The following is a 57,671-nucleotide window of genomic DNA, read 5'->3' as shown; positions in this document are numbered from 1 at the left end:
GGACCTCGCGCATGGCTGCCTTGATATCGGCCTCGGTCAGTTTGCCGTGGCCGCGCAGCTTTTTGAACACACCGGCAAGGCGGTCCGTCAAAGATTCAAATGCCATTGTTCGGTGCTCCTCTCAAAGTTTTGTTCCCGTTCAGCTCTCGTTTACTTCGTCAATGGAGCGGATGAGGCCCAGCATCTTGTTCAGGGTCTCCACATACTCCGTGGTGGTGAGCTTTGCATAAAGGCCCGTGCACTCAAACCGTGCATCAATGACCAGCTGTTCCAGCTGTTCCAGCGTCTCCTGTACCCGGCGGTACCGGGCTGCGAAGCCGACTTTTGCTTCCAGCTCCTTGAGAGTGGTCTCGCCATGCTTGATGGCGTCCCGTGCCCCCTGCCGGGTGATGCCGAAGTTTTCTCCGATCTCGCTGAGGGAGAGGTCATCATTGTAATACTGGCGCAGCATCTCGCGCTGTTTGGGCGTGAGTACCTCGCCGTAAAAATCAAGCAGATAGCCCATTTCAAAATCCTTTGCCACCGCTCTGACCTCCGATGTTTGTAAAGGTTTTTTGCTTTACATACGGAGTATACCAGAACCAGCAAAGCCTGTCAAGGGGTTTATGGGGCAGTTCGCCAAATTTTTCGGCAAAAATTCGCCGTTTTTGCCAAAACGCGGCTTGACGCCCCACCCGCTTTGCGTTACGATTAAATTGTATGTCGCCCACTGCGGAAAGGAGCTGTCATCATGCCCATCTACCAGAATCTCTACCAGACCCTGCTGCCCTGCCCCATTGTGGAGCTGCGGGGCTATCTGGCCGCCTGCGGGCTGCGGGGGCGGCTGTATGCCTATCTGGACTACAACGGCCCCACCGGCACGGCACGGGACAACCTGGCCGAGGGGATGCTGGCTCTGGCGGACGAGCGCGGGGCCCTCAAGCCCGGCCAGCCTGTCATCGAGGCTTCTTCCGGAGCCTTTGCGCTGGCACTGACGCTGGCCGGGCAGACGGCGGGCCACCCTGTGGTGCTGACCATGCCGGAGGACGCCCCGGCCCTGCGGCAGGAGCAGCTGCTGCGGCTGGGAGCCAAAATCCTCCATGTCCCGGCCCGGGGCGGGCTTTCTGCCGCCCGGGCGCTGGCCAGGCAGACCGCCGCCGAAAAAGGCTGGTACGATATGAACTGGCTGGCCAACGACGACAACCCGACGTTCCACCGCCGGGTGACAGGCCCTGCCATCGTCAAATCCATTGCGCGGGAGGGTGCCAGCATCGTGGACACCGTCACCATCGGGGTGGGCAGTGCAGGCACCATCACGGGCGTGGGCGAGACCATCAAGGCCTGGACCAACGATGTGCGGATCGTGGCCGTGGAGCCTTATGAATCCCAGGCCCTCAGCGGCGGGCTGACGGGCAATCACGGCATCCCGGAGATCGGCTTTGGGCTGGTGCCCGAGAACTACAACGCCTACGTGGTGGACAATGTGGCCGCCGTGACCACGGCCGATGCCGCCCGGGCGGCCCAGCGGGTCCTCCGCACCGACGCCATCCCGGCTTCCATCAGTGCAGGGGCCGCCCAGCGGGTCCTCCGCACCGACGCCATCCCGGCTTCCATCAGTGCAGGGGCCGCCCTGCACGCCGCCGCCCAGCTCCTCGCCAACGGCACCAGCCGCTCGGCGCTGGCAGTGTTCAGCGGACGGCAGAGTTTATGATATGAGAAAGGAAAAAGAGGAAAACACCCCATGACAAAAGACATGACGACCGGCGCGATCACCCCGCTGCTGGTCAAATTCACCATTCCCCTCGTGCTGGGCAATTTGTTCCAGCTGACATACAACGCCGCCGACAGCATCATCGTGGGCAAATTTGTGGGCGAGGAAGCCCTGGCCGCCGTCGGCACCTCCAACCCGCTGATGACGCTGGCCATCCTCTTCATCAACGGCATGTGCTGGGTGCGGGCATTCTGGTCAGCACCGCGTTTGGCGCGGGCGACCACAAGCTGGTGGAGCGGCAGGTCTCCACGGCCGCCATTGCGGGCACGGCGTTCTCCGTGGCATTCTCCCTGCTCTGCGTCCTGCTGGCCACGCCCCTGCTCCGGCTATTGCAGGTGCCGGCAGACATCCTGCCCATGGCCGTGCGGTATCTCCGCATTGTATTTTCCGGCCTGATCTTTACATTCTTTTATAATTTTCTGGCCGCCGTCATGCGGGCACTGGGCGACAGCAAGAGCGCCCTGTATTTCCTGATGGTCAGTTCGGTACTGAACATCGGCGGCGACCTCTTCTTTGTCAAGGTGCTGGCCTGGGGCTCGGAGGCTGCGCCCTCTCCACGGTGCTGAGCGAGGCAATGTGCTGCCTGCTCTGCGCTATCTACATCAAATACAAAGTGCCCATCCTCTGCCTGGGGCGGCGGTGGCTGGTGTTTGACGGCAAGCTGCTCAAGAAGATCGTCAGCTACGGCTGGGCCAGCGCCATGCAGCAGGCCACTGTGCAGATGGGCAAGATCGCGGTGCAGGGCATCGTGAACACCATGGGCGTCAACACCATGGCCGCCTTTGCCGCCGCCAGCCGCATTGACGACTTCGCCTATACCCCGCAGCAGAACATTGCCCACGCCATGACCACCCTCATGGCCCAGAACCGGGGTGCCGGCAAAAAGGACCGGGTGAAAGAGGGGTTCCGCTGCGGCATCCGCATTGAGCTGGTGTATGCGGCCGGGCTCACGGTGGTCTGCTTCTTCGGGGCCGAGGGCATCATGCGGATGTTTGCCGAGGAGCCGGAGGTCATTGAGCTGGGCGCGCGTTTCCTGCGGCTCATCTCTCTGATGTACTTCCTGCCCGCGCTGACCAACGGCATCCAGGGCTTCTTCCGGGGCATCGGCGATCTGAAGATCACCCTGCGCAGCAGTATGCTGAGCATGGCAGCCCGTGTGCCCTCCGCCGCGCTGCTGGTGCTGTATTTCCACATGGAGATCGAGGCCCTGCCCTGGAGCTACGCTTTTGGCTGGTTCCTCATGCTGGCCTACGAAGTGCCGCCCATGCTCCGCTTTTTGCGCAGCGGCACGATGGAAGGAAACGAATAAAATCGCAAGGGCTTCTTCTCCTCCAGGCCGAGAAGAAGCCCTTGCTTTGCTATTTTGTGCACTTTCTTCAAAATAAGTCGTACTCTTTTGTGGGTTTCCGCAAAATTGTGTATTTTTCGTTAACAATGTCCATAGACAACCTGTTTGCGCCCGTGCTACAATAAACTTTGTTCTTTTCCCATTGCCGCGCGGGCAACGGGGAACAAAAAACACAGGAGGAATTTTTCATGCTTGAAAACATCTTTCACCTGAAAGAGAACCACACCGATGTAAAGACCGAGCTCATGGCAGGTGTCACCACCTTTATGACGATGGCCTACATCCTTGCGGTCAACCCCAGCATCCTGTCCGCTTCCGGCATGGACGCCAACGCCGTCCTGATTGCCACCTCTCTGGCATCGTTCGTCGGTACGGCCCTGATGGCTCTGCTGGCCAACTACCCGTTCGCGCTGGCCCCCGGCATGGGCCTGAACGCCTACTTTTCCTACACCGTTGTCCTGACCATGGGCTACAGCTGGCAGCTGGCCCTGATGGCCGTCTTTGTGGAGGGCATCATCTTCATCGTTCTGAGCCTGACCAACGTGCGTGAGGCCATCTTTAACGCCATCCCCATGACGTTGAAGAGCGCTGTCAGCGTCGGCATCGGCCTGTTCGTGGCATTCGTCGGCCTGCAGAACGCCAAGCTCATCATCAACAGCGATTCCACCCTCGTCACCTACCAGCACTTCAAGGGTGAGACGTTCCACAGCGTGGGCGTGGGCGCTATCCTGGCCCTCATCGGCATCGTCATCACGGCCATCCTGCTGGTAAAAAAGGTCAAGGGCGGCATCCTGTACGGCATTATCATCACCTGGGTGCTGGGCATCCTCTGCGAGCTGGCGGGCATCTACATCCCCAACCCGGATGCAGGCATGTACTCCGTCATCCCCACCTCGTTCATCAGCTTTGACTTCTCCGCCCTGGGCAAGACCTTTGGCCAGGTGTTCAAGGTCGATTTCAAGGGCGTGGGCATCCTGAACTTCTTCGCCGTCATGTTCTCGTTCCTCTTCGTGGACTTGTTCGATACCCTGGGCACCCTGATTGGCGTGGCCTCCAAGGCCGACATGCTGGATGAGGACGGCAAGCTGCCCCACATCAAGGGCGCGCTGCTGGCCGACTCCATCGCCACCTGCGCCGGTGCCGTGCTGGGCACTTCCACCACCACCACGTTCGTGGAGAGCGCTTCCGGCGTCACCGAGGGCGGCCGTACCGGCCTGACCAGCATGACCACCGGCGTGCTGTTCCTGCTGGCTGTGGTGTTCAGCCCCCTGTTCCTCACCATCCCCTCTTTCGCTACCGCTCCGGCTCTGGTCATCGTCGGCTTCTATATGATGGGTTCTGCCCTCAAGATCGACTTTTCTGACCCCAGCGAGGGCATTCCCGCGTTCCTGACCATCCTGGCCATGCCCACCGCTTACAGCATCTCTGAGGGCATTGCCATCGGCGTCATCTCCTGGACCCTGCTCAACGTCATCACCGGCAAGGCCAGCGAGAAGAAGATCAGCCCCCTGATGTATGTGCTGACCGTTCTGTTCATCCTGAAATACGTCCTGCTGTAAGCTGTTTCCCACAAGCTTTCCAGCAGCATGAAAAATGCCATCGTCTTGCGACGATGGCATTTTTGTTTTGCTTATTTTTTGTGGGGAAGATGGATCTCCGGGATGGCCACGTTATCGTAGTGGATCACCTCTCCCTGCTCCTCATGCTCCGGCGAGTGCTTGACCTTGCCGGTGTGGAACTCCGGCACCGCCACCGTCTCGTTCCGGTCATAAAGATACAGGTGATGCTCCTCCGGCTCATGCTGCTTCCAGTGCTTTTCCAGCCAGCGGACACAGCGGCGACGCAGCTCGTGTTTCATTGCGTGGAACGCCTCCTCTCGGCATTGCTCAGATCAGGTTGATGAACAGGGTGATGGCCAGGCTGTTCAAAAAATCCGCAAACAGACTGCCCACCAGCGGGATGATAAGGTACGCCTTGATGGAGGGGGCGTACTTCTCGCAGACCACCTGCATGTTGGCCATGGCGTTGGGGGTGGCCCCCATACCGAAACCGCAGGTGCCGGACACCAGTACCGCGGCGTCGTAATCGCGGCCCATGACGTTGAATACTACCAGCACCACATACAGCAGGATGAACACCGTCTGCCCGGCCAGCAGCACCACCAGCGGGCCCGCCAGGTCGGCCAGCTGCCAGAGCTTGAGGGTGATCATGGCCATGCCCAGGAAAAGGGAAAGGCTGATACCGCCGATGTCGTTGATCTCGCCCATGTGCACCACATAGCTCCGCTGTACTCGCCGATGTTCCGGATGCAGGCGGCTGCGATCATGGCCCCGATGTAGACAGGGAACGTCATGCCCGTGAGGGAAAGCAGCTTGGAAACGATGGTACCGATGCCCATGGCAATGATGATCTGGAACGTGGCCGCGGGGTACATGCTGGCGTGGCGCTCATGCTTGATCTCATCCTCCACCAGCAGGCTGTCGTCCTCGGGCACCACAGTCTTGAGCAGGTCATGGCGCTCGATCAGAGCCTTGCCCACCGGGCCGCCCATGATGCTGCCCGAGATCAGGCCGTAGGTAGCCGCTGCCGTACAGAGGGTGGTGGCACCCTGCACCCCAAAACCCTCCAGCATGGGGCCGAATGCGCCCGCCGTACCGTGGCCGCCCACCATGGGGATGGAGCCCGTGCACAGGCCCACCAGCGGCGAGATGCCCAGCACGTTGGAAAGCCCGATGGCTACAAAGTTCTGCCCCACGATGAGGCCGATGACCAGCACCAGAAACACGATCATCGCCGTGCCGCCGCTCCGCAGCACCTTGAGGTTGGCCTGGAAGCCCACCGAGGTGAAGAAGAAGACCATGCAGACTTCTTTTAGAATATCATCAAAGGCGAACTCTGCAATGCCCGTTCCATAGCATACGCAGGTAAACACGGCGAACAGCACGCCGCCGATGACCGGGGCCGGAATGCAGAAGCGCTCCAGCAGCCGGACTCTCCGCCGCAGAAAGCGGCCCAGCATCAGCACCACCACCGCGACTGCGAGGGTCTGATACATATCCAATGTGATTTGCAGCATAATTTTTGAATTCTTTCCCCTTTTCCTCTAGGATCCGGGTGCCGACAATGCACCCGCTGCTTTCCGTGCATTGTCTATTATACTCACCTGCTGCATGAAATACAATCACTCATTCAGCCGCCAAACAGGCCGAAAAAGCTGGTATGGGTAAAGCCCAGGACCAAGAACAGGAGGATCAATGCAAACAGCACCCCGATGATGATGTCCATCTGGTGGACCGTCAGGGGGAATTTATCATAGAGTTTCTCTTTCGGGTTGACGAAATCAGGGTCGTTGTTGTTCAGCAGTTTCTTTTTGCCCGTTTCGCTCTGCGCCTTTGCCGCCTCGAATGCGGCCTGCTCTTTTTCCAGCTGGGCTTCCCGCTGGGCCAGCAGCGCCTCCCGCCGGGCCAGCTCTTCTTCGCGGTTCGGATTCTCTGCCATAGGGTAAATCGCCTCCTTGCGTTGATAGGGTTATTATAGCACACTTGTGCCAGACAAAAAGTGGGCCGCCCACTTTACCAGCAGGCGGCCCGATAGGCGCTCTCTCTTGGGGAAATTACTTCTTGGCCAGATACTTGCGGATATCAATGGCGACAGCCACGATGATGACAAGGCCCTGGACAATGTAGGTGTAGGAGGAGTTGACGTTCATGAACTGCAGAGCCACTTTCATCAGCTCGAAGACCAGCACGCCGACCAGGATGCCGGGGACAGTGCCGACACCGCCGGTGGTGGAAACGCCGCCGATGGTGGAAGCCGCGATGGCGTCCAGCTCATAGCCCATTGCAGTGTTGACGGATGCGCCGCCGGACTTTGCAGCCAGCAGGCAGCCTGCCAGACCGAACATGCAGGAGGCCAGGATGTAGATGCGGATCTTGGTGGCGTAAACGTTGACACCGGCCACCTCAGCAGCAGCCTCGTTGCCGCCGATGGCGTACATGTACTTGCCGTGGCGGGTCTTGTTGTACAGGAACCAGAAGCAGGCAGCCACGACCAGGGCGATCCAGATCAGGACCGGGACGCCGACGATGGTGTTGGAGGCCAGAGAGGTGAAGTTCTTGTTCAGGGAGCCGATGGGGGTACCGCCGGTGTAGACCAGGCAGATACCGTAGACGACCTGCTGCATACCCAGGGTTGCGATAAAGGGCTGGACTTTCAGGTAGCTGACGACCAGGCCGTTGGCCAGACCCACAATGGCGCAGATGGCGATGACCAGGATGAAGACCACCGGGGTGGGCAGGGTGGGCAGATTGGGGTAGAACTTACCGGCCGCGCCCTCGGTCTGCGCAAAGATGCAGGCCAGGCAGGCTGCAAAGCCAGCCAGACGGCCTGCGGACAGGTCGTTGCCGGTGGTGATCAGGCAGCCGGAAATGCCCAGCGCGATGATGTAGCGGATGGACACGTTCTTGAACAGGTTGATCAGGTTTGCAACTGCAAAGAAGTTGGGGTGGATGATGCCGACGATGAGGGACACCGCGAGCATCAGGACGATAATGGCGTTTTCACTCAGCCATTTCTTAGCGGACTTGCCGCTTACTTTCTTGGTAGCTTCCACAATAGACAGCCTCCTTGTTTACTGATTGGCCGCTGCCGCTTCCGGTGCGGTCTCGAACTGGGTGGCCAGAGCCATGATGTTTTCCTGCGTTGCATCCTTGCCGTCGATAAAGCCGGTGATGCGTCCATCGCACATGACCATGACACGGTTGGACATGCCGATGATCTCGCTCATTTCGGAGGAGATCATGATGATGCTCTTGCCCTGCTTTGCCAGGTCTGCAATGATGCAGTAAATTTCATATTTCGCGCCAACGTCGATGCCGCGGGTGGGCTCGTCCAGGATGAGCACGTCCGGGTTGTTGGCCAGCCAGCGGGCGATCAGCACTTTCTGCTGGTTGCCGCCGGAAAGGCTCTTGATGGCGGTCTTGGGGCTGGGCACCTTAATGGCCATCTTTTCTTTGTTGGTAGCCACCAGGTCCAGGATCTTCTTGTCGTCCAGCATGATGGGGCCCTTGCGCAGAGCGTCCAGCGATGCAATGGAGATATTATCGGCCACGCTCAGCACGCCCATGATGCCCGTTGCACGGCGGTCTTCCGTCAGCAGAGCCACGCTCTTCCGGATGGCGTCGCGGGGCTGTCGGATGTTGACCTCTTCGCCCTTGATCCACACCTTGCCGGAGGTGTGGGCACGCAGGCCGAAGATGCCCTCCATCAGCTCGGTACGCTGGGCACCCACCAGACCTGCCACGCCCAGGATCTCGCCTTTCTTCAGCTCAAAGCTGCAGTGGCGGAACGAGCGGGGATGGATGGAAGTGAAATCTTCCACTTTCATCATGACCTCGTCCGAGGGGTGGTTTTCCAGCGGGGGATACAGGTTGGACAGCTCACGGCCGACCATCTTGGCGATGATCTGCTCCTTGGTCATGTCCGCCACATCCCATTTGCCGATGTAATGGCCATCGCGCATGATGGTGACTTCGTCGGCGATGACCTTGATCTCGTCCATCTTGTGGCTGATGTAGACCAGCGCCACGCCCTGCTCTTTCAGCTCCCGCATGATGCGGAAGAGCGATTCGACTTCGTTGGCCGTCAGCGAGGAAGTGGGCTCGTCCAGGATCAGCACCTTACAGTTGGCGGAGACTGCCTTTGCAATTTCCACCATCTGCATCTGTGCAATGCTCAGCGCGCCCAGCTTTGCGTGGGAATTGATGTCCAGCTTCAGCTTTTTCAGCAGGGCATCGGTATCTTTGTACATTTTGGCGTGGTCCACAATGGTGATGGGACCTGCCTTCTTGGTGGGGTAGCGCCCCAGCCAGATATTCTCGGCCACGGTACGGGCCGGGATCGGCTGCAGCTCCTGGTGCACCATCGCGATGCCGCGGTTCAATGCTTCCAGGGGGTTGGGGATGGTCACTTTCTGCCCCTCATATTCGATCTCGCCCTCGTCCATCTTGTAAATGCCGAACATGCATTTCATCAAAGTGGACTTACCGGCACCGTTCTCGCCCATCAGGGCCATCACTTTACCGGGGCGAAGCTCCAACTGCGCGTGGTCCAGCGCTTTGACGCCGGGGAAGGTCTTGACCACGCCTTTCATTACCAGACGGTATTCTGACATTCCGCAGAGCCTCCTTGTGTATGGAATGATGGTGCTTTCTGGCAAACCCTGTTCAAAACAAGACGCGTGCGTGGAGAAATTGCTCTCGCACGCACGCGCTTTTTAGCTTTCAATCAAGCAATCAGGTTCACTGCGCACCTTGCAACTGTGGGGGATTTCCCAGCTGTTCGATTAGAGGTACTGAGCAGCGTTCTCAGTGGTGACCTTGACGTAGTCAACCCAGTAGTACTCTTCCACGTCGCTGCCCTCAACGAACAGCTTGGTAGCCTCAGCGGCTGCGGTAGCCTGGCCAACGTCATCGTTCAGGACGGTACCGGTCATCTTGCCGTCAACAACGTTCTGGACAGCCTCTTTCAGAGCGTCAACGCCGACCAGATAGATGTCGGTGCCAACGGTGCGGCCAGCCTGCTCAATGGACTGCAGAGCGCCCAGAGCCATTGCGTCGTTGTTGCAGAAGACGACTTCGATCTTCTCGCCGTACTGTGCCAGAGCGTTTGCCACGTCCTGCTGTGCGGTGGTCTGATCCCAGTTATCCAGGTACTCGTACAGGCACTCCACTTCCTTGCCGGCATCGGTCAGAGCTTGATGGAGTACTCGGTACGATACTGAGCGTCGATGTTCTCGGGGTCGCCCTTGCACATGATGTAGGTGATCTTGCCGTCGCCGTTGATATCGCCCTGGGTCTCGGTCTCCAGGATCAGCTCGCCCTGGTAAGTACCGGACTGGCGTGCGTCTGCACCAACGTAGCAGCACTTGCCAGCGTAGGAGTCCAGAACAGCCTTGTCGGGCTCACGGTTGATGAAGACGATGGGGGTGTCGGACGGAGAGATGGTATCCACGATGGTCTGAGCGGAAGTGGTCTGGACGGGGTTGATGATCAGCACGTCCACGCCCTGCTGCAGGAAGGTGTTGATCTGCTCGGTCTGGGTGTTCTGGTCGTTCTTGCCATCCACGATGGTCACGGCGTAGCCCATGTCTTTCAGGTACTCTTCCAGATCGGTGCGGTACAGGGTCATGAAGTTATCGGCAAACTGATAGATGCAGACGCCGATGTTGGCAGAACCGGAAGCAGCAGCCTCAGAGGAAGCAGCAGCGGTAGAAGAAGCTGCCACGGAAGAAGCAGCAGCGGTAGAGCTGGCGGAGCCGCCGCAGGCGGTCAGGACGCCAGCAGCGCCAACAACAGCAGAAGCCTTGATAAAGTCACGACGCGAAATCATTTTCATAGTTTTGTTCTCCTTCATTCGCATATCACAGCATTGCAGGTTTTTTGCATGATTTGATGCATTTCCTGCGTTCTGTTTGTATTATAACCGTCTGAGAAACCGTTCGCAATAGAACAATTCACCAAGATTCTGAGCTGTATTTTGTCAATATTTCACAGTAGCTATTGTTGTATCCAAGAATCTTTTTGTAAAGCAGCACAATTTTTCATGAAAGTGCAACTTGTGTCCAAATTTTCTGCAATGGTGCGGAATTTCTATCAAAATTGTTACAAGCCCGCCGCGCGTTTTTTCGAGCCCGTGCAACAATTTTCCTGTTTTCCCGGTTTTTCATTTCATTCCCGGTTTGTATTCAGAGGCTCTGTTGTATCTTTGAGGCGTTTTGGCCTCTTTGGGTCACTTTTGCACCCATTTCTCCGGGATCTTATCGGGCAACACTGGCTAACTTTCTAAAATTCCGAAACGTTGTAAAATCCTGACATCTTTTTGATTGCAATCACGCTTTTAACGTGATATCCTTATATATCATATTGTGAGAAGTCCGTATGGGGGCTGTGCGGTTTTTGAGCCCTCCGCGAGAAAGGAATCCCCGGCAGCGTTTTTGTGCCGGCGCCAAAGCTATGTCTGAAAATACCATTGCCAAGATGACCATGCGGCAGGCCGAAGAAGAGATGGCCTGCTACCGCAAGATCTACCCCATCGTCCGCCTGCTGGACCAGAAGACCATTGAAGAGGACCCCTGTTACTCCCCCTGGCGGGAGGCTCACCCCTGCACCCGGTGCATCGGGCGGGAGGCGCTGCTCTGCAAAGGGCAGAAATCCAAGCTGGAGCATGTTGGCTCCCAGATCTACCAGGCCACGGCCCGCTATGTGGAAGTGGACGGCACCCCTTATGTTATGGAGATGATCCAGCCGCTGGAGCTGGACAGCGACGCCCTCTCCCACGAGGACAAGCGCCTGTACACCGACGCGCTGACCGGCATGTATAACCGCCGCTTTTATGAGGATGAGCTGCGCCACAAGTTCCTGACGGCAGGCGTCGCCATGATCGACCTGGACGATTTCAAGCTCTGCAATGACACGTTCGGCCATGAAGCAGGCGACGCGGCCCTGTGCGCCGTCGCCTCCATCATCCAGCACAACATCCGCTCCTCGGACATGCTCATCCGCTACGGCGGCGATGAGCTGCTCCTGATCCTGCCGATGATCCCGGCCGATGATTTTGCCCGCAAGCTGCGGCTCATCAACCAAAAATTGAGCGGTGCCCGGGTGCCGGGCTTTGAGCGCCTCCGCATCACCTCCAGCATCGGCGGCGTGCTCTCGGCCGGCGTCTCCATCGAGGAGGCCGTCAAGCTGGCCGACAAGCGGATGTACCAGGCCAAGCGCCAGAAAAATATGGTGGTGACGGAGAACGAGCCCCAGAACGTGCGCAACGTGCAGAGCCCGCCCCGCCCCACTGTCCTCATCGTGGACGACTCCCCCATGAACCGCGAGATCCTGACCGGGATCCTGGGCAAAGATTTCCAGCTGCTGGAAGCCTCGGACGGTGCCCAGTGCATGAGCCTGCTCAAACAGTTCAGCTCCGGGATCTCTCTGGTGCTGCTGGATATCGTGATGCCGGATCTAGATGGCTTTGAGGTTCTGGCCCGGATGGCCGGGCAGGACCTGCTGAACGATATCCCTGTCATCATGGTCTCCAGTGAGGATTCCAGTACCGTCATTCACCGGGCCTATGAGCTGGGCGCGTCCGATTTCATCCGCCGCCCGTTCGACGCCCGCATCGTCCACCGCCGGGTATCCAATCTTACCAAGCTCTACGCCCGGCAGCGCCGCCTGAGCAGGATGGTGGCCCAGCAGTTCTATGAGCGCGAGAAGAACAACCGCCTGATGATCGCCATTCTGAGCCAGGTCACGGAGCGGCACAACGGCGAGAACGGCCTGCACATCCAGCGCATCCAGACCCTGACGGCCATGCTGCTGGAGCAGCTGGTGCTCAAGACCGACCGGTACGTTCTGCCTGCCAGCGAGCGGAGCCTCATCACCACGGCGTCCGCCCTGCACGACATCGGCAAGATCGTCCTTGATGACGCCATCCTTAAAAAGAAAGGCCCCCTGACCGAAGAAGAAGCCCGTGTCATGCGGACCCACCCGGTGCTGGGTGCCAAAATGCTGGAGGAGCTGGCCTTTTATAAAGAGGAGCCGCTGCTCCAGACGGCCGCCGAGATCTGCCGCTGGCACCACGAGCGGTACGATGGTTCCGGCTACCCCGACGGCCTGACGGGCGAGAGCATCCCCATTGCCGCCCAGGTGGTGGGCCTGGCCGACGCCTACGACACCCTGACCGGGATGCATGGCCGGGTGGACGCCCTCCCCCACGAGGAAGTCATCCACCGCCTTCTGAACGACGAGCGCGGCTCGTTCAATCCGGTGCTGCTGAGCTGTCTGTCCGATCTCCAGTCCCGCATCCCGGACGAACTGGAAGCAGCGCTCCTTACCCCCCCCCAAGAGAATTTGACCTGTCTTTGATCTGAGCCGGAAAGAAGTTTTGCGTCATGACGCTTGAGCAGGTTTACGATTCCATGGCCCCGCGCGGCGGCACGCTGAACGGTGCCGACAAGCTGTTCCCCGCCGTGGAAGCCGCGTACCGGCGCACCGTGGACGCACTGCGGGCTGATCCGGCACAGCAGAGGTAGCTTTATATCAAGGCGCTGCTTTTGTACAACCTCTCCGTCAATGCTGACGCATTGCCACCTCCCCTAGTAGGGGAGGCTTTGGCAGACCGGAAAGTTTTTGCAAATCGTCATACGCTGATCGCAAGCGGACTCTCTTTGTATCCTCTGTACAGTTTTGCCCTTGCAATTTGTTAAAATGCTGCAAATATTATGACAACGTTGTTTTTTTTTTGTTGCAAACCGACACATTTTACAGTAAAATTAGTGTAGGATTGGATGCGGTTCCATTTTTCCTGCACACGGAACCCGCACACGGAAAGAGAGGTTTACACCATGCGGACTCCACGACTACGGCTTTTGAGCGCCATCCTTGCGGTGGCCCTATTCTTCACCCTGCTGCCCGTCTCCGCGCTGGCGGAGGATAGCGGCAGCAATGCCAATACTGGACTTACGATTGGTATTGTCGGAGAATTCAACAACTGGGATGTTTCCGATATCACTATGAAAGAAGTATCCCCCGCTGTTTATGAAGTTACCATTGAAAATACAAGTTACGATGAAATCAATGTTTTACCTGGCTTCAAATTTATAAAAGACCACACCTATGCCGATCAGTGGGGTTCTTCTGTCACTGCTTCCAGCGGAAAATTGCATGATGCAGTTTACTATGGTGATAACATAATGATCGACCCCGGCTCTGATGATGAATCCGCCGTACGCAACTTCATTGTCCGCCTTGACCTGACCAACTGGGATTGGGGCACCATAACGGGTGCCACATTTACCATTACGGTCACAGCTCCCTCTCGGGACTTTACTTTTGACGCCACTACTGGAACAATTAAAAAATATAATGGAAACGACGCCGTTGTGAACATCCCCTCCGAAATCAACGGCACCCCTGTAACGACGATTGGCAATGCTGCTTTCCGGGACTCCTCTGTTACCAGTGTGACCATCCCGGCCAGCGTCACGGAAATCGGCAGCAACGCCTTTGCGGGCTGCACAAATCTCACCAGCGTACATTACGCAGGTGACTGGAGTAATCTAACGATTCAAAGCGGCAACCCAGCCGTCCAAGACGCTGCCAATGAGCAGCTTTTCGATTTTGAATTTATACTTAACAACACTGCCGTCATCGTAACCCGTTACAAGGCCCTGCTGCGGATGTCACCATCCCCAGCCGCTACAAAGGCAAACCCGTCACGGCGATTAACAATGCTGTTTTCCCGAACTCCGCTGTTACCAGTGTTACTATTCCAGATTCTGTCACTTCGATTCACGATGTTTCTTTTTTCAATTGTTCCCAATTAACAAATATTTCAATTCCTAATTCTGTTACGTATATTGGTTACTCCGCCTTTAGTTATTGTACAAGTTTGAAAAGTATCACTCTCCCATCCTCTCTGAGCACTATTTCAAGGGCTCTTTTTTCCGGCTGCTCTCAGTTGACCACGATTCACATTCCAGATTCTGTTTCTTCGATTCAATTTTATGCTTTTCACGATTGCGAAAATCTCAAAACCATCCGCATTCCGGTCTCTGTCACTTCCATTAGAGACTTTGCTTTTGATGGCTGTCCAAGCTCAATGACTGTAACCTATCCCGGTTCCAAAAAACAGTGGGACGACATTGACAAGGGCAGCAACAACGACGTATTGGAAAATAATCTCATCTGCGCCATGCTGGAAGCTACCTTTGACCCGGACAACGGCGAAAGCATTTCCACCCAGACCATTGACCGCGGCGGAAAGTTTACGGAACCCGCTGCTCCCTCCAAAGAAAACCACACCTTTGCAGGCTGGTACAACGGCGATGAAAAATTTGATTTTGGCGCCGACACCACCAATGCCCCCAATGTGCTGGAGCTGGTTGCCAAGTGGGACATCAACCAGTACACGGTCAAATTCGTATCCGAGCACGGCGACGCACCCGCCAGCCAGAATGTTCCGTATAACGAAACCGCCACTAACCCCGGAGAGCTGATGGCAGAGGGTTATACATTCATCGGCTGGTATGCCGACAAGGACCACAACACAAAGTTTGACTTCAGCACTCCCATCACGGGCGATACCAAAGTTTACGCCAAGTGGGAAAAGAATGCGCCGAACACCTATGCGCTGAACGTCTCCGGCGCGTTCGTGTATGTGGACGGGGTGGACTTCACCGCCTCCGCAGGCGATACCTCTCTCAAGCTGGAAAAGGACGCCTCCGTCCGGCTGGTAGCCGACCCCGACCGGATGCCCTCCGGCATGGTGTTTGACCGCTGGACCATCCTGAACGGCGCGCTGAACGCCGATGACGCGGAGAAATTTGAAACTGGCCGGACACTGGAAGAGTTCGCCTTTACCATGCCCGCCGAGCCTCTGAGCATCGAGGCCACCCCCCGGATGCAGGAGGAAGAGGGCTCCGATACCGCCTCGGTCATCCTGGGCGTCACACTGGGCACTGCCGCCACCGCTCTGGTAGCCTGGCAGGCCTACGACCTGGGCATGAGCCTCTATCAGGAGCACTGGCTCCCGGCGGATTTCGTCATGCCCAAGACCCGCGCCGAGCTTGCCCTCCTGCTGTGGAACACGGCCGGCGCCCCGCCCCTGCCGCACAGCCCGCCTTTACGGACATCACCGACCCCGACACCGCGCAGGCCGCCCAGTGGGCCGTGGAAACGGGCCTGATGACCTCCAAGAGCGCTGATCGGTTCAAGCCTGAAAAATCCGTCACCCGCTGGAAAGCCATCCGCAGCTGGAAGCGTGTAACAAACCAGAACACCTGATTTTGAAAGGGCCCGCCTTTTTCATCATTCGATGAGAGGGCGGGCCCTTTTGTTCTGGATTGATCCGGATGCATTTTGGCAATGGAACGTCATGGGGCTGCTGCAAAACAGCCCCTTTTTTGGATTTGGTTCGGAATGGATCCTACCGAGTTCTTTTCTGAATTGCAAGCGAAATCGCACATGAAATTTTCAAACCGCTGTGCTATACTAAGCCCAAACCTACACAGGAGGCACTGATTGATGAACGCTCTGGATGCCATTCTCACCCGGCGCAGCTGCCGGGAATTTACGGATCAGCCCATCGAAGGCGAAAAGCTGCACCAGCTGCTGGAAGCCGCCATGAGCGGGCCGAGCTGCGTCAATGCACAGGATTGGTCTTTCGTGGTAGTGACCGACCCGGAAAAGCTGGCACAGATGGCAGACGCCAACGGCCGCCCGGCCGAGCCGCTGCGGAAAGCTGCCGCCGGAATCCTGGTCTGCGGCGACCTGGACCGGGCATTCCGCTTTGCAAAGGATTACTGGGTCATTGATGGTGCCATTGCCGCCCAGAACATCTGCCTTGCGGCGCAGGAACTGGGGCTTGGCGCGGTCTGGCTGGGCACCTGGCCTCAGATGGGCCGGGTGGAGGCCCAGAAGAAGCTCTTCGCTCTGCCGGAGACCATCGTGCCCCACTCCATCATCGCCCTTGGCTACCCGGAAGCGGACATTACCGCCCCGCGTGCAAGCCGCTACGAGGCCGACCGGGTGCATTTCAACCAGTGGTAAACCACTTTATCGCTGGTGATCTGATCTGCAAGACCTACCGTGAACTGTTGGTTGCCCCGCCTGCGGCGTGGCCGTGCTGTCCCGGGTTGCGCTTACCGATTTTTCTACAGCCCTTGAGCGGACTTTGAAAAATCGGAGCGCGGCCCCAGCCTCGCTTCCCTGTATCCGACACAGTCGGCGGTCGGCTCCGCTGCTGTTCAAGTCCTCTTATCCGCACTTCACGGCAGTCCTCCCGGTAGACGTTCCTAAATTTCTAGGAACCGCGGATGAAGCTGGTCCGGGCCTTACGAGTTGCGTTTGCTGATTTTTCTGCAACCCCTGGCAGGGCCTTGAAAAATCAGAACGCTGCCCCAGCCTCGCCTCCCTGTACCCGCCGCAGGCGGCGGTCGGCTCCGCTGCTGTTCAAGTCCTCTTATCCGCTGTAGAGTGTTTCCAAAAGGACTACTGCAAAAGAAAAGAGACAGCCTTTTTGAAAGCTGTCGTTGCAGCGGGAGTCCTCCCGGTAGACGTTCCTACAGGCCTAGGAACCGCGGCTAACCAAAGCCCCACTGGGGCTTTGGTTGCGGCATAAATGCCGCCGCCCTGTTCAAGTCCTCTTATCCGCACACTTCACGGCAGTCCTCTTGTTAGACGTTCCTAAATCTCTAGGAACCGCGCACTAACCAACAGCCCACTGGGCTGTTGGTTGCCCCGCCTGCGGCGTGGCCGTGCTGTTCAAGTCCTCTTATCCGCACTTCACGGCAGTCCTCCCGGTAGACGTTCCTATGGGTCTAGGAACCGCGGGCTAACCAAAGCCCCACTGGGGCTTTGGTTGCGGCATAAATGCCGCCGCCCTGTTCAAGTCCTCTTATCCGCTGTAGAGTGTTTCCAAAAGGACTACTGTAAAAGAAAAGAGACAGCCTTTTTGGAAAGCTGTCTCTAAAGTGCGGATAAGAGGACTTGAACCTCCACCGAGTTGCCCCGATTAGAACCTGAATCTAACGCGTCTGCCAATTCCGCCATATCCGCTTATTTTGTTTTTGTCCGTGAGCTGTTTGGCTCGGAACGTTGATAATTATACCATGGATTCCGGAAAAGTCAAGCGTTTTATGCAAAAAAGTTCTACCTATTTTTATCCAGCGTATCTGCGGCAAAAATTCCCGCCGCAGGCGGAATTTCCGGCCACGGCGGGGAGCATTCATTTCTGCTTTTCCGTTCTTTTGTGCACCATGGATCCTCAGTGCTCTTCCGCGGCAAGGTCCAGCGGTTTGCTGTCACCGTCTTCGTCGATCATCCGGTAGCCAACGCCCAGCTCATTGAGGATATAATTGTTGCTGCCCGGGCGGCTGCCCAGCTTTTTGCGGATGTTGGCCATGTTGACCTGCAATTTCTTGGTGCTGCCGCAGTCGGTATCGCCCCAGATGGCCCGGACAATGGCGGCATAGGTCATCACACGGCCCGCGTGCTCGGAGAGGAACGCCACAATGTTGTACTCGGTCTGGGTCAGCTTGATCTCCTGCCCGGCCACAAACACCTTACGGCGCTCATAGTTGATCTCCAGGTCCTGTGCCGTAAACGTCCCGGTGGGCAGGCTGCCCGCCGTACTGTAGCGGTTGACCCGCAGGGCGGCCCGGACACGTGCCAGCAGCTCGCCGGTGCCAAAGGGCTTGGTAACATAATCGTTGGCCCCCAGGTCCAGCGCCTCGATCTTATCCTGCTCCGTGGTGCGGGCTGAAAGCACCACGATCGGAGTCATGTACTTCTGGCGCACGGTGCGGATCAGCTCCAGACCGTCCCGGTCGGGCAGACCCAGATCCAGGATCACGAGGTCGGGGTTGTGGGAGGCAAACAGGGTCATCCCCATGGCACAGGTCTGTGCCACCAGTGCCTGATAGCCGTTGGTCTCCAACAGCGTCTCAATGAAGCTGCAGATATTGGCCTCGTCTTCCACCACAAGGACCTTGAATTTATTATTGCTCATCTTCGGTCTCCTCCGTCTCGATTTCTTCTGTCTCTAACCAGAACCGAATGGTCGTGCCCTCACCGGGTTTGCTTTCGGCTTTGATCTCACCGCCATGGGCCTTGATGATGGCAGCACAGACCGAAAGGCCAATGCCCATGCCGTGCTTGCCGCTGTCGGCCTCGCTCTCCGAGGGCAGCGTCCCGGTAAACAGGGTGCGCAGACGCTCTTTCGGGATGCCGCAGCCGTTGTCCGCTACCTCAAACACCGCCCGGTTGCCCAGCGTGAACACCCGGAGGGTGAGCTTTGTCATCCCCTCCGCGTGGAGAACAGCGTTTTCCAAAAGATTGGTCAGCACCTGCCGGATGAGCATGGAGTCCATGGGAATGACGATGAAATCATCCGGCAGCTCCACATGGATGTTCACCCCCGGGTGCGTTTTTTTGAATTTGACCAGCACGGTGTCAATGAGTTCTTCCAGCACCGTGGGGGTCTTTTTCACCGAGACCTTTTCGCTGTCGATACGGGTGACGGACAGCAGATTCTCCACCATCCGGTTCAACCACTGGGCATCCTCGCAGACCTCGCCCAGAAGCTTCAGCTTCTGCTCCCGGCCCAGGGAGTCGTAGTTTTCGATCACCGTGGAGCAGGCCCCGTAAATGGACGTCAGCGGGGTGCGCAGGTCGTGGGAGACGGCCCGCAAGAGGTTTGCCCGCATCTTTTCCGTCTCGCTCTCCATCCGCAGCTGCTCCTGTTTTTTGACGCGGGTGGTCAGGGTGCTGGTCATGATGGACACCACCAGCATCACGGCACCCGAGAACAGGTTTTCCGGCAGAGTGAAATTAAATGCAAAATAGGGCGAGCGGAACGCAAAGTTGACCGCCAGCATTCCGATGACCGACGCCGCCACGCCCCAGAGATAACCTTCCGTATACATTGAGACGAAAAAAGCAGCCAGTACAAAGACCATGGATGCCACGCCGTCGATCCGGCCGCTGACCGCCTGAATGGCCGCCACGCCCGCAATCGCTGCCGCAAGTGCACCGCCCAACACGAGCATGTCTTTCCATGGGAATTTCCCTTTCACCCGCAGTCCCTCCTCGTCCGAGTTTCCTTTACCAGAAAAGTATACCACATTCTCATTTAAGATGCAGTAAATCTTCTTAGCTTGACACCCTTTTCATTTAGGGATACTATTAGGTTATCTTGATTTGTGGAGGGAAAGCTCTGATGCTATACTTTGAAAACGACTACTGTGAGGGTGCCCACCCGGCCATTTTGCAGAAATTGGTAGAGACCAACTTTGAAAAAGTTTCCGGTTACGGCACCGACCCCTATTGTGCCAGCGCCAAAGAGAAGATCCGCGCGGCCTGCGCCTGCCCGGAGGCGGATGTCTTCTTCATCTCCGGCGGCACTCAGGCCAACGCCGTGGTCATCGGCTCCATGCTCCACCGCTGGGAGGGCGTGCTGGCTGCCACCACCGGCCATGTAGCCGCCCATGAGGCCGGTGCCATCGAGTTCACGGGCCACAAGGTGCTCAGCCTGCCCCACACCAACGGCAAAGTGGCCGCCAAGGATGTGGAGAATTTCTGCCAGACGTTCTACGCCGACGCCAACATGGACCATCTCGTCTTCCCCGGCATGGTCTACATCTCCCACCCCTCGGAGTACGGCACCCTGTACACCAGGCTGAGCTGGAAGCACTTTCCGCCGTCTGCCACACCTACCACATGCCCCTGTTCATGGACGGTGCCCGGCTGGGCTACGGTCTGGTCAGCGAGGGCACCGATGTCACGCTGGCTGACATTGCCCGCCTGACCGATGTGTTCTACATCGGCGGCACCAAGGTAGGTGCGCTCTGCGGCGAGGCTGTCGTCTTCCCCCACGGCGCTCCCGCCCACTTTATGACCATGGTCAAGCAGCAGGGCGCTCTGCTGGCCAAGGGCCGCCTGATGGGTCTGCAGTTCGATGTGCTCTTCACCGACGGCCTGTACACCGAGATCAGCAAAAACGCCATTGAGACGGCCGCCGTGCTGAAAAAGGGTCTGGCGGAAAAAGGCTACCAGTTCTTCATGGACTCCCCCACCAACCAGATCTTCGTGGTCTTCCCCAACGCCCAGCTGGAAGCGCTGGAGGGCAAGGCAAAGTTCGGCTTCTGGGAAAAATACGACGACACCCACACGGTGATGCGGATCGCCACCAGCTGGGCTACCCGGATGGAGGAAGTGCGGCAGCTGCTGGCCCTGCTGTAACTGCCAAAAACAGCGGCCTGTCTTTGTACAGGTTGCTGCTTGCATTTTCCCCCCTGGTATGATATCTTGAATTTTGAAAGGAAGGTAAGATATCCATGGGCTTTTTTGACAAGATCTTTGGCAGCAAGGCTGCTGCCACCAAATTTTCCGGCCAGAAGATGACCGTTCTGGCCCCCATCGACAGCACGGTGATCCCGCTGGAGCAGCTGCCCGATGAAACGTTTGCCACTGCCATCCTGGGCCCCGGCTGCGGCCTGGAGCCCACCGGCGATATGGTCTACGCCCCCTTTGACGGCACCGTGACCACCATTGCAGACACCCTGCACGCCGTTGGCCTGATGAGCGATGACGGCATTGAGGTTCTCATCCATGTGGGCATGGACACCGTGGAGATGCAGGGCAAGGGCTTTGAGGTACAGGTCAAGGTGGACCAGAAAGTCAAAGCCGGCACCCCGCTGCTCAAGATCGACCTGGACGCCATCCGTGCAGCGGGCCACCCCACGGCCACGGCTCTCATCGTGACCAACGCGGACGATCTGCCCGAAATGCAGATCGTGGGCGGCGGCATCGTGGCCGCAGGCGCTCCCCTGTTCAAATTTGAAAAGTAATTTTTTACGCAAACAGCAGCGGCCCGGAGAGGCATTTCTCCGGGCCGCTGCTTTCTTATTTTTATAAGAGATTTAATTTAAGAGATTTAATTTCCGCGCGGCGGCAAGAGCTTCCACCTTGTTGCTGGTACCCAGTTTGTGGTAGGCCTGCTCGCACTGGTATTTGACGCTCCGCTCACTGAGCTGGAGCTGCCGGGCGATCTCAGACCGGGTCAGGCCCCGATCCTGTAGCCGCAGCACCTGCAGGGCCCGCTCACTCAGCTGCACCGCGCCCGGCAGTGCCGCCGGGGCATTGGTGCTCAGGTAGAGCGGATAAGCCTCGGCCATGGCGCGGGTCTTGCCCAGCACTTCCTGCCAATAGGCCTCGTCCACGCCCTCCGGGCAGCCAAGCTCCTGCAGCAGGGGCAGCAGCGCCGCGCCCTCCCGGCAGAACAGCCGGACAAAGTGGTAGCTTTCGGCCCGGCGGAGCACCTGGGTCAGCTCCGTTTTCCACAGCGGGTTCCCGGTGCGGTAACGGATGATGGATTCCAGCAGGTCGCCCTCCATCTGGAGCCAGGGCCGCTTTTCCATATTGGCATAGCTGCGCAGCCGCATCAGGATCTGCGCGGCTTTATCATACCGCTGCTGCGCCATGTACACCCGGGCAAAGGTATTGTAGCAGTACCGTTCCAGCACATTGAAATGGGTCTCGTTCTGGGGCTCGTTCTCCATCCAGCGGACCGCGTCCTCTACCCGGCCCTGCCAGAGCTTGATCCGGCTCTGCATGGCCCGCACGTTCCGCACCACGCGGCGGACACCACGCTGCTGGGCGCGGGTCTCTATCTCTTCCAGTGTCTTGACCGAGTCGCCCGGATGGCCGGTGACCAAATACACCCGGGCCACCAGCGCCGCGCCCACAAACTGCAGCTCAAACTTGCCGCCATTCATGGTCTCCATCAGGCCCCGGTTGGCAAGCTCCAGCACCTTGTAGATATTGCCGCCCTTTTCAAACAGGCTCTCCGCCAGGCCAATGGACACCAGCCCCTTGGAGTAGGGGCCCAGTACCTCGCCCACATGCTTTTCCAGCTGGAACGCCATGGTCTGATCATCCCGCGTCCAATCGCAGAAGTCCTTGCTGCCATTGATGACGGAGGGCTGGCCGCCCGTCACCGAGAACTCCGGCATCACCAGACGCTCGGTTTGGATCTTCCGGGCAGCCTCGTCCAGTACCTCGATGAGGTTGGTGCTGCCCCGGTGGGGCAGACTGATGTCCAGATAGACCAGCCAGCTCTCAGCCAGGCGGTGCTCCTCCGGGTCCGGGTGGCCCGCGGCATATTCCTGCAGCACGGCATACCAGCGCTCGCTCTCCGTGGCATTCAGCGCCAACGAGTAGAGCATACTCCACGCCGCGATCAGGTCCGGCGAGGAGCGTACTTCCTCCTCCGGCAGGGCCAGATAGGCGGGCGTCAGCTCATAGTAATAGCCACCGCCGGGGTAGCGGCGGGCGTTGTCGATGAGGAGGGCGTGGATCTCTTTCTCGCACTGGCCGTCCTGATACAGCTTCAGTGCCCGGGGGATGTTGCCCTCTTTTTCGCAGATGGTGCCTGCACGGCGGAGCAGCTCATTTTTCCGCACCCGATCGCAGACCGTCTCCATCCGCAGCTTCATGCTGTTGATGACGGCGGGCCGCAGGGTGTAACCGCCGTCTTTGATGCTGAACAGGTTGCCCGTCTCGGCAGCCTGGGCCAGCAGGCGGTTCACATCGCTCCGCCCGGTCATCTCTTCCGCCTGCTGGATGGTAAAATGCTCCAGCAGCGAAAGTTGCATCATCATCTCCCGGATCTCTTCCGGCCACTCGCTGTAAATGGCCTGATTGAGGTACTCGTAAAACTTCCGGGTCAGGTCATTCAGCAGCTCCTCCGTATAGCTGGAGCCCTGGCTCATCTCCACAGCCAGCAGCCGGGCCCCCAACGGGTTGCCCTCTACCAGCGGGATGATCCGCTTTTCCAGCAGGTTCCGGGGCAGCTGAACGCCCCACGAAAGGTACAGCTGGGCAATCTCTTTCTCGGAAAGCCTCAGGTCTTCCTCCGGGATGACACTGAGGCGGCCATTGACATAGGGCCGTGTCAGCCAGCTGGGCAGCGGGCAGCGGCCCGCCAGAACGAGCCACACACCCCCCCGGCTGATCCAGCATGGACACGATCTCCCGCCGGACGGCCGGGTCCAGCACCCGGGCCAGGTCGTCGATGACCATGGTGGCTTCTGCCGGCAGCGCGATCTCCTGCAGAGTCTCCACGGTCAGGCCCTCGCCGCTGAGCCAGATATGCCTGCGCCGCCGCAGATAGCGGTGGAGCAGCTCCGTCTTGCCATAGCCCGTGGCCGCGTAAAGGTAAACATTCTGCCGCCGCGCGCCTGCCATCCGCAGTTTATCCCATGCAGCTTTGGGGTGGATGTAATTGTCTTTCTGAAAATTTGGGTAATGTTCCATTTCCGCCATTCGCTATTCCCCCTTGGGAGAGTCCTCCTACGGCGTCTTCCCGCACTGCCGCAGGGCCGCCTGCACCTCATTCCCGTGACGGTGCAGATCCGATGCTCAGGTTTTCCGCGGCTGATACCGCAGCACTTTTTCCGAAAAATGCCCGTTGAAAAACTGGATGACCGGCCCCAGGCAGAACGCGCAGATCAGCGTGCCCAGCCCTACCAGGCCGCCCAGCATCCAGCAGGCCAGCGCGCAGACCGCGTCCGTGAAGACACGGCAGCCAAAATAGGGCACGGGCGTGTGGTCCCGCAGCTCCAGCGCCAGCGCGTCGTAAGGGGCGATGCCAAGGTCTGCCGTCTGGTAGAGCGAAGCCCCCAACGCGGTAACGATGACCGCTGCCGCCACCCAGAGCAGCTGCTCCGGCAAAGACGCCGCCGGGCCGAAAAACGCTGCAATGGGGTCATAGAACGCGGTGACGATGAAACCGATGCAGATGCCGTTGACGAATGTGCCAAGGCCGATGTACTGCCGCCCCACCCAGATCTCAATGGCGAACATCAGGAGATTGGCGGCAATATTCTGCACTCCCAGCGAGATGCCAAAGAGCTCTGCCAGACGCATGTTCAGAGCGCTGATGGAATCGTTGCCGAGGTGCGACTGCTTGAACAGGGCGATGCCCAGTCCAATGATGACGATGCCGACGACCATCCCCACCACACGGCGGGTCCCGAGCCTTTGCTGCGTACTGTCGTTCATGGGGTTCTTCCTCCCTTATTTTTTTCTTTCTTCCATTATACGCCGGGAGGAAACAAGAAGCAATTTATTTTTGCACTTTCTCTAGCAGTTTGCGCCGCAAAGTGTCAGCCCCGGAGGAGCTGCTCCAGCCGGGCCTTGTCCAGGCCCTCGCCGATGACGATAAGCACCTGCTGGCCCTGTGCCAGCGGGCTTGCCGTCAGGCCGTCGGCGGTAGCGTTCAGCTCCACCCACTGGCCGTTTTCCTCCACAAAGCCTTTCACCCGCAGCACCCGCCCGCAGGCCGGGTCCGTAAAGAGCGCCGGGATGGCTTTTTCCAGCTGGGCAAGGCTGAGGCCCAGCTCCAGAAAATAGGCCGAAGAAAAGGCCTCATGCTCCTCAAAATGGAGCTTTTCACAGCTGGCCTGCCGCATCCCGCAGCGGGCGATCCGGGCCATGTCCGCTTCCGTGAGGGCGGCCCAGTCTTTCGCCAGGATCTCCTCCGGCTGGAACACCCGGCTGCACTTGCAGGCCGTCAGTGCCCGTTTCAGGTGGGCCACGGCAGCTTCACACTGGCCGGGTTTGGCCAGCTGGCCGCGGCTCAGCAGCACAAGGCCCGCGTTGGCGCACTCGGAGGCCAGGACATAATCCGCCTGTGGCGAGAGCTGTTCCGGCAGCAGGGCGTCCACAATGGCGATCACATTCCCCAGCTGGTACCAGCGGTCCAGCGGGTCGTCCCGCAGCACGTCAAAAAACTCGTCCACGTCAAAAATGCCGCTGGGCTCCACCAGCACCCGGGTAAACCCCCGCATGGCCATGGAGATGAGCTTGGTGCGCATCCGGCGCTGGTGGGTGTCACAGTCACACCCGCCGCTGATCGTCTCGATCTCGCACCCCAGTTCCAGCAGGTCCTGTACCAGCATGGCGTCCACATTCACCGCGCCAAAATCGTTTTCCAGGATGCAGACACGTTCCCCCTGCCCGGCCAGATATGCCGCGTACCGCCGCAGGAACGTGGTCTTGCCCGCTCCCAGAAAGCCCGTGATGAGGTCTACCTGTACCATCTTGTATCTCCTCCGTTTCCAGTCGATTTCATTCAGAGTTAGTATAGCCTGTCCAGCGGGCATTGTCAAAAGAAAACAGGCCATTTCCCGCAGGAAATGACCCGTTTTTGCCGCAATGATCTAAATTTTACAAGAATTCCACACTGCCGTCCTCGATGTGATACATCGCACCGACGACCCGCAGACCGGTTTCCTCTTCAATGTGGTGGATGCACAGGCTCTTCTCGATCTCCTGCACACTGTGCCGCACGTTCATGCAGCTGGCCTTATAGGGGTCTTTTTCGTCACCGATGGCTTTTTTGATCTCATCGGTGATGTACTTGATATACCCCTCCGGCTCGTGGTGGATGGCGGCATCCACCGCGCCGCAGTGGGTGTGGCCCAGCACCACCACCAACCGGCAGCCAGGTGCCCGGCCGCGTACTCGATGCTGCCCAGCTGGTGGTCGTCAATCACATTGCCCGCCAGCCGGATGACGAACAGCTCCCCGATGCCGGCTGAGAAGATGCTCTCCGGGATGACCCGGGAGTCCGAGCAGGTGACGATGATGGCGTAGGGGGACTGACCTTTCGCCCAGGTGGCCAGCCGGACGCGGCGGGAGATATCGCCGTTACCGCTTTCCGCATTGAGATATTTGAGGTTGCCGCCGCCAGACGATAGATGGCGTCGGCCGCGGTGCAGACAGGGGTTTGGTTCATTGCAGCAGCCTCCTTTGAGGGATTCAGAATGGGGATCGGGATTTTTCAAAAAAGCCGCCCGGGCTGCCCTTGCGGGAAGCGGCCGAGCGGCGGAATGGGAAACTTAGAAAGTGATAACGCCGAGGATCAGGCCAGCCACCAGGCAGATGAGGGACACGCCCCACTGCCAGCCAAAGCAGTACTTGATGTGATCCTTGATCTCGACACCGGCCAGACCAATGCCCAGATAGGTAGCGGGAGCCACCGGGCTGATGAAAGTAGCGCAGTTGCGGCAGACGACCATGGCGATGGCAATGTGAGCCGGGTTGACGCCGAACTGGTTGCCAACACTGATCAGGACGGGCAGCAGACCGTAGAAGTAAGAGTCGGTATCGAACAGCAGAGCCAGAGGCACGCTCAGGATGCCGATGATGACCGGCAGGAACTTGCCCATGGAAGCCGGGATGACGCTGGCCATCATGATGGCCATTTTCTCCATGATGCCGCTCTTGCTCAGGACACCGAGGAAGACGCCGGCACACATAATGGTGGAGGCCATGGTCAGGCCGGAAGCCGCATGGCTCTTGATGATGGAGTTCTGCAGCTTCTTACCGCGGTAGTTGACCAGAATGCCCAGAGCGCAGCCAACCATGAAGACATAGTAAGAGGGGAAGATATCCATGACCAGGACGATGATGACGGCCAGGGTCAGGATCACATTGAAGATGAAGTTCTTCGGGCGAGCCAGCTCCTCGTTTTTCTCGCCGCTGTCGGAATCATCGTACTTGTCAGCATCCTCAACCGCAGCGTCGCCCAGCTTGGCAATGCGCTTCTTCTCCTGGAAGCCCCAGAAGATCGCGGTGAAAATGGCCAGAATGAAACCGACCACCTGCATAGGCATCAGCTGGAACCACAGGTCGTTTGCCTCGATCTCCAGCACGCTGGCCGCACGCATGGTCGGGCCGCCCCAGGGCATCAGGTTCATGACACCCATAGCGGTAACGCAGATCAGCAGCAGGGTCTCACGGCGCATGTGCAGGCGCTTGTAGACCGGCAGCATGGCGGGGATGGTGATGAGGAACGTGGAAGCGCCGCCGCCGTCCAGATGGCCGATGATGGCGATGATGCAAGTCATCAGGCAACGCCGACAACATTGTTGCCGACCTTTTTCATCAGCGCGCCGATGATCTTGTCGAACATTCCGGCGTCGGTCATAACGCCGAAGAACAGGACCGAGAAGATGAACAGGATCGCAGTACCATGGACGCCTTTCACGCCCTCCTTGATAAAGCCTGCCATCTCATCGAGGGTGAACGCACCGGTTGCCACCAGAATGGCAGCCGTGATGGTCGAGACACTGACGAAAGCCAGTGCAGGGACCGTGACATTGCGCAGCAGCAGAACGATGACCGCAATCACCGTTGCAAAGCCGAGCAGAGCGAGGATCGTATCACTCATGTTGGTTAACTTCCTTTCCTTTTTCCGTATCTGGGAAGGCATTCCAGTTTCTACTGGACTTCCATTCCCTCTTTCGATGGTTCCAGTATAGCCCTGTAAACTTACACGCCAAAGTGCCGTCCATTACGGTTTGTTAAGAAAGGACTTAATATCCTGTAAGAGTCTGTATGCTTACTTGTATACAATTATTTCTGTTTCTCGCTCCGCCTGCAGGCACGAATTTCTTCCAGCAGGGTGGCGGCGGAGACCGGCTTCAGGGTGTAACCGTCGATCACGCCATGGCGGCGGGCATCCACGATCTCACGGGTGGGGCTGCTGGTCATCACGATGCGGGTCAGAGCCGGGTACTTGCCCTGAATGGACATGCAGAACTCCACGCCGCTGCCGCCGGTCAGGCTCTCGTCGATGGCCAGGGCGTCAAAGGGCTGGGTCTCCAGCAGGGTGCGTACCTCGCCCCGGCGGGAACAGGTGAGCACTTCCAAGCCAAAACGGCCGAAATCTTTCTCCAGCAAATTGAGCACTTTCTTGTTGTCGTCCGCAGCCAGGATGCGCAGCTTGTGGTCCACGCCCCACTGCACCTGTTCCAGGGCGCGCTGCCGCTCCAGCACGGGCAGGTAGATATAGAACGTTGTCCCCTGGCCAAGGGTGCTCTCGGCCAGGATATGGCCCCGATGGGTGCTGATGATCTGCTCCGCCAATGCCAAGCCCAGGCCGGTGCCCTCGCCCTGCTTTTTGGTGGTGAAGAACGGCTCAAAGATGCGGGCCAGCGTGTCTTTATCCATGCCGCAGCCGGTGTCCGTGACACTGACGCGGACATAGCTCTGCCAGTCGTCCGAGATCTTTTCCTCGGGGATCCGGGCCGCCAGCTCCTCCCGGGGGACAGCTTTTGCCCGCAGGGTCAGGCTGCCCTCCCCCACGCCGATGGCGTGGATGCCGTTGATGCAGATATTCAGCAGCACCTGCTGCAGCTGGGTGCTGTTGCCCAGCACGTTTTCGCCGTGCAGCTCCAGCTCCTGCCGCAGCCGCACCTGTTTGGGGCAGTTGGTCTCCACCAGCTTGCAGGTGTGCTCGATGAGGCTTTCCACGGGCACCGCGTCATAGACCGTTTCCACGTTCTTCCGGCTCATGGAAGAAATTTGCTTCACCACGTCCCGGGCCTTTTCGGCAGCTTCGCTGATCTCCCGGGCGTTGTCATAAATTTCACTCTCGGGGTCGGCGTCGGCCATAATGAGGTCGGCATAGCCCGTGATGGGGGTGAGGAAGTTGTTGAACTCGTGGGCGATGCCGCCCGTCAGGGTGCCCATGAGCTGGAGCCGCTGGTCGTGCGCCAGAGACTCCCGGCTCTTCTGCAGCTCTTCCAACGCCTCGTTGACCTCCTGCAGGTCGTTGATTTTGGTCACGCTGCGCTGGTTCTTCCACTGCAGACGGAATATCATCCCGGTAAACAGCACCAGAACCACCGCAACGGCGCTGAACATGAGCGCCATCTTCAAAAAGCTGTCCCGCACCGGCTGGTAGAGATCGTCGTAATCCACCACGGCGCTGACGATCCAGAAGCTGCTCCCCACATCCAGATGCCGGAACGCGCTGATCTTATGCACCCGGGGCAGTTTGGGGTCGGTCCACCAGTAGGAGTAATAATCCCGGATGCCGGAGTCCTGTGTCCGCTGGGCCTTGAGCAGCTCGCTCAGGCTGGTCAGGTCCAGATCTTTGTAGGCATAGAGCTTCTGGCGGCCATCCACCACCCGGATGCCCCACTGGGCCGATTCCGGGTGCATGACCACCATGTCATTGGCATTTTTGATCATCACATAGCCGTTGGTGCCCACCCGGATGTCCGAGACCAGCTGCTTGTAGAGGGTGGTAGAATCCACCACCAGGCAGACGCTCTGCTCCCCCGCCGCTTTTTTCAGCACCAGATAATGGGTATCGCCCCGGTGGTACTGCCAGTAAGAAACGCCCTCTGACCGGGTAATGAGAACATCGCTCAGGGCGGTAATGCCGTAGCAGCTGTAAACGATGTTGCCATCGTTGTCCTCCAGCCAGAGATCACTCAGGGTATCGCTGGGGGCCAGCGTGGGCTTATAGTCCGGGTTTGCTTCCACCTTGGCAACCGCGGAGTCCAGGCGGTCGAGGTACTCCTCCAGCGAAAACTCAATGCTGTCGGCCAGGCTCTGCACCACCAGCTCCATCTGGCGGGTCTGGCTTTCCATCAGGGCCGTGCTGTAATCTTTCCAGACCAGATTTGCCACAATGGCCAGCATGACCAGAAGAACGGCTCCCACAGCCATTGGCACCCAGAGGGTGCGGAGCGTTTCCAGGGGGGAGCGCTTTTCCTGCGCGTTCGGCTTGTTCGGTTTCATGGCGGTTTCTCCTTTCAGCCGGGCAGGTGCTTGCTCTTCCCGGCTAAAAATGTTATACTGTTAATTAAGTATCAATTTCAAGTGTCAATTTTCGACGGTTTTGGTCAGAGGAAGTGCGGTGAAGCAACCATGTCTTACCATGTTCTTATTGTAGACGATGATCCGGCAATTTGCAAACTTTTATCCAAAGTAATGGTCAGCAACGAGATGGAGCCCCTTGTGGTGAACAGCGGCGCGGCGGCGCTGGACCTCATCGCGCGGCAGAGCAACACGCTGGACATGATCTTAATGGACATCACCCTGGGCGATATGGAGGGCTTTGATGTCATCCAGACCATCCGCCGCAACGGCGTCACCACCCCGGTCATCATCATCAGCGGCCGCAACGAGGATTACGATTTCATGTACGGCCTCTCGCTGGGTGCTGACGATTATGTCACCAAGCCGTTCCGCCCGCAGATCTTAGGGGCCAAGGTCAAAGCCCTCATCCGCCGGAGCAAGAGCTTCTCTCAGGAGAACAGCCAGCAGATCAGCTGCGGGCCGTTCCTCTGCGACACCACCACCATGCGGTTTTACAAAAACAATGTGGAGCTGAACCTCTCGGAGAAAGAGCGCTCCCTCCTGCTGCTCTTTGTCCGCCACCCGCAGCAGGTGTTTACCAAAGACATGATCTACGAGCAGATCTGGGGCAACCTGATCGCCGTGGACGACAATGCCATCATGGTGTACATCAACCGCCTGCGCAGCAAGATCGAGGACAACGCCCGTACCCCGCAGCATATCATCACCATCCGGGGCGTCGGATATCGGTTTGTGCCGTAAACACGGCATTTTTTCATCCACAACATAGAAAGCCCCCGGCTGCGCGCGGTGCAGCCGGGGGCTTTTGGTTTTATGCCGGTATAAAACACAAAACCATTAAAAGGAGAATCGCATGAAATTGTGTGTCTGAGTTGCTCAGCGGGTTGAAGAAGAGCGAAAGGAATTTCCGTGAATCAATTCCGAAAACTGCGGTTGGCAGGCCGCAGAAGAACCGCTGAGCGGGAACACTCAATCTTCGCGGAAAGAGAAAGGCTTGACTTCGCGCACAACGTCCATGATGGTGCCGTCGCGTGCTTCAATGATACCGACCACACGGTCACCGAACTGGACCTTGTCCGGCTCGCCGACGATGGAGTAAGCGATGTCACGCAGCTCCTCGATGGTCTTCAGGGGCACGCAATCAGCGTCCTGCAGAGCCTTCAGCAGGTCGGGGCGGGCAGGGTTGACCGCCACACCGTAATCGGTGACAACGATGTCCACGCTCTCGCCCGGGGTGGTGACGGTGGTCACATCGGTGCAGATGGCGGGGATACGGCCCTGCAGCAGCGGAGCGATGACGATGGTGCACTTTGCACCCTGTGCGGTATCGGGATGGCCGCCCTGTGCACCGGTGATGATGCCGTCGGAACCAACCACAACGTTGCAGTTGAAGTGGGTATCGACTTCCAGAGAAGCCAGGATGACGTAATCCAGCTTGTTGACGAACGCGCCCTTATTCATGGGGCTTGCATACTCGCCCGCAGAGATGGGGAAATGGTTTGGGTTGGTGCGGACGTTGTTGACAGCGTCCAGGTCAAAGTCCTGGGTATCCACCAGCTTGCGGGCCAGACCGCGGTCCAGCAGCTCGCACATGGGCTTGGTCAGGCCGCCGACACCCAGACCCATGTGGATGTTCTTCTCCTCCATGATCTTGCTCAGAGAGATGGTGGAAGCGATGGATGCGCCGCCGACACCGGTCTGATAGGAGAAGCCGTCCTTGAAGTACGGGGTGTTGGCCACGACCTGGGTGCAGTACTCGGCCATCAGGATCTTGCGCTGGTCGGTGGTAGGCTTGGCAGCGCCGGTAGCGATCTTCTCGGGGATGCCGATCTGATCCACGACGCAGACGTAATCCACCTTGGTCTGGTTGATCTCTGCGGGGTAGTTGGGGTAAGCCACCAGACAATCGGTGACAGCCACAACGTAATCGGCCATCTCAGCGTCCACATAAGCATAGCTCAGGACGCCGCAGTTGGTCTTGCCGCCCATGCCAGAGCAGTTGCCGTACTCGTCGCAGCTGGGCGCGCCGATGAATGCGATATCAACGTGGGTCTCGCCGGTCTCAATGGCGCGGACACGGCCGCCGTGGCTGCGCATGGTAGCCAGACCCTTGAGCTTGCCGTGGGAGATAGCATCGCCGATCTTGCCGCGGACGCCGGAGGACTCAATGTTCAGGATGGTACCGTCCTCGATCATGGGGACCAGAGCGTCATGAGCCTTGCCCAGAGAGCTTGCGCTCAGGGTGACGTTCTTGATGCCCATCTTGTGGATCTCTTCCATGACCATGCAGACCACGAGGTCGCCCTCGCGGAAGTGGTGGTGGAACGAGACGGTCATGCCGTCGTGGGCGTTGCACTTGACGAGGGCCTCGTGGATGTCTTTGACCATCTTGTCGTGGTCATTGCGCATCACGGGAGTCACTTTCGGGCTGGCTTTCTGGAAAGCCTTGCCGTCTTTATAATTGTTGCCCTGGAAGACCTCTTTGCCGGTGCGCTCCAGGATCTCTTCGGGAATTTCTCTGCCGACTGCGTTGATCATAATTACAAATCCCCCTTATACACGCCGGAAGCCTTGGCCAGATCGATGGTGCGCTTTGCGCCATCGTAGAAGGCGATGTCGATCATCTTGCCGTCCACGGTGAAGACACCGATGCCCAGAGCTTTCTTGGAATCGATCTCCTTGACGACCTTTTCCGCAAAGATGATGTCTTTCTGGGTGGGAGTAAAGATCTCGTGGACAATGGGGATCTGGCGAGGATTGATGATGGATTTGCCATCGAAGCCCATCAGGTGGATGTTCTCCACGTCCTTGCGGAAACCGTCCATATCCTTCAGGTCGGTGTAAACGGTGTCGAAGCACTGCACACCGGCGGCGCGGGCTGCAATGATCATCTGCTGGCGGGCACCCATCAGCTCGATGCCGGTGCCGGTGATGTGGGTCTGCAGATCCTTGGTGTAGTCGCCGCCGGACAGAGCGATGCCGAACAGGCGCTCATCGCTCTCGCAGATCTCCAAAGCGTTCATCACGCCGCGGGCAGACTCCAAAGCAGCGATGATCAGCACATCGCCCTCGGGGCGGCCATAGGTCTTCTCGTCCTCGGCAATGGCCTGGGCCACGCGGTGGACATCCTCAGCGTGCTCGGTCTTGGGGATGCGGATGGAATCGCAGCCGCCAGCCACACAGGCACGGATGTCTTCCCGCCAGTAGGGAGTGTCCAGACCGTTGATGCGGACAACACGCTCAGCCCCGCGGTAATCCACGGTCTTCAGAGCATGGTACAGGCTGAAACGGGCAACATCTTTCTGGTTCTCGGCAACAGCGTCCTCGAGGTCCAGCATCAGGGAGTCCGCCTTATAGATGTAAGGATCCTTGATGAGGCCGGGCTTCTGCGCATTGAGGAACATCATCGTGCGGCGCAGGCGCTTCTTGTTCGGATTGTTCATCGAATGGCACCTCCCCAGGGCAGATTCTCATACTGATCGACGGAACGGAACACCGCGCCCTCAATGCGGGCTTTCAGGGTGCAGTCCAGCGCGCCCTTGTCCACAATGGTGATGCGGACGTTATCAATGTCCAGGTTCTTCAGCGTCTCCAGTGCGACCTTGCGCAGCTGGTTGCCGTACTGGTTGATGACAGAGCTCTCGAGGGAGAAATCAACTTTGCCCTCGCCCGGCTCCACCGTCACCATGCAATCGCTGGATTCCAGAGTGCCAGCAGTTGCTGCTTTCTTGATCTCCATGCTTTTTCCTCCTTGGTGGGTGTTACCTTCTAATATACCGTTCTTGCGGCCCAGTGGCCGCCCTTGATGATTCTATGATAGCCTTACAACCTTACAGAAATCATAGCCGCAGCCTTAATATTCGTTAAGAAACAGCAAAAATTTCGCTTGTGCACAAGAAATATTCCATTTTCTCATGTCTGGTTTCCGTCCGCGTTTCCGCTCCGCTGTCCGCTCCCACAAAAACATCGCTTACAAAGCGGGGAAATCCGCTTTTCCTGCTTCTATTATGCGCCCAAAACCTCGTTTTGTGAAATCGCGTCTTTCAATCTCCATCCATTTCGGAAAAGAATGGATAAAGATGGCAAGCCGTAAAAGATCAGGGCCCCCGGCTATATGCCGGGGCCCTGATCTTTTACGCATGATTGAAACCCTTGCCGAACACTTCGGTGGTACTCAGCATGGAGATGAACGCGTTGAGGTTTTCCTTATGGATAAACTCCTGCAGCTGGCCGGCCTCCCGGTTGGTGAGGGTGGTGTAGATCATATAATGGGGCTTATCGGTGTAGGCACCAAAGCAGGGAGTGTAGGTAGCGCCGCGCACCAGCTTGCGCATGACGAAATTACAGATGGGATCTTTGTCGTCACAGATGATGAGGATGGCCTTGCACATCTTGATCCGCTCCAGCACGGCGTCGATGACCAGCGATTTCACGGTCAGACCCACGAACGAATACAGTGCCGTGTACAGGTTAAAGACGAAGCAGGCCGCCACCACCATGAACAGGTCGGTGAGGAAAAGGGCTACGGCGATGCTGTGGATGTGGGTGTATTTTTCCACGATGAGGGCAATGACGTCCGTGCCGCCCGAGGAAGCACCTACATTGAAGAGCAGGGCCGAGGCAATGGCCGGCAGAGCGATGGCGAACAGCAGGTCCAGCATGGGCTGGTTGGAGAGGGAGCCGTGCATGGGGAAGAACTTTTCCAGGAACATCAGCTCCGCCGACATGACCACCGAGGCATAGCCTGTGGTCATGGCAAATTTTTTGCCCAGGAAGATGAGGCCCACCACCAGCAGGATCATGTTGGCCCAGGACGAGAACGCCGCAGCCGAGAGGGGGGTCAGCTTTGCCACCAGAGCTGCCGCACCGGTCACACCGCCAAAGACGAAGTTATTGGGGAATTTGAAGAAATACACACCAACGCTCATGATGGTGATGCTCAGGGTGATGATCGCGTACTGGCTGACGTACGCCATGATCTTTTCCCGCTTATTGTGTTCCATACCGTTTTTCCTTTCAGCGCCCCGGCGGGCGTTCTCCTCGTTTCACCGTATTTTGCAGGGTGTTTTGCCGCACACCCCATTTCACCTTGGCTATTGTAGCACGCCGCCCCCCGCCGCGCAACAAAAGAAGTGATTTTTCTGTAAAACGAAACTTTTTACGCCAAAAGCACCCGCTCCGTTTTCCACAGGGCGGGTGCTTTGCGGTTGAAAGTTTGTTTTTGAAAATCAGCAGTTCTTACAGCTTCTTGCCCGTGAGCATCTCATAGGCTTCCTCATACTTGGCAATGGTCTTGTCAATGATGTCCTGCGGCAGGTTGAAATCGCTGTCGGGGTTGGCCTTGAGCCAGTTGCGGACAAACTGCTTGTCGAACGAGGGCTGTCCGTGGCCTGCCTCGTAGCCCTCCAGCGGCCAGAAGCGAGAGGAATCCGGGGTGAGCATCTCGTCGCCCAGGATCACATTGCCCTCTTCATCCAGGCCGAACTCAAACTTGGTGTCGGCAATGATGATGCCGCGGCTCAGGGCATACTCGGCGCACTTCTTGTACAGGGCAATGGTGTTGTCCCGCAGCTTGGTGGCGTACTCCTCGCCCTTGCCGGGGAAGAGCTTTTCCAGCACGGTGATGCTCTGCTCAAAGGTGATGTTCTCATCGTGGTCGCCCAGCTCTGCCTTGGTGGAGGGGGTGTAGATGGGCTCCGGCAGCTTCTGGGACTCTTTCAGGCCCTCGGGCAGCTTGATGCCGCAGGCAGTGCCGTTCTCCTGGTAGCTGGCCCAGCCGCTGCCGGTGATGTAGCCGCGCACGATGCACTCGATGGGCAGCATGGTCAGCTTGCGGCACATGGTGCACTTGCCCTCAAACTCGGGCTGCTGGAAATACTCCGGCATATCCTTATTGTCCACGCTGATGAGGTGGTTGGGCACCACATCACGGGTGTAATCAAACCAGAACTTGCTCATCTGGGTGAGCACTTTGCCCTTGTTGGTGATCTTATTTTTCAGGATGTAATCAAACGCAGAGATGCGGTCCGTGGCAACCATGATGAGGCTGTCGCCATTGTCGTAAATTTCGCGGACTTTGCCTTCCTTGATGGGCTTAAACTCTGTCATAGCAAAACACTCCTATTTCTTGTGTAAACCTCTCCGTCGCTTCGCGCCAGCTCTCCTGTCCGGAGAGCCTTTGGCAAAGAGAGAAAGCCTTGCGGTACGCCAGGGTCACCCCGGTCAGGGGAGGTGTCACCGCAGGTGACAGAGGGGTTTTGTTTTCAGCTTCCATCAATATCTTATCACAGAACCTGTCCGTTTGGAAGAAACAGAATCCAAGGAAAATGCCCTCATTTTTCGGTTTTCTTCGTGAAAATTGCTAAAAATCAGCTTCGTTTTTCGTCGTATCGACGACAAAAGTCGTACTTTCCCCCGGTTTTCCCGGCCAGCAGTGCCAAAACCGCGGGCCGATTTTTGTACAAAGCGTGACTGGACACGCCGCCGGGAGATGGGGTATAGTGGTAGCAGAAGAATTTTTCACAAACAGGAGGGCATTTTTATGGGCAGATTTCCAAAGGATTTCTTATGGGGCGGTGCCACCGCCGCCAACCAGTGCGAGGGCGCATACAACGAGGGCGGGCGGGGCCTGTCCAGCGTGGATGTGGTGCCGTTCGGCCCTGATCGCTTCCCCGTGGCCATGGGCACACTGAAGATGCTGGACTGTGACGCCGGGCACTTTTACCCCTCCCATGAGCCATCGACATGTACCACCATTATAAAGAGGACATCGCCCTCTTTGCGGAGATGGGCTTCAAATGCTACCGGCTCTCCATCGCCTGGACCCGCATCCTGCCCCACGGCGACGATGCCGAGCCCAACGAGGAGGGGCTGAAATTTTACGAGAGCCTTTTTGACGAGTGTCACAAATACGGCATTGAGCCGCTGGTCACTCTCTGCCACTTCGACACCCCCATTGCACTCATCCAAAAATACGGCGGCTGGAAAGACCGCCGGATGGTGGACGCCTACACCCACTACTGCGAGGTTCTGTTCCGCCGCTTTGCGGGCAAAGTGAAATACTGGCTGACATTCAATGAGATCAACATGCTGCTCCACATGCCCTTTATGGGGGCCGGCCTGCTGTTTGAGCCGGGTGAAAACGTGCTGCAGACCAAATACCAGGCCGCCCACCATGAGCTGGTGGCCAGCGCCAAAGCCGTCCAGCTGGCCCACAGGCTGATGCCCGGGGCCATGGTGGGTTGTATGCTGGCGGCAGGCCAGTATTACCCCCGCACCTGTGCCCCCGCCGATGTGCAGGCCGCGGCCGACGCCGACCGGGACAATTATTTCTTCATTGATGTCCAGTCCCGGGGCGAATACCCGGTCTGGGCCAAAAAGAAGATGGAGCGGGCCGGCATCCAGCTCCGGATGGAGCCGGGCGACGAGGCCCTGCTGAAAGAGGGCGTGGTGGACTTCATCTCGTTCAGCTACTATTCCAGCCGCTGTGTCACGGTGGACAAGGCCCTGCTGGGCGATGCCGACGGCAACGCCGTGACAGGCGCTGCCCGCAATCCCTACCTCAAGGCCAGCGAGTGGGGCTGGGCCATCGACCGGTGGGCCTGCGCATCACCATGAACAGCCTGTACGACCGCTACCAGAAGCCGCTCTTTGTGGTGGAGAACGGCCTGGGTGCCGTGGACACCGTGGAACCGGACGGCTCCATCCACGACAGCTACCGCATCGACTACCTGCGGGCCCACATTGAGCAGATGGAAAAAGCCATCAACGAGGACGGCCTGCCCCTGATGGGCTACACCACCTGGGCCCCATCGATCTGGTGTCTGCCTCCACGGGCGAGATGAAAAAGCGCTATGGCTTCATCTATGTGGACAAGGATAACGAGGGCAAGGGTACCCTCAAGCGGAGCCGGAAAGACAGCTTTTACTGGTACAAAAAGGTCATCGCGTCGGACGGCGAGGACCTGGCCTGAGCGTGGTTTTGCAAACCAAACAAAATTCACATTTTGTTGATTGACGCCGCCCATAAAAACGTGTATGATGAGACAATGTATGGCAAACCAACTTTTGAACGCGTCGGTAACATCGTTGGTTTGCATATCGCAAATATGTCGTTTCGTGATACGATATTTTTAAAATCGCGATCAAATCATTGTAATATCGTAATATAAGGAGCAGTTGTATGCGTCCCCTCATCATAGCACACCGCGGTGCCTCCAACCTGGCACCGGAAAACACACTGGCGTCGTTCCGGCTGGCCAAGGAGCTGGGTGCCGACGGCATCGAGTGCGATGTCCAGCTCACCAAGGACCACAAGCTGGTCATTGCCCACGATTTCTTCACCGATGCGCACACCGGCGTCAAGGGCGATATCTACGATATGACCTTTGACGAGCTGCGCCAGCTGGACTTTGGCAAGTGGAAGAGCCCCGAGTACGAGGGCGAGAAGATCCCCACCATCGAGGAAGTGCTGGACCTCGGCAAAGACATGAAGATGATGCACATTGAGCTCAAGCCCTATCTGGACCGGGATGCCGATTTCCCGGAGCGGGTCATCGACGCGGTGGTCAACGCGCACATGGAGGATAAAGTCATCCTCACCTCGTTCCAGTACGGCCTGCTGGGCCGCATCAAGGAGCTCCGGCCCGAGATCCGCACCGCAGCCCTCTTCCTGAACACGGAGTCCTCCCTCTGCCCGCCCACAGCCCTGTGGGAAGATCTGGGCCTGACCAACGGCGACCCGCTGCTGGAAGAGCTCTCCGGCCCGCAGGGGCTGGAAAAGGCCGTCTCCATCGTGGAGAATCCGGACTCGGTGGACGAGGAGAACGGCCTGCTGGTGCGCTACCTCAATGACCGCCTGACCGCCCTCTACTCCAACTACCCGGGCAAAAACCTGGTGGAGATCTTACAGCAGTACTATTACCAGACCGATATGCTCAAGTATGTCTCCCAGTTTGATTTCCCGCTGGACTATGTCGGCCCGGAGTACCACGTCTGCTTCCGGGACACCACCCTGCTCCAGCGCGCGGTGGAGATGGGCTACCATGTGGCCCCCTGGCCCGTGGGCGACGAGAGCCGCCGGGACCTGCGCAGTGTCCTCAAGCAGAACCCGGAGATCATCGTGACCAACAAACCCGAGATCGTCATGGCGATTTTGCAGGGCCAGAAAGCACAATAACGATATTTTCAGAGAAAAAGCTCCCCGCTGGGGAGCTTTTTCTCTTGACATTTCCTTTCTCACGCCTATAATTGTACTGTATCAAACAGTTTTATTTGAAACAGTTTAGTTTCAAAACGATCCAAAGGGTGATTCTTATGTTGACCGATTTTAAAACAGTGCATCCCGGCTGCTGCCCTCCCCACGACAACCCGCCCTGGGAGCCGCCGCAGGTCATCCCGGCCCAGATCCGCCGGGTAAACAACCTCATCTTCCGCAAGATCAACGCGTTCTCCCGGGCAAACGGGCTGGAACAGGGCACGCCCATGCATGGGTGGATCGTGGAATATCTCTACTCCCATCAGAGTGAGCCGGTCTTCCAGCGGGACATCGAGCGGGATTTTTCCATTACCCGCTCCACCGTGACCAACATTCTGCAGCTGATGGAGCGCAAAGGCTACATTGAGCGCCAGAGCGTCCCCCAGGACGCCCGGCTCAAAATGCTGGTGCTGACGGCCAAAGGCCTGGAATTTCACGAAAAGACCATGCTCTCCCTCCATCAGACCGACGAATTTGTAGCTGGGCTGCTGACAGAGGAAGAAAACACCGAGCTGCTCCGACTGCTCAACAAACTCAAGAACGGGCTGAATGATTCACAAATATGAACTTTTTCCGAAACCTTTTTGAATTGCATTGACATTCAAAAAGTTCTGTATAGAATTGTTCTGTACCAAACAAAATCAATCACAGGAGGAAACTACAGATGATCAAAAAGTTAGCGTCACATCTAGCGAGTACAAACGCTCTGCCATCGTGACGCCTCTCCTTTCCGCGCTGGAAGCGATCATGGATATCCTGCTTCCCACCATCATGGCGTTCATCATCGATCAGGGCATCGAGAAGAGCGATATGAACGCCATCCTCAAATATGGTCTGCTCACGTTCCTGGTGGCTGCTTTCGCGCTGCTGCTGGGTGTGCTGGCGGGCCGCTTTGCCGCCGATGCTTCCACGGGCTTTGCAGGCAATCTGCGCGACGCCATGTATGAGAGCATCCAGCATTACTCGTTCTCCAACATCGACAAATTCTCCACCGCCGGCCTTGTCACCCGTATGACCACCGACGTGACCAACGTGCAGAACGCGTTCCAGATGATCGAGCGGATGTGCGTGCGCGCCCCGGTGCATCTGGTGTTTGCCCTGTTCATGGCCTGCATGATCGGCGGCCCGCTGGCCCTGATCTTTGTGGTGGCCGTGGTATTCCTGCTGGTGGTGCTGGCTTCCATCATGGTGCCCACGTTCAAAATTTTTGACCGCGTGTTCAAAAACTACGATAACCTGAACGCCTCCGTGCAGGAGAACGTTTCGGCCATCCGCGTGGTCAAGAGCTTTGTCCGCGAGGGCTTTGAAAACGAGAAGTACACCAAGGCCTGCGAGAGCCTGTACAACCAGTTCGTCAACGCGGAGAGTCGCCTGAGCTTCAATAACCCCGCCATGCTCACCGCCATTTACGGCTGCAACATCGCCCTGAGCTGGTTCGGCGCCAAGTATGTCCTGCACGGCGCCATCACCACCGGCCAGCTCAACGCCCTGTTCGGCTACATCATGAACATTCTCATGGCTCTGATGATGCTGAGCATGGCGTTCGTCATGATCGCCATGTCCGCCTCTTCCGCCAAGCGTATCGTGGAAGTGCTGGACGAGAAGACTGACCTGCCCCCGGCCAAGAACCCCGTGCAGCAGGTGGCCGACGGCTCCATTGAGTTTGAGCATGTTTCTTTTCAGTATAAGCACGGCTCCGGCCAGCCGGTGCTGAATGATATCACGTTCTCCCTCAAACCCGGCGAAACGCTGGGCATCATCGGCGGCACGGGCAGCGCGAAATCCAGCCTGGTGCAGCTCATTCCTCGCCTGTACGACGCCGAGACCGGCACCGTCAAGGTCGGCGGCGTGGACGTGAAAGATTACAACCTTGATGTCCTCCGCCATGAGGTCTCCATGGTACTGCAGAAGAACGTGCTGTTCTCCGGCACCATCCTGGATAACCTGCGCTGGGGCAACGAGAACGCCAGCGAGGAAGAGTGCATCCGGGTGGCAAAGCTGGCCTGCGCCGATGAATTCATCGAGCGCTTCCCCGATCAGTACAACACCTGGATCGAGCAGGGCGGCAGCAACGTCTCCGGCGGCCAGAAGCAGCGCCTGACCATTGCCCGCGCCCTGCTGCGCAAACCCAAGGTCCTGATCCTCGATGACTCCACCAGCGCCGTGGATACCGCCACGGACGCCAAGATCCGCAAGGCGTTCCGGGAAGAGATCCCCGGCACCACCAAGATCATCATTGCACAGCGCATCTCCTCGGTGCAGGATGCTGACCGCATCCTGGTGCTGGACAACGGCCAGATCAACGGCCTGGGCACTCATGAGGAGCTGCTGAAGACCAACGCCATTTATCAGGAAGTCTACAGCAGCCAGACCCAGGGCAGCGGCGACTTCGACAAGCAGGGAGGTGAGCAGTAATGGCGCAGGAAAAAGCAAAAGTGGTTCACGGCCCCGGCCCCCGCGGCGTCGGCGGCCCGCGCCCCAAAGTAGAGAACCCGGGCAAGCTGCTCAAGCGGATCATGGGGGAGGTATTCAGGCACTACCTGCCCCACTGCATCATCGTGCTGTTCTGCATCGTGGCAAGTGCCATGGCAAATGTGCAGGCCAGCCTGTTTTTGCAGACGCTGGTGGACGATTACATCGTCCCCATGACCCAGCAGGCCAACCCTGATTTTGCTCCCCTGCTGGGCGCTCTGCTCAAGGTGGGCTGCATCTATCTGGTGGGCATCATCGCCGCCTGGTGTAATTCCCGCATCATGGTCAACGTGACCCAGGGCACCCTGCGCAACCTGCGCGTCCAGCTCTTCACCCACATGGAGAGCCTGCCCATCAAGTATTTTGACCAGCACCCCCACGGTGATATCATGTCCGTTTACACCAACGATGTGGACACCCTGCGCCAGATGCTCAGCCAGAGCATCCCGCAGCTCATCTCCAGCGCCATCACCATCGTTTCCGTCTTTGTCAGCATGTGTATGCTGGACATCCGTCTCACCGTCGTCACCATGTTGATGGTAGCCCTGATGCTCTTCACCACCAAGAAGATCACCTCCCAGAGCGGCAAATACTTCATCGCCCAGCAGCGTGACCTCGGCAAGCTGAACGGCTATATCGAGGAAATGATGGAGGGCCAGAAAGTCGTCAAGGTGTTCACCCACGAGCAGAAAACTCTGGCCGGTTTCCGGGAGCTGAACGATAAGCTGAAAGACAGCGCCAAGCAGGCCAACAGCTACGCCAACATCATCATGCCCGTCACGGCCAGCTGGGCAACGTGAGCTACGCCGTCTGCGCTCTGGTGGGCGCGGCTATGGCCGTGGGCAATGTGGGCGGCATGACGCTGGGCACTGTCATGGCGTTCCTGGCCCTGAACAAGAGCTTCAACATGCCCATCAGCCAGGTGTCCATGCAGGCCAACAGCATCATCATGGCACTGGCCGGTGCCGAGCGTATCTTCAAGATGATGGATGAGCCCAGCGAGGCCGATGAGGGTTATGTCACCCTCGTCAACGCCAAGTACGACCGGGACGACAACCTGGTGGAGACCAAGGAGCGGACGGGCATCTGGGCCTGGAAGCACCCCCACCACGACGGCACCACCACCTACCACAAGCTGGCCGGTGACATCACCTTTACGGGTGTTGATTTCGGCTATGTGCCCGAGAAGACCGTCCTGCACGGCATCAACCTGTACGGCCGCCCGGGCCAGAAGATTGCCTTTGTCGGCTCCACCGGTGCCGGCAAGACCACCATCACCAACCTCATCAACCGCTTCTACGATATCTCGGACGGCAAGATCCGCTACGACGGCATCAACATCCAGAAGATCCGGAAGAGCGACCTGCGCCGCTCTCTGGGCATCGTGCTGCAGGATACCCACCTGTTTACCGGCACGGTCATGGAGAACATCCGCTATGGCCGTCTGGACGCCTCGGATGAGGAGTGCGTCGCGGCCGCCAAGCTGGCCAACGCCGATGGCTTCATCCAGCGCCTGCCGGATGGTTACAACACCATGCTGACCGGCGACGGTGCCAACCTGTCTCAGGGCCAGCGCCAGCTGCTGGCCATCGCCCGTGCCGCGGTCGCTGACCCGCCGGTGCTGATCCTGGACGAGGCAACCTCCTCCATTGATACCCGCACCGAGGCGCTGGTCCAGCGCGGCATGGACGGCCTGATGTACGGCCGCACCAGCTTCGTCATCGCCCACCGCCTGTCCACGGTCCGCAATGCAGACTGCATCGTGGTCCTGGAGCAGGGCCGCATCATTGAGCGCGGCAGCCATGATGAGCTGATCGCCAAGAAAGGCAAGTACTATCAGCTCTACACCGGCAACCTGGCCGAGAATTGATCAGACCTGAAAAGGGGCTGTTGCAAAAAACGCAACAGCCCCTTTTTATCATTTGCTTTTTATATTCTGTCCGAAATTATTTCCACAGGAAGTTCTCCGCTGCATTTGCAAAGGTCAGCTGCCAGCACTCCCAGTCATGGGCGGCGGGCACCTGCAGATAGGTATAGTCCAGACCCAGTTCGCTCAGATTTTTGCCAAAGGTCTTAACAGGCTCCTGGCCAAAGTCCCAGTTTCCGGCAGCAAGCATGATCTTCGGCTTCACCGTCAGAGAGGACAAATGCTTGCGCACGCTCGGATCGGTAATGCCCGCTACGCCGCCAAAAGAACCATCCACATTCGCGTAGCTCCAGACGCCATAGTAGCCAAACAGCTCTGTATGGTGCATCAGCATATTACTGGTGGTAGAGCCGCCCATGGACAAACCTGCATAAGCACGACCCTCTGCCGTGGTGCTGACATGATAGTGGCTCTCCACATAGGGCATGATATAATGGATCTGATCTGTCTCGATGTCAGAGTACTTCCAATTGGGTCCGGAGTGGCCTGCCCCCTGACCATACTGCTGGTTGTTCATTGTGACAACGATAAACGGCTCTGTCTTTCCCTCTGCGATCAGGTTGTCCAAAATATTGGGCACGTCGCCCTCATTCATCCAGCGCAGCTCGTCACCATAGATATCACCGGACGTACCATGAGACAGATACAGCACTTTATAAGGCTCTGTGCGGTTCGCATCATAACCCGCTGGCAGATACACGGCCAGACCATGCTCCGTGCTGTCTGCCCCGATGTAAGAAACGGTCTGTACCGTTCCGCGCTTGCCTGCATCCGCCTGCGGCAGTTCCACCGAGCGGTCTGCCCACTCACTGGTGCCCTGCTTGGCCGCATCATACGGGACATAGACCATACTGGACAGACTGCGGATCCCCGTTGCCGAGTTGGTCATCGTCGGATTGATGGGATCGTCCAGCCGCGCGATCTGGTCGCCATTCGCTGCAGTCACACGGAAGTTATAGACGAACGCGCCGCTTGACAGCGGCATCTGTACTCCCCAGCGGCCATCCGCAAATTTTTCCATTTCCACATAGTAAGTGGTATCACCGTTGCCGCCGGCGGGAGCCAGACCTGCTGCATACTGATATGGAGTGGAGGCCAGAGAAGCGTCAATGCTGCCTGCCGTACACTGGCCGGGTCGAACAGCATAAAGCAATCACTGTACAGCTCCACCTTGGTCAGCGGGTTTTCCGTCGTATTGATCGTCAGACCAGCGTTGGAAGTATAGCTCTTCTGCTCTTTGTAAATAAAAGTGACGGTATAACCAGTGGGCGAGTTCTCGTCTTTCTCGACGGTAACGCCTGGCTTGTACTTGGCATACACGCTCTTATTGAACAGTTTGATTCTGGTATTTTCTGCCCAATTCGCAATGGAAGCTGCCGAGATGCAGTTTTCTTCCTCTGCTGGTGCCGCTGCCATTGCGGCAGTCGTTCCGCTCAATGCCATAGACAGCACCAGAGCGGAAGCAATGGTCGTTTTCACAACACGGTTCATCGTTCTTCTCCTTTTCAAATCCAGTTTCAATTTCCGCGATGATCGATCGTGTAACAGGATCCTCCTTTCTGTTTGAAAAATGATCCTTTCAAGGGCTTTGCTCGCGCCCTGAAATGATTCAAGGATTTCATGCAAGTTCTTTCTCGGCTTCTAAAAGTCCAAAGAAACAAGCTATAATGCACAATTGTATTTTTTATTGTAAGTTTTTTATGTTCACTTTTTTGTAACTCCGAAACTAATATATCACATCCCTGTTTGGCTTTACATCGACTTTTGTGATTCAATTCTCGCAAATCGTGATGGAAGTTTCGGGTTCTTTCCCTATTTTCCACAAAAAAAGACAGACTTTCTTGTGCGAAAAGTCTGTCTTTTTCCTATTTTTCCGAAGCAGTCCGCTTCTATCTCATCTGATCTATTGGAGTCTTTTCTGCCGGAGATCCGACAACACTGTAAGCCATCGCTCCATTGGGCTGCACCGCTTTTCAATTGATATCGTGCTTCTTGCAGAACTGCTTGCTCACCCAGTACATCCCGCCCCAGATGGCAATGGCCAGCACCAGATACCCCGGGTTGCGCAGGCTGCTCAGCAGCGATTGTCCGAACACGGCCATCATGCCAACCATGGCACCTTTGCCCAGCAGCACGGTGCGCAGATAGTGGCCCTCGTCCATGTCCGACATGCCAAAGGCAAAGTGCATGAACGAAGTGGGCGCAAAGGGCAGCAGGGCCAGCATAAACAGGGACGCCGTATCAAAGTGGTTCACCCACTGCTGCGCCCGTTCCAGCTTGCGGGAGCGGCTGGCCAGCTTCCAGAAAAACCGCTTGAACACCCGCCGCCAGAGCAGGAACATGATGGTGCCGCCTGCGGCCACCCCCATCCAGCTGTACAAAAAGCCCAGCACCCCGCCGTGAGCCGCCACATTGAGGGCCACAATGGCCACCAGCGGCAGCGGCGGGAAAAACGACTCCACCGCTGCCAGCAGGATGGGCACCAGCGGGCCCAGATTCTCAAACCCGGCCAGCAGGCCCTCCCAGAACTCCAGCTGCCCCAGCTGGTGGAACCATGTCCAGTCCATCACGCGTTCATCCTTTCCCGTTTCGCACATTCTATGCAGCTAGTATATCCAAATTCTATGACGGGGCTATGAACAGAATTTGAGCGTTTTTGCCTTTTTGCACCCGTCCTCTCCTTTTGTTACGGAAGAACGGTGGGTTTTCCTGCAAAATTTTTCTTATTTCGCGGCGTTTTTGGCGGCTTCTTCCGCCTGCTTTTCGGCCCGGGCACGCATCCGCTCGATCTGCTGGGTGCGCTGCTTGTGCCAGCGGGCCAGGCCCGCGTCGTCCGGCACCTGCACGCAGCGGGCAAAGCTCCAGTGCAGGCCGTCCCGCCGGGCCAGCTTGTACCGCTGCAGGACGCCCTTGCCTGCCTCGTTGCCGCTGCCCTGGCAGCGGGGGCACTGGGCCAGCGTATACCAGCTGTTGCTGCCCTTTTTCAGCCAGATCTCGTCCGGGGTCAGATCTTCTCCGCACACCGGGCACCGCGCCACGCTGATGGCGGGATCCATGCGCCAGGTAGATGGCTCCACATAGCCGCGGAAGACTTTGAAATCCCGGTAATCGCCGGGGGCCGGGCAGAGGCTCTGGTGCAGGGCCTCGTCCTCGGTGGGGTAGGCCGCCAGCCCGGCCCGCAGGTCCAGCTTGCGGCAGACATCGGCGGTATAGAGCGTGTCGGACAGGGCATCGTGGAACGGGCGATCCATCGGAATGCCCATCCGGGTGACGACACTCTCCAGTGTCATCCCCTCGCCCTCCTTGCGGGGGTGCTCCCGCAGGAAGACCTGCTGCAGATCATACCAGACGGTCGGGCGGCTCTCATCCAGATTGCACAGGAAGAGATTCTGCTTGAGCACCGGCACATCGTCCATGCCCCACTCCGCAAACTCGGCGTCCGGGCCGCACCACTTCATAAAGCGGCGCAGCCCTGCACAATGGGCTCGCCCCGGTCCAGGTCGGCCTGGGTCAGGCCCGTCACCTTGGCGATGTGGTGCTGTAATTTGCGGAAAATGCGGGGCCGGAGGTGGATGGAGAACGTATCCAGGACATTGGCGTCCTCGTCGATCTTCACCGCGCCGATCTCAATGATCTCGCCCCGGAATGTCTGCTGCACCCCGTGATAGTTGAATGTATACGGCTGGTAGCCGATGTTCCACTCCAAATCGAATAAAACCAGATTGCGCTGCGGCATTGTTGTGTCGTCCCTCTCAGTCCAAAATAAACTTCTCGATGGCTTCGGCCACGCCGTCGTGGTTGTTGTCGGCGGTGGTCACATCGCTGGCCACCGCTTTCACGGCGTCCTCAGCGTTCCGCATGGCAACGCCCGTGCCGGCAAAGGCCAGCATGGAGCGGTCATTCAGGCCGTCGCCGCAGGCCATGAGATTTTCGCGGGTCAGCCCCATCTTCTCCAGCAAAGCCCCCAGGCTGACGTCCTTGGCGACGCCCAGCGGCACGGCCTCGATGAAGAACGGGCTGGAGGGGTACAGGTCGATCTGCCCCTCAAACCGCTTTTTCCCCTCGGCGCAGACTTCGTCGCGGCGGGCGGGGTCCAGCGTGATGAGCATTTTGCAGATGGGGTAATCCACATAAGCCGCCAGATCCTCCACTTGGATCATGGGCAGGTGGCAGGTAAAGCCCTCTCGGGCCGCCCACTCGTCCTCCGGGCGCTCGGTGACAACGCCCTCTTTATTGTAAGTAAGAATGGCAATGTCCTGCTCCGCCGCAAAGGCGCAGAGCTTAGGCACCATGTCCGGGTCCAGCCGCTTCTGGTAAAGGGTCTCCCCCGTTGTGCAGTCGATGATGGCACCGCCATTGTAGGCCAGGATGCAGCCGCCCTTTTTGTCCAGCCCCAGATCCTTTGCCAGCGGCATGATGCCTGCCGTGGGGCGGCCGGAGGCCAGCACGATGGTCACGCCCTTTGCCACGGCGGCATCCAGTGCCGCGCGGGTGCGGGGAGTCACTTTCTTCTCGTCATTGGTCAGGGTGCCGTCCAAGTCCAGTGCCAGCACCCGGATATTCTTCTCGCTCATATCTTCCTCACTTCCGGGCAGTGTTGCCCGCCCTTTGGATGGTCGTTTTTCTCTCTTACGCTTTATTGTACAATGAAGCGCTGCCCCAGTGCAACCCTCCGGGCCGTATTTCGTTGATTTTTTTGTCCCCGGCGTGTTACAAAGCGTGGTTTGTTCAGCCATACAAACCGTGGTTTGTTATAAAAAACACGTAGGGATAGCGTTTTCTAACTACTTTTCGTAAAAAGTTAGCACGTCTTAATTTAACTCAAAACCCTTGAAAATTTGAAAAGCCGTGCTACAATATGGCCAGAAGTGGTCCTCCACTGCCCGGATTCGGCCTGTAGACATCGGGTAAGGGCAGGCAAGGCAGCCGCGGGGGCTCAAGACAGGCATTCCAGATGCCGAAATAAAAATAAGTGAGGTTTACAACTATGGTTGACGTGAAGAAGATCGCTCTGTTTGTTGGTGGTGTCGTGTTTGGTTCTGCCGGTTTCAAAGTGCTGGCAAGCAAGGATGCCAAGAAAGTTTACACCCAGACCACTGCCGCCGTCCTGCGCATGAAAGACTCCACCATGGAGACTGTCAATAAGGTCCAGGAGCAGGCCGGTGATATCCTGGCCGATGCAAAGGCCATCAACGAGGCCCGCGCTGCCGAGGCTGCACAGGAAGTCATCGAGGACGCTGCCGAGACTGAGGCAAAGACCGAGGAATAATCCCGCAGCTTCTGAGCCGCCTTCGGGCGGCTCTTTTTCATGAATCTGCACTAAAAGAGGTTATTACTGATGAAATGTACGATTTTACATGAAAGCCGGGGCCGGATGCGGGTGCATGTCCACGCTGTGCGGATGACCCTCCACCGTGCCGATGTGCTGGAAGCTTACCTGAACCATCAGGACAGCATCCACCACGCCACCGTGTATGAGCGGACAGGCGACGTGGTGCTGACCTACACCGGCAGCCGCAAGGAAGCCATTGCCCTGCTGGCCGGTTATAAATTTGATAACGCGGAGCTGGATGTGCTGGTCACCTCCAACGACAGCCGGAAGATCAACCGGGAATATCAGGATAAGATGTTCACCCTGGTGGCCGGCCACTACGCCCGCAGGCTGTTCCTGCCCGCTCCCATCGCAGCGGCCTACACCATCTGGCGCTCCATCGCGTTCGTCTGGAAAGGCATCCGCTGCCTGCTGCAGCGCAAGCTGGAGGTGGAAGTGCTGGATGCACTGAGCATCAGCGCCTCCATCCTGCGCAGCGATTTCAGCACCGCCAGCTCGGTGATGTTCCTGCTGAACCTGGGCTCCCTGCTGGAAGAGTGGACCCGCAAAAAGAGCCTCGATGATCTGGCCCGCAGCATGGCCCTGAACGTGGATAAGGTCTGGGTGCGTGCCGAGGGCGGCGAGGTCCTGGTGCCCCTGACGAAAGTCCACCCGGGCGACGAGATCGTGGTCCGCTCCGGCAACATGATCCCGCTGGACGGCACCGTTCTGGAGGGCGAGGCCATGGTGAACCAGGCCGCCCTGACCGGCGAGTCCATGCCGGTGCGCAAGGCTTCCGGTGCCACCGTTTACGCCGGCACTGTGGTGGAAGAGGGCGAATGCGTCTTTACCGCCAAGGCCGAGGGCGGCGCCAACCGTTACGACAAGATCGTCTCCATGATCGAGGAGTCCGAGAAGCTGAAGTCCAGCACGGAGAACCGCGCCCTGCAGCTGGCCGACCGTCTGGTGCCCTGGTGCCTGGCCGGTACCGTGGCCACCTACGCGCTGACCCGCAACGTGACCCGCGCCATCTCCATCCTGATGGTGGACTTCTCCTGCGCCCTCAAGCTCTCCATGCCGTTGGCCGTCCTCTCCGCCATGCGCGAGTGCGGCAACTACCACATCACCGTCAAGGGCGGAAAATATCTGGAAGCTCTGGCCAAGGCCGACACCATCGTGTTTGATAAAACGGGCACCCTGACCCACGCCACCCCGCAGGTGGTGCAGGTGGTTCCGTTCTCCAGCTATGAGGAGCGTGAGGTGCTCCAGCTGGCCGCCTGCCTGGAAGAGCATTTTCCCCACTCCATGGCCAACGCCGTGGTCCGTGCCGCCAGGGAGCGCGGCATCTCCCACGAGGAGATGCACTCCGAGGTGGAGTACATCGTGGCGCACGGCATCGCCAGCCGCGTGGGCGGTGAGCGGGTGGTCATCGGCAGCCACCACTTCGTCTTTGAGGATGAGCATTGCACCGTCCCCGCAGGCGAAATGGACAAGTTCAACGATCTTGACCCGCAGTATTCTCACCTCTACATGGCTGCTTCCGGCCAGCTGGTGGGCGTTATCTGCATCGCTGACCCGCTCCGCCCCGAGGCCGCCCAGGTGCTGCGCCAGCTGCGCAAACTGGGCATCTCCAACACCGTGATGATGACCGGCGACAGCGACCGCACCGCCGCTGCCATCGCCAAACAGGTGGGCGTGAACCAGTACTTTGCCGAGGTGCTGCCCGAGGATAAGGCTTCCTTTGTCCAGAAAGCCAAGGCTGAGGGCCACACCGTCGTCATGATCGGCGACGGCATCAACGACTCCCCTGCCCTCTCCGCCGCCGACATCGGCATTGCCATCCATTCGGGCGCTGCCATTGCCCGCGAGATCGCGGACGTGACCATCAAGGCCGACAGTCTGGAAGAGCTGGTGGCCCTCAAGGCCATTGCCAACCAGTTGCAGCGCCGGGTGAGCGCAAACTATCACTTTGTGCTGAGCTTCAACTCCACCCTCATCGTGCTGGGCGCCATGGGCATCCTGCAGCCGGCCACCAGCGCCATGCTGCACAACCTGTCCACCATTGGCATCAGCCTCAAGAGCATGACCAACCTCCTGCAGGAGGAGAGCGTGCCCCAGCTGAACGCCTGAATCTGAATTTACAAAAAATACCGCCGTGTCACACGACACAGCGGTATTTTTTATTGCTCGCAAATTTATTCCAGGCCGATCTGCCGGGCGTACTCTTCCAGCAGTTCCCGCTCCAGGAACGGGGTCTTGACGCCCTCGCGGTCACGGTAGGTCTCGTGGCCCTTGCCGATGACGGCGATCAGGTCGCCCTCCTGGGCGTGGTCCACCGCGTAGTGCAGGGCATCCAGCCGGTCCGGGATCTCGATGTACTTGGCGTCCGGGTTGCCCTTTTCCATGCCCACACGAATGTCCGCGATAATGTCTTCTACTTTCTCAAAGCGGTTGTTGTCCTCGGTGACGATGGAGAAATCCGCCATCTTGGCGCAGATCTCGCCCATGCCGTAGCGGCGCAGCTTGGAGCGGTTGCCGCCGCAGCCAAACACCACCACCAGCCGGTGGGGGTGGTAGGCCCGCAGGGTGGTAAGGAGGCTCTCGGTGGAGACTTCGTTGTGGGCGTAGTCCAGCAGGATGGTGAACCGCTTGCTGATGGGCACCAGCTCCACGCGGCCCTTGACCACGCACTTGCCCAGGCCCTCGTGGATGGCCTCATCCGGCAGGCCCAGCACCTTGCCCACGGCCAGGGCGGCCAGGGCGTTGTACACGCTGAACTCACCGGGCATGTTCACTTTCACGTCCATATCGTCCTTGCCGGAGACAGGGAACTGCACGCCCAGAAAATCGTGGGTACGGAGCAGCTGATACTCGCCTGCACGGTAATCAGCGGCCTCGCCGCGGCCATAGGTCACCAGCTGGCAGGTGTGGCCCTCCAGCAGGGCCTCGGTGTTGGCGTCGTCGATGTTGACCACGCCGATATCGCACCGCTGGAACAGCTTGCCTTTCCAGCCGCGGTATTCCTCAAAGGTCTTGTGCTCACCGGGGCCGATATGGTCCGGCGAAAGGTTGGTGAAGACGCCCACATGGAAGTGGATGCCCGCCACACGGTCCATCATCAGGCCCTGGCTGGAGACTTCCATCAATGCCGTATCACAGCCCGCGTCCAGGAACTGGCGGAACGTCTTCTGCAGCTCATAGCTCTCGGGCGTGGTGTTGGCCGTCTCCTTGTGGCGGCCCAGGAAGTAGATGCCGTTGGTGCCGATCATGCCCACCTTGCGGCCCGCGGCTTCCAGCACGCTCTTGATCATGTGGGTGGTGGTGGTCTTGCCCTTGGTGCCCGTCACGCCGATCATGGTCATCTGGCGGGAGGGGTTGCCGAACAGATTGGCGCTCATTTTCGCCATGGCGTAGCGGCTGCTCTCCACCTTGATGACATTGACGTCCGGCATGGCCGAGAGGTCGATATCGTGCTGGATGACCAGCGTATTGACGCCCTTTGCCACGCAGTCGGCGGCAAGATCATGGCTGTCCCGCTGGGTGCCCACGATACAGACGAACAGCAGGCCGGGCGCGGCTTTGCGGCTGTCGTAGATGATATCCTCGATTTCGGTCTCCAGGGTGCCCTGCACGAGGGTAAAGGGCACATCCTCCATCAGTTGTTCCAGTTTCATAAGTAATACACTCCTCATCCCTGATTGGTGGTTTCCTGATTTGCGGCTTCTTCCGTCGGCGGAGTTTCCGCTCCGGCCGCAGGGGCGGCCTCCGGCGCTGCCGACGTCTCCGCGGAGAGCTCAGCATCCGCCGGGGGATCCGCCTCAGCGGCGTCCGGGTTTTCCACCGGTGTTTCCTCCGGTGTGGAAACTTCCGGCACGAGATAGCCCGAGGGCAGGGTAGGTTCGCCCTGCGCAAAGCGGAATTTCCGGGTGCTGGACGCGCTCAGGTGGCTCAGGTCCAGCAGACCGGTATCGGTGGCGGCGCAGCCCTTGCCGTCCTGGTTGAGCAGGACATACTGGGCCAGCTTGAGCTTGTAATCCAGCTCATTCAGCGTGCCCAGCAGGACGCTGATGCGGTCCTGATACAAAAAGGCCATTTCCTCGGTGTCCGCAAACTCAATGCGGGTGGCGTCGCCCAGCATCCCGTAGCTGTCCAGTGCGGACATCAGCGTGTTGAGCGATTCCAGCCGTTGGTCGGTCTCCGCCTCTGTTTCCGAAGAAGCCGCGCTGTCGGCACTCTCTGAAGCGGCCGCACTGCTGGCGGCGGGGGCCGCGGCAAAGTCCAGCTGTTCGCCGGGCGTGGTAGACACCGGCTCCCCGCCGTAAAGGGTGGCAAGGCCCGCTGGCTGGGCGGCATCCTTGGACAGGATCTTCAGGCTGGCCGAGAGGGTCAGCCAGCCGCCCTCCACCTGCATGGCGTAGGTGGGCCGGGCTTCTGTCACCTGGACCACCACGGTGCCGGGGTACTGCCGCTCCACATGGATGAACTCCAGCATGGGGAAAGCTTTTTCCAGCTCCTTGGATTTCTGGCCCGGGTCAAAGCTGAAGATGTTCTCTTCGGTGTGGACGCCCAGCGCCTGCAAGATCTGCTCGCTGGCGTAGCCGCCCACCTCGGCCACCTGCGTGCCGTCCGCCGTCTGCACCTGAATGGAGCTGATCTTGAACAGCATGGTGACCGTGAGGTAAACGCCCGCCGCAATGACGCAGAGCAGCAGGGCAAAGGCGGTCAGACGGCGGATGATCCTGCGCCGCCGGATGGCCGCGCGGGTCAGCTTCCGCCTCTTTTTGCTCTCCCGGCGGCTGGGGCTGCGGAGGTTGGCCTCCGTGGGGCGCATCCGCCCGCTGGGGCCGTTTTTCGCGCCTCTGGAGGCTCCGTTCGCCGGGCGGGTGCTGCCATTCCCATTCCGGCCGCGGGCACAGTCCTGGGCGCTCCGGGAGCGGCCCGCGCCGTTCTGCCCGGCAGAGCCGGACATCTGCCTTCTGCCGGGGGAACTGGATGCTGTTATCTGCCCGGCGGGGCTGCTCATAGCGCACACTGCCGTTTGCAAAATCAATGGTCTGCTCCTGGTAGCCCTGCGGGCTGCCCCGGCGCTGAGAGGAGGCACGGCGGGCGTCCTGCGCCTGGTCATACACCCGGCGGCGGCCGGAAGCGTTGGAACGGCTGCGGCGGCGGGCTGTATTTCCCTGCGCCGGGTGGCTCTGGCTCCGGTCTGGATTCTGGCGGGCATCACGCCTGCGGTTCTGTGCCATGGGGCCTCCCCTCCTTTCCGTCTGATTTTATCACAAGTTGTCTCCCGGTGCAATTACGGGGTCTTGACCAGCTTGAGCAGGGCGTCTGCAATGCGGTCCAGGCTGTCGTCCACCGAGAGCTTCCGGGCGTTCTGGCCCATTTCAGCCAGCTTGCCGGGCTGAGCCAGCATGTCGGAAACGGTCTGCACCAGCTTTTCCCCGGTCAGGTCTTTTTCCTCAATGACCACGGCGGCCCCGGCTTTCTGCAGCTCGAGGGCGTTGTAATACTGGTGGTTCTCCGCCACATTGGGGCTGGGGATAAGGACTGCAGCGCGGCCCACGGCCTCCAGCTCGGCCAGCGTCAGCGCGCCGGCGCGGCTGATGACGAGATCGGCAGCCGCCAGCAGCTCCGGCATGTTGTTGATGTATTCTTTTACCACAAGGCTCTCGCCCGGGGCAAAGCCCTTTTCTTTTTCCAGATCCTGGAACAGTTCCACGCCGTACTGACCGGTGGCATGCAGGTGGAGCACCGGCTTTGCATTCTTCTGTTCCCAGGCGCAGAGGTCGGCCACCACTTCATTGACACGACGGGCACCCAAACTGCCGCCGAACGACAGGATGATCGTCCGGTCGCCCGCGCCCAGCTCGGCACGGATGGCGTCACGGTTCTTGGCCTGCGCAAACACCTCCGGGCGGACCGGGTTGCCCACCACGATGGTCTTTTCCGGGGCACCCAGCTTCTCCACGGCGGCGGGCACGGCGGCGAACACGATGTCCACATCCGGGGCCAGCAGTTTGTTGGTCACGCCGGGGAACGCGTTCTGCTCATGCAGGGCGGTCTTGATGCCCTGCTTGGCAGCGCAGCGCACCACCGGGCCGGAGACATAGCCGCCGCAGCCGATGACGAGGTCCGGCTGGATCTCTTTCATCATCTTTTTCGCCGTGGGCCCCGAGAGGGCCAGGTTCCACAGGGTGATGATGTTCCGCCGGATGTTGTTGAGCGAGAGTTTGCGCTGGAAACCCGTGATCTCAATGTGATGGAACGGGTAGCCCGCCTGGGTGACCAGGCGGTACTCCATGCCCTCTTTCCGGCCTGCAAAATGGATCTCAGCGGTGGGGTCGGCTTTTTTCAGGGCACCCGCAATGGCCAGCGCCGGGTTGATATGGCCGGCCGTGCCGCCGGCAGCGATCAGAACTTTCATACAATTTCCCTCCTGATAGGCCCATTACCGTTCCGGCTGGGCATTGCGTGCCGTATTCAGCACGATGGTTTTGGCTTTCCGCTGCTCTTCCCGCAAATGATGCAGGTTTTCCCGCTCCAGGCGGGCGCGCTCGCCGTTGCGGCCGATGTTGACCATAACGCCCATCTCGGCCAGCAGCAGGATCAGGCTCGTACCGCCCGAAGAGAAAAACGGCAGCGAAATGCCGGTATTGGGCAGGGTGTTGGTGACGACCGCGATGTTGCAAAACACCTGCCACGCGATCTGCGCCATGATGCCGATGCCCACTAAGGTGCAGTAGCGGTTCTCGGCGTGGAACGCCAGCCAGAACCCCTCCACCAGAAACAGCACAAACAGCAGGATGACCAGCACGGCCCCCACAAAGCCCAGCTCCTCACAAACCACGGAGAAGATGAAGTCGTTGTTGCTCTCTGGCAGCCAGAGCTGTTTTTCAATGCTGTTGCCAAGGCCGAGGCCGGTCACGCCGCCGGAACCGATGGCGTACAGGCTCTGCAGGGTCTGGTCCGTCATCTGGGAGAGGTCCTGCGTCCAGCCGTCGAGGCGGCTCTGCAGGTACGGGATGGAATCAATGTGCTGCAGCAGTGTCTCCAGCAGGAAAATGCCGGTAGCAGCCCCCGCCCAGGTGATGATGCCGCCGTTTCCGCCCAGCAGCAGGATGGTGCCCACGATGGCCGTGGTCAGCACGATGCCGGACATGTGGGGCTCCAGCACCAGCAGCGCCAGCACCAGCAGCAGGGGCAGCAGCGGAACGATGAGCTCCCGCACCAGACGCTGGTAGAGCCAGACGCTGGGCGGCACCCGGCGGTTGGAGCCGGGGTCCAGCTTTTCCAGCCGGGGGGCCTTGGCGGCCAGATGGGCCGTGAGCAGGATCATCTCAAACTTGGCGATCTCCGATACCTGCACCGTAAAGCCGCCGAACGAGATCCAGCGGCGGCAGCCGTTGAGCGGCGTGCTGAACAGCACCAGCACCAGCAGTACCAGACAGAGCAGATACCCCGGCCAGACCAGCTTGCGCAGAAAACGGTAGTCGATATAGGAAAACAGGGCCATGGCCACAACGCCAAGCCCCAGACAGAGCACCTGGCTGCGGATAAAGTGCAGGCTGTCGCCAAAGCGGAGGTAGCCTGTGGTGTAGCTGGCGCTGAACAGCATCACCAGCCCGAAGATCACGATGATGCCCAGCGTCGCCATCCAGTTGATGAGGAGCGTTGGCCAGGGGCCGGGGTCGCGCTGTAAGATGGAAAAAGGCTCCGCCTTTTTTCTGCGGATGGTCGCCATCTGCATTCCTCCCTCTGAATCAGCTGATCTTTGCCATCTGCATCGCCAGTGCGACGCCCAGCATGGCAAAGACACAGAACGTGTAAAAAATTGAGATGGGGGCACGGCCCCGCTTTTCCAGCCAGCGGTGGAGCGGCGCGGTGCCAAAGAGCTGCTTCCGGCCTTTTGACGCCTTATAGACCAGGATCTGCAGCGCCACCATGCCGCCCTCCAGCCAATAAGGCAGGCCCAGCGGCACACTCAGGCCCGGCCAACCGATACTCAACGGCACGCAGCCCAGCGCCCCGGCCAGGAACAGGCTGCCCACGCTGCCGGGCAGCAGCTTGGCAGGCGGGAAATTCCAGAGCAGGAGCGCCATCAGCGCCCCGGCCAATGCGGCAGGCAGCACCCCCAGCGGGAACCAGCCCAGAATGGTCATGGCTCCCATAAGGCCCAGCATCCCGAGAAACGCGCTCCCGCAGACCACGCCGTCCGCTCCATCGGCCACCCGGGCGCTCTCGGCAAGGCCGACGAGGAGCAGCCCCCACACGATGGGGGCCAGCACGCCCAGCTCGCAGTAACCAAGGCCGGGCAGTACCAGCCCGGTGGCAAGGCAGTGGTTGGCCGCCAGCAGCACCTGCACGGCGGCAGC

General features: G+C 58.7%; 45 protein-coding genes, 1 tRNA gene and 8 pseudogenes (1 of these 54 running past the window's edge). 20 read left to right on the top strand and 34 right to left on the bottom strand.

Going from position 1 to position 57,671, the window contains the following annotated elements:
* Positions 1 to 106, bottom strand: partial view of a signal recognition particle protein gene (ffh, locus tag DXA70_RS07445; protein WP_128118091.1) — the beginning only. 1,250 nt of this gene lie to the left of the window's left edge; 106 of the gene's 1,356 nt are visible here — the first part of the coding sequence; the start codon lies at positions 104 to 106; its stop codon lies beyond the left edge, outside the window.
* A gap of 33 nt (positions 107 to 139) precedes the next feature.
* Positions 140 to 523 carry a sigma factor-like helix-turn-helix DNA-binding protein gene (locus DXA70_RS07440; RefSeq protein ID WP_128118090.1) on the bottom strand — a complete coding sequence of 128 codons (384 nt, stop codon included), beginning with the start codon at positions 521 to 523 and terminating at the stop codon, positions 140 to 142.
* A gap of 207 nt (positions 524 to 730) precedes the next feature.
* On the opposite strand from DXA70_RS07440, the gene DXA70_RS07435 reads away from it, so the two are divergent.
* The 5 genes and pseudogenes from DXA70_RS07435 to DXA70_RS07425 all read left to right on the top strand — a co-directional run bounded on the left by DXA70_RS07435 (position 731) and on the right by DXA70_RS07425 (position 4,657).
* Positions 731 to 1,690, top strand: a complete 960-nt coding sequence (locus DXA70_RS07435; RefSeq protein ID WP_128118089.1) for a pyridoxal-phosphate dependent enzyme — start codon at positions 731 to 733, stop codon at positions 1,688 to 1,690.
* 30 nt (positions 1,691 to 1,720) lie between these two features.
* Positions 1,721 to 1,864 (top strand): annotated as a pseudogene (locus DXA70_RS15425) (MATE family efflux transporter); the annotation flags it as partial.
* Positions 1,865 to 1,923: 59 nt separating this feature from the next.
* Positions 1,924 to 2,316, top strand: a complete 393-nt coding sequence (locus DXA70_RS15420) for an MATE family efflux transporter (RefSeq protein WP_347553522.1) — start codon at positions 1,924 to 1,926, stop codon at positions 2,314 to 2,316.
* Complete coding sequence (locus DXA70_RS15415; protein ID WP_347553521.1) at positions 2,310 to 3,059, top strand: MATE family efflux transporter; 750 nt, start codon at positions 2,310 to 2,312, stop codon at positions 3,057 to 3,059. Before DXA70_RS15420 ends, DXA70_RS15415 begins: the two co-directional genes overlap by 7 nt.
* Positions 3,060 to 3,286: 227 nt before the next feature.
* Complete coding sequence (locus DXA70_RS07425; RefSeq protein WP_022257438.1) at positions 3,287 to 4,657, top strand: NCS2 family permease; 1,371 nt, start codon at positions 3,287 to 3,289, stop codon at positions 4,655 to 4,657.
* Between the two features lie 71 nt (positions 4,658 to 4,728).
* Here the strand turns inward: DXA70_RS07425 and DXA70_RS07420 are convergent, their stop codons facing one another.
* The 6 genes and pseudogenes from DXA70_RS07420 to DXA70_RS07395 all read right to left on the bottom strand — a co-directional run bounded on the left by DXA70_RS07420 (position 4,729) and on the right by DXA70_RS07395 (position 10,487).
* Complete coding sequence (locus DXA70_RS07420; protein ID WP_112148634.1) at positions 4,729 to 4,956, bottom strand: hypothetical protein; 228 nt, start codon at positions 4,954 to 4,956, stop codon at positions 4,729 to 4,731.
* Between the two features lie 28 nt (positions 4,957 to 4,984).
* Positions 4,985 to 6,171: pseudogene (gltS, locus tag DXA70_RS07415) on the bottom strand (sodium/glutamate symporter).
* 116 nt (positions 6,172 to 6,287) lie between these two features.
* On the bottom strand, positions 6,288 to 6,596 hold the full coding sequence (locus tag DXA70_RS07410) for a hypothetical protein (protein WP_128118088.1): 309 nt from the start codon (positions 6,594 to 6,596) through the stop codon (positions 6,288 to 6,290).
* 115 nt (positions 6,597 to 6,711) lie between these two features.
* Positions 6,712 to 7,710, bottom strand: a complete 999-nt coding sequence (locus DXA70_RS07405) for a beta-methylgalactoside transporter (RefSeq protein WP_128118087.1) — start codon at positions 7,708 to 7,710, stop codon at positions 6,712 to 6,714.
* Between the two features lie 18 nt (positions 7,711 to 7,728).
* Positions 7,729 to 9,270: a sugar ABC transporter ATP-binding protein gene (locus DXA70_RS07400; protein ID WP_128118086.1), complete on the bottom strand. Its 1,542-nt coding sequence runs from the start codon at positions 9,268 to 9,270 to the stop codon at positions 7,729 to 7,731.
* Between the two features lie 171 nt (positions 9,271 to 9,441).
* Positions 9,442 to 10,487 (bottom strand): annotated as a pseudogene (locus DXA70_RS07395) (substrate-binding domain-containing protein).
* 623 nt (positions 10,488 to 11,110) lie between these two features.
* Here DXA70_RS07395 and DXA70_RS07390 point away from each other — a divergent pair.
* The 5 genes from DXA70_RS07390 (at position 11,111) to DXA70_RS07365 (ending at position 16,699) form a co-directional block, all read left to right on the top strand.
* Positions 11,111 to 13,015, top strand: a complete 1,905-nt coding sequence (locus tag DXA70_RS07390; RefSeq protein WP_128118085.1) for a diguanylate cyclase — start codon at positions 11,111 to 11,113, stop codon at positions 13,013 to 13,015.
* Positions 13,016 to 13,041: 26 nt separating this feature from the next.
* Entirely contained in the window at positions 13,042 to 13,182 is a 141-nt protein-coding gene (locus DXA70_RS13630) for a hypothetical protein (RefSeq protein ID WP_158565147.1), read from the top strand.
* Positions 13,183 to 13,518: 336 nt separating this feature from the next.
* Positions 13,519 to 14,475: a leucine-rich repeat protein gene (locus DXA70_RS13765; protein ID WP_243001209.1), complete on the top strand. Its 957-nt coding sequence runs from the start codon at positions 13,519 to 13,521 to the stop codon at positions 14,473 to 14,475.
* A gap of 275 nt (positions 14,476 to 14,750) precedes the next feature.
* A complete protein-coding gene (locus DXA70_RS07375) occupies positions 14,751 to 15,836 on the top strand; it encodes an InlB B-repeat-containing protein (protein ID WP_128118083.1) in 1,086 nt (361 codons plus the stop codon).
* Positions 15,837 to 16,174: 338 nt separating this feature from the next.
* Complete coding sequence (locus tag DXA70_RS07365; RefSeq protein ID WP_128118081.1) at positions 16,175 to 16,699, top strand: nitroreductase family protein; 525 nt, start codon at positions 16,175 to 16,177, stop codon at positions 16,697 to 16,699.
* A 924-nt stretch (positions 16,700 to 17,623) separates the two neighbouring features.
* Here the strand turns inward: DXA70_RS07365 and DXA70_RS07360 are convergent.
* From DXA70_RS07360 to DXA70_RS07350, 3 genes are all read right to left on the bottom strand, one after another.
* A tRNA-Leu gene (locus tag DXA70_RS07360) sits at positions 17,624 to 17,707 on the bottom strand.
* Between the two features lie 208 nt (positions 17,708 to 17,915).
* Entirely contained in the window at positions 17,916 to 18,659 is a 744-nt protein-coding gene (locus DXA70_RS07355; protein ID WP_128118080.1) for a response regulator transcription factor, read from the bottom strand.
* Entirely contained in the window at positions 18,649 to 19,725 is a 1,077-nt protein-coding gene (locus DXA70_RS07350) for an ATP-binding protein (protein ID WP_243001208.1), read from the bottom strand. Before DXA70_RS07350 ends, DXA70_RS07355 begins: the two co-directional genes overlap by 11 nt.
* 143 nt (positions 19,726 to 19,868) lie before the next feature.
* Between DXA70_RS07350 and DXA70_RS07345 the strand changes: the two are divergent.
* Both DXA70_RS07345 and DXA70_RS07340 read left to right on the top strand, forming a co-directional pair.
* Positions 19,869 to 20,890 (top strand): annotated as a pseudogene (locus DXA70_RS07345) (beta-eliminating lyase-related protein).
* Between the two features lie 95 nt (positions 20,891 to 20,985).
* Entirely contained in the window at positions 20,986 to 21,498 is a 513-nt protein-coding gene (locus tag DXA70_RS07340; protein WP_128118079.1) for a PTS glucose transporter subunit IIA, read from the top strand.
* 72 nt (positions 21,499 to 21,570) lie between these two features.
* On the opposite strand, the gene DXA70_RS07335 is transcribed toward DXA70_RS07340, so the two are convergent.
* The 7 genes and pseudogenes from DXA70_RS07335 to DXA70_RS07310 form a co-directional block, all read right to left on the bottom strand.
* Complete coding sequence (locus tag DXA70_RS07335) at positions 21,571 to 23,649, bottom strand: LuxR C-terminal-related transcriptional regulator (RefSeq protein ID WP_128118078.1); 2,079 nt, start codon at positions 23,647 to 23,649, stop codon at positions 21,571 to 21,573.
* Positions 23,650 to 24,070: 421 nt separating this feature from the next.
* Positions 24,071 to 24,712 carry a DUF6198 family protein gene (locus DXA70_RS07330; RefSeq protein WP_128118077.1) on the bottom strand — a complete coding sequence of 214 codons (642 nt, stop codon included), beginning with the start codon at positions 24,710 to 24,712 and terminating at the stop codon, positions 24,071 to 24,073.
* Positions 24,713 to 24,816: 104 nt separating this feature from the next.
* Entirely contained in the window at positions 24,817 to 25,752 is a 936-nt protein-coding gene (locus DXA70_RS07325; RefSeq protein ID WP_128118076.1) for a GTP-binding protein, read from the bottom strand.
* A gap of 127 nt (positions 25,753 to 25,879) precedes the next feature.
* Positions 25,880 to 26,499, bottom strand: a pseudogene (locus tag DXA70_RS07320) (carbonic anhydrase).
* Positions 26,500 to 26,553: 54 nt separating this feature from the next.
* Positions 26,554 to 27,564, bottom strand: a complete 1,011-nt coding sequence (locus tag DXA70_RS07315) for an SLC13 family permease (protein WP_347553520.1) — start codon at positions 27,562 to 27,564, stop codon at positions 26,554 to 26,556.
* Complete coding sequence (locus tag DXA70_RS15410) at positions 27,564 to 27,887, bottom strand: hypothetical protein (protein ID WP_347553519.1); 324 nt, start codon at positions 27,885 to 27,887, stop codon at positions 27,564 to 27,566. Before DXA70_RS15410 ends, DXA70_RS07315 begins: the two co-directional genes overlap by 1 nt.
* A 185-nt stretch (positions 27,888 to 28,072) precedes the next feature.
* Positions 28,073 to 30,250, bottom strand: coding sequence for an ATP-binding protein (locus DXA70_RS07310; protein ID WP_128118075.1), 2,178 nt, complete (start codon positions 30,248 to 30,250; stop codon positions 28,073 to 28,075).
* Positions 30,251 to 30,379: 129 nt separating this feature from the next.
* Here DXA70_RS07310 and DXA70_RS07305 point away from each other — a divergent pair, with 129 nt between their 5' ends.
* Positions 30,380 to 31,072: a response regulator transcription factor gene (locus DXA70_RS07305; protein WP_112148658.1), complete on the top strand. Its 693-nt coding sequence runs from the start codon at positions 30,380 to 30,382 to the stop codon at positions 31,070 to 31,072.
* A gap of 228 nt (positions 31,073 to 31,300) precedes the next feature.
* Here the strand turns inward: DXA70_RS07305 and citF are convergent, their stop codons facing one another.
* The 5 genes from citF to DXA70_RS07280 all read right to left on the bottom strand — a co-directional run bounded on the left by citF (position 31,301) and on the right by DXA70_RS07280 (position 36,439).
* Positions 31,301 to 32,869 carry a citrate lyase subunit alpha gene (citF, locus tag DXA70_RS07300; protein WP_128118074.1) on the bottom strand — a complete coding sequence of 523 codons (1,569 nt, stop codon included), beginning with the start codon at positions 32,867 to 32,869 and terminating at the stop codon, positions 31,301 to 31,303.
* Positions 32,870 to 32,871: 2 nt separating this feature from the next.
* On the bottom strand, positions 32,872 to 33,774 hold the full coding sequence (locus DXA70_RS07295) for an aldolase/citrate lyase family protein (RefSeq protein ID WP_128118073.1): 903 nt from the start codon (positions 33,772 to 33,774) through the stop codon (positions 32,872 to 32,874).
* Positions 33,771 to 34,070, bottom strand: coding sequence for a citrate lyase acyl carrier protein (citD, locus tag DXA70_RS07290; protein WP_022257005.1), 300 nt, complete (start codon positions 34,068 to 34,070; stop codon positions 33,771 to 33,773). Before citD ends, DXA70_RS07295 begins: the two co-directional genes overlap by 4 nt.
* Positions 34,071 to 34,464: 394 nt before the next feature.
* Entirely contained in the window at positions 34,465 to 35,334 is an 870-nt protein-coding gene (locus DXA70_RS07285) for a YitT family protein (RefSeq protein WP_128118072.1), read from the bottom strand.
* A gap of 235 nt (positions 35,335 to 35,569) precedes the next feature.
* Entirely contained in the window at positions 35,570 to 36,439 is an 870-nt protein-coding gene (locus DXA70_RS07280; protein WP_112115857.1) for a phosphoribosylaminoimidazolesuccinocarboxamide synthase, read from the bottom strand.
* 433 nt (positions 36,440 to 36,872) lie between these two features.
* Between DXA70_RS07280 and DXA70_RS07275 the strand changes: the two are divergent.
* From DXA70_RS07275 to DXA70_RS07255, 5 genes and pseudogenes are all read left to right on the top strand, one after another.
* A pseudogene (locus DXA70_RS07275) lies at positions 36,873 to 38,303 on the top strand (6-phospho-beta-glucosidase).
* Positions 38,304 to 38,512: 209 nt separating this feature from the next.
* Positions 38,513 to 39,508 (top strand): glycerophosphodiester phosphodiesterase family protein, encoded by a 996-nt coding sequence (locus DXA70_RS07270; RefSeq protein WP_128118071.1) that lies wholly within the window; start codon positions 38,513 to 38,515, stop codon positions 39,506 to 39,508.
* Between the two features lie 137 nt (positions 39,509 to 39,645).
* Complete coding sequence (locus tag DXA70_RS07265) at positions 39,646 to 40,152, top strand: MarR family winged helix-turn-helix transcriptional regulator (protein WP_022257000.1); 507 nt, start codon at positions 39,646 to 39,648, stop codon at positions 40,150 to 40,152.
* 98 nt (positions 40,153 to 40,250) lie between these two features.
* Positions 40,251 to 42,001: pseudogene (locus DXA70_RS07260) on the top strand (ABC transporter ATP-binding protein).
* A pseudogene (locus tag DXA70_RS07255) lies at positions 42,001 to 43,928 on the top strand (ABC transporter ATP-binding protein). The pseudogenes DXA70_RS07260 and DXA70_RS07255 overlap by 1 nt, the downstream one beginning before the upstream one ends.
* A gap of 76 nt (positions 43,929 to 44,004) precedes the next feature.
* On the opposite strand, the gene DXA70_RS07250 reads toward DXA70_RS07255, so the two are convergent.
* The 6 genes from DXA70_RS07250 to DXA70_RS07230 all read right to left on the bottom strand — a co-directional run bounded on the left by DXA70_RS07250 (position 44,005) and on the right by DXA70_RS07230 (position 48,559).
* Positions 44,005 to 44,970, bottom strand: a complete 966-nt coding sequence (locus DXA70_RS07250; protein WP_158565145.1) for an alpha/beta hydrolase-fold protein — start codon at positions 44,968 to 44,970, stop codon at positions 44,005 to 44,007.
* On the bottom strand, positions 44,928 to 45,476 hold the full coding sequence (locus DXA70_RS07245) for a hypothetical protein (RefSeq protein WP_128118069.1): 549 nt from the start codon (positions 45,474 to 45,476) through the stop codon (positions 44,928 to 44,930). Before DXA70_RS07245 ends, DXA70_RS07250 begins: the two co-directional genes overlap by 43 nt.
* Positions 45,477 to 45,958: 482 nt before the next feature.
* Positions 45,959 to 46,552 carry a VTT domain-containing protein gene (locus DXA70_RS07240; protein WP_128118068.1) on the bottom strand — a complete coding sequence of 198 codons (594 nt, stop codon included), beginning with the start codon at positions 46,550 to 46,552 and terminating at the stop codon, positions 45,959 to 45,961.
* 156 nt (positions 46,553 to 46,708) lie between these two features.
* Positions 46,709 to 47,443, bottom strand: coding sequence for an exonuclease (locus DXA70_RS07235; protein WP_243001206.1), 735 nt, complete (start codon positions 47,441 to 47,443; stop codon positions 46,709 to 46,711).
* Positions 47,440 to 47,721: an exonuclease domain-containing protein gene (locus DXA70_RS14335; RefSeq protein ID WP_243001205.1), complete on the bottom strand. Its 282-nt coding sequence runs from the start codon at positions 47,719 to 47,721 to the stop codon at positions 47,440 to 47,442. The genes DXA70_RS07235 and DXA70_RS14335 overlap by 4 nt, the downstream gene beginning before the upstream one ends.
* Before the next feature lie 16 nt (positions 47,722 to 47,737).
* Positions 47,738 to 48,559: a Cof-type HAD-IIB family hydrolase gene (locus DXA70_RS07230; protein WP_128118067.1), complete on the bottom strand. Its 822-nt coding sequence runs from the start codon at positions 48,557 to 48,559 to the stop codon at positions 47,738 to 47,740.
* A 413-nt stretch (positions 48,560 to 48,972) separates the two neighbouring features.
* On the opposite strand from DXA70_RS07230, the gene DXA70_RS07225 reads away from it, so the two are divergent.
* Together DXA70_RS07225 and DXA70_RS07220 are read left to right on the top strand one after the other, a co-directional pair.
* Positions 48,973 to 49,254, top strand: a complete 282-nt coding sequence (locus DXA70_RS07225) for a DUF6110 family protein (RefSeq protein WP_022256992.1) — start codon at positions 48,973 to 48,975, stop codon at positions 49,252 to 49,254.
* Between the two features lie 69 nt (positions 49,255 to 49,323).
* A complete protein-coding gene (locus DXA70_RS07220; protein WP_243001204.1) occupies positions 49,324 to 51,426 on the top strand; it encodes a heavy metal translocating P-type ATPase in 2,103 nt (700 codons plus the stop codon).
* Between the two features lie 65 nt (positions 51,427 to 51,491).
* Here DXA70_RS07220 and DXA70_RS07215 read toward each other — a convergent pair whose 3' ends face one another.
* From DXA70_RS07215 to DXA70_RS07195, 5 genes are all read right to left on the bottom strand, one after another.
* Positions 51,492 to 52,970, bottom strand: coding sequence for a UDP-N-acetylmuramoyl-L-alanyl-D-glutamate--2,6-diaminopimelate ligase (locus DXA70_RS07215; protein WP_128118066.1), 1,479 nt, complete (start codon positions 52,968 to 52,970; stop codon positions 51,492 to 51,494).
* Between the two features lie 14 nt (positions 52,971 to 52,984).
* On the bottom strand, positions 52,985 to 54,346 hold the full coding sequence (locus tag DXA70_RS07210; protein ID WP_243001203.1) for an FtsQ-type POTRA domain-containing protein: 1,362 nt from the start codon (positions 54,344 to 54,346) through the stop codon (positions 52,985 to 52,987).
* A gap of 249 nt (positions 54,347 to 54,595) precedes the next feature.
* Positions 54,596 to 55,723, bottom strand: coding sequence for an undecaprenyldiphospho-muramoylpentapeptide beta-N-acetylglucosaminyltransferase (gene murG / locus DXA70_RS07205; protein WP_128118064.1), 1,128 nt, complete (start codon positions 55,721 to 55,723; stop codon positions 54,596 to 54,598).
* 24 nt (positions 55,724 to 55,747) lie between these two features.
* Positions 55,748 to 57,040: an FtsW/RodA/SpoVE family cell cycle protein gene (locus DXA70_RS07200; RefSeq protein ID WP_112115846.1), complete on the bottom strand. Its 1,293-nt coding sequence runs from the start codon at positions 57,038 to 57,040 to the stop codon at positions 55,748 to 55,750.
* A 19-nt stretch (positions 57,041 to 57,059) separates the two neighbouring features.
* Positions 57,060 to 57,671, bottom strand: a 612-nt coding sequence (locus tag DXA70_RS07195; protein ID WP_128118063.1) for a glycosyl transferase family 4, incomplete at its 5' end; no start/stop codon positions are given.

The organism is Faecalibacterium sp. OF04-11AC, assembly GCF_003460645.1.
In the GTDB taxonomy this organism is placed as follows: Bacteria; Bacillota; Clostridia; order Oscillospirales; family Ruminococcaceae; genus Faecalibacterium; species Faecalibacterium prausnitzii_I.
This window is presented reverse-complemented; position numbering and strand designations above follow the sequence as displayed.

What these genes read in the sequence shown, in the direction of transcription:
- DXA70_RS07330 (WP_128118077.1), bottom strand. Translation starts at nt 24,712, where the DNA reads ATGAACGACAGTACGCAGCAAAGGCTCGGGACCCGCCGTGTGGTGGGG.
- DXA70_RS14335 (WP_243001205.1), bottom strand. Translation starts at nt 47,721, where the DNA reads ATGCCGCAGCGCAATCTGGTTTTATTCGATTTGGAGTGGAACATCGGC.
- DXA70_RS07315 (WP_347553520.1), bottom strand. Translation starts at nt 27,564, where the DNA reads ATGACTTGCATCATCGCCATCATCGGCCATCTGGACGGCGGCGGCGCT.
- DXA70_RS07220 (WP_243001204.1), top strand. Translation starts at nt 49,324, where the DNA reads ATGAAATGTACGATTTTACATGAAAGCCGGGGCCGGATGCGGGTGCAT.
- DXA70_RS07295 (WP_128118073.1), bottom strand. Translation starts at nt 33,774, where the DNA reads ATGAACAATCCGAACAAGAAGCGCCTGCGCCGCACGATGATGTTCCTC.
- DXA70_RS07310 (WP_128118075.1), bottom strand. Translation starts at nt 30,250, where the DNA reads ATGAAACCGAACAAGCCGAACGCGCAGGAAAAGCGCTCCCCCCTGGAA.
- DXA70_RS07375 (WP_128118083.1), top strand. Translation starts at nt 14,751, where the DNA reads ATGACTGTAACCTATCCCGGTTCCAAAAAACAGTGGGACGACATTGAC.
- DXA70_RS07265 (WP_022257000.1), top strand. Translation starts at nt 39,646, where the DNA reads ATGTTGACCGATTTTAAAACAGTGCATCCCGGCTGCTGCCCTCCCCAC.
- DXA70_RS07340 (WP_128118079.1), top strand. Translation starts at nt 20,986, where the DNA reads ATGGGCTTTTTTGACAAGATCTTTGGCAGCAAGGCTGCTGCCACCAAA.
- DXA70_RS07355 (WP_128118080.1), bottom strand. Translation starts at nt 18,659, where the DNA reads ATGAGCAATAATAAATTCAAGGTCCTTGTGGTGGAAGACGAGGCCAAT.
- citD (WP_022257005.1), bottom strand. Translation starts at nt 34,070, where the DNA reads ATGGAGATCAAGAAAGCAGCAACTGCTGGCACTCTGGAATCCAGCGAT.
- DXA70_RS07400 (WP_128118086.1), bottom strand. Translation starts at nt 9,270, where the DNA reads ATGTCAGAATACCGTCTGGTAATGAAAGGCGTGGTCAAGACCTTCCCC.
- DXA70_RS07200 (WP_112115846.1), bottom strand. Translation starts at nt 57,040, where the DNA reads ATGGCGACCATCCGCAGAAAAAAGGCGGAGCCTTTTTCCATCTTACAG.
- DXA70_RS07365 (WP_128118081.1), top strand. Translation starts at nt 16,175, where the DNA reads ATGAACGCTCTGGATGCCATTCTCACCCGGCGCAGCTGCCGGGAATTT.
- DXA70_RS07325 (WP_128118076.1), bottom strand. Translation starts at nt 25,752, where the DNA reads ATGGTACAGGTAGACCTCATCACGGGCTTTCTGGGAGCGGGCAAGACC.
- DXA70_RS07270 (WP_128118071.1), top strand. Translation starts at nt 38,513, where the DNA reads ATGCGTCCCCTCATCATAGCACACCGCGGTGCCTCCAACCTGGCACCG.
- DXA70_RS07420 (WP_112148634.1), bottom strand. Translation starts at nt 4,956, where the DNA reads ATGAAACACGAGCTGCGTCGCCGCTGTGTCCGCTGGCTGGAAAAGCAC.
- DXA70_RS13630 (WP_158565147.1), top strand. Translation starts at nt 13,042, where the DNA reads ATGACGCTTGAGCAGGTTTACGATTCCATGGCCCCGCGCGGCGGCACG.
- citF (WP_128118074.1), bottom strand. Translation starts at nt 32,869, where the DNA reads ATGATCAACGCAGTCGGCAGAGAAATTCCCGAAGAGATCCTGGAGCGC.
- DXA70_RS07240 (WP_128118068.1), bottom strand. Translation starts at nt 46,552, where the DNA reads ATGGACTGGACATGGTTCCACCAGCTGGGGCAGCTGGAGTTCTGGGAG.
- DXA70_RS07245 (WP_128118069.1), bottom strand. Translation starts at nt 45,476, where the DNA reads ATGAACCGTGTTGTGAAAACGACCATTGCTTCCGCTCTGGTGCTGTCT.
- DXA70_RS07305 (WP_112148658.1), top strand. Translation starts at nt 30,380, where the DNA reads ATGTCTTACCATGTTCTTATTGTAGACGATGATCCGGCAATTTGCAAA.
- DXA70_RS07250 (WP_158565145.1), bottom strand. Translation starts at nt 44,970, where the DNA reads ATGCCGCTGTCAAGCGGCGCGTTCGTCTATAACTTCCGTGTGACTGCA.
- DXA70_RS07230 (WP_128118067.1), bottom strand. Translation starts at nt 48,559, where the DNA reads ATGAGCGAGAAGAATATCCGGGTGCTGGCACTGGACTTGGACGGCACC.
- DXA70_RS07285 (WP_128118072.1), bottom strand. Translation starts at nt 35,334, where the DNA reads ATGGAACACAATAAGCGGGAAAAGATCATGGCGTACGTCAGCCAGTAC.
- DXA70_RS07225 (WP_022256992.1), top strand. Translation starts at nt 48,973, where the DNA reads ATGGTTGACGTGAAGAAGATCGCTCTGTTTGTTGGTGGTGTCGTGTTT.
- DXA70_RS07215 (WP_128118066.1), bottom strand. Translation starts at nt 52,970, where the DNA reads ATGAAACTGGAACAACTGATGGAGGATGTGCCCTTTACCCTCGTGCAG.
- DXA70_RS07235 (WP_243001206.1), bottom strand. Translation starts at nt 47,443, where the DNA reads ATGAAGTGGTGCGGCCCGGACGCCGAGTTTGCGGAGTGGGGCATGGAC.
- murG (WP_128118064.1), bottom strand. Translation starts at nt 55,723, where the DNA reads ATGAAAGTTCTGATCGCTGCCGGCGGCACGGCCGGCCATATCAACCCG.
- DXA70_RS07280 (WP_112115857.1), bottom strand. Translation starts at nt 36,439, where the DNA reads ATGACAGAGTTTAAGCCCATCAAGGAAGGCAAAGTCCGCGAAATTTAC.
- DXA70_RS07390 (WP_128118085.1), top strand. Translation starts at nt 11,111, where the DNA reads ATGTCTGAAAATACCATTGCCAAGATGACCATGCGGCAGGCCGAAGAA.
- DXA70_RS07435 (WP_128118089.1), top strand. Translation starts at nt 731, where the DNA reads ATGCCCATCTACCAGAATCTCTACCAGACCCTGCTGCCCTGCCCCATT.
- DXA70_RS15410 (WP_347553519.1), bottom strand. Translation starts at nt 27,887, where the DNA reads ATGAGTGATACGATCCTCGCTCTGCTCGGCTTTGCAACGGTGATTGCG.
- DXA70_RS07410 (WP_128118088.1), bottom strand. Translation starts at nt 6,596, where the DNA reads ATGGCAGAGAATCCGAACCGCGAAGAAGAGCTGGCCCGGCGGGAGGCG.
- DXA70_RS07425 (WP_022257438.1), top strand. Translation starts at nt 3,287, where the DNA reads ATGCTTGAAAACATCTTTCACCTGAAAGAGAACCACACCGATGTAAAG.